Origin of the sequence: Cystobacter fuscus (assembly GCF_002305875.1) — a bacterium.
Classification (GTDB): Bacteria; Myxococcota; Myxococcia; order Myxococcales; family Myxococcaceae; genus Cystobacter; species Cystobacter fuscus_A.
Genome location: NZ_CP022098.1, coordinates 11,904,358 through 11,959,888, shown reverse-complemented (window position 1 = coordinate 11,959,888; position 55,531 = coordinate 11,904,358). Strand labels below are relative to the sequence as shown.

Below are 55,531 nucleotides of genomic sequence, written 5' to 3'. Positions count from 1 at the left end.
ATCGATGGGATGCCCACGGCCGGTTGTCGGAGGTGTGGCTCAATGGCTATCCATTGGCCACCTTTGCTTATGATGCCAATGGACAGGCCAGCACCGCGACCTTTACCACGGGTGACCAGGTCCTGCTGGGGTACGATCCTCTGACCCATGAACGCTTGTCGATATCGCAATGGGCGGCGGGGGGATGGCATTCCTCCAACGCCCTGCGCTTCAACGCGAGAGGCTTTCCGGACCACGATACTTTCGTCATCGGCGGCAAGAACCTGCAGCGCCAGTACGCTTACTCGCCGCAGGGTTTTCTGACGGACGCACGTGACGCGGAGAATGCCTACTCCTACGGATTCGACGGCTCGGGTCTGCCGACGAGCATCGAGGAACAGGGATCGCGCCGCGACTTGAGTTGGGCCAGTGGTTCCCTCACCGCGGGGAACACGCTGTATACGTTCGACGCCCTCGGCCGCTCCCTCAGCAAGGGCGACCTGTCCTTCAGCTATGGCCCCAATGGCCATCTGGCGCTCGCCACTCGCGGTGGCAACACGTGGCGGTTCTTGTACGACGAGAACGGCCAGCGATTGCTGAAGTTCAGCGGAGCGACTCCCGTGGCGGCGTATCTGGAGCAGGGCGCCTATCTGGACGCGGGCGGTCTGGCGGAGCCTTTCAAGTTCTCCGGGCAGTTGGTGGGCCTCGTCCGGGGCAATTCCTTCCACCTGCTCGCTGCGGATGCTCGCGGCACGCTCATGGCGGAGCTGGACGGAACCCCCCGGTTGGCCTCTCCGTTTGGTCATCGGACCATCCATCCGGACATCGCGGCGATCGTGGATTATGTCCAGAAGGGCTACGATGCGGATCTGGAACTCGTCCGCATGGGGGTTCGCGACTACGATCCGACGATCAACCGGTTCCTGACCCCGGACCCGCTGTTCTTGGAGGAGCCGGAGCGCTGCGTGGACAGTCCGGCGGAGTGCAACCTGTATGGGTACGCGGGTGGCAATCCAGTGGCCTACGTGGATCCGACTGGAAAGGCTCTCGAGTCGGTATGGGATGCGGCGAGTCTCGGCATGGGCCTTGCCAGCATCGCCATGTGGGACAAGAACACGAGCACAGCCGCGAAGGTAGTCGATGTTGTATCGGTCATCGTCGATGGCGCGGCCTTGGCGCTGCCATTTGTTCCGGGAGGCGCGGGAGCCGTCATCAAGGGCTACCGGACCGCCAATAAGGCGGTGGATGCCGTCAAGAACGCCGACGAGGTAATGGCTGCCCTGCAGGCTTCTAACCGGGTGGATCTCTCCGCGATCAACCGTTCACGCAATGTCCCGACTTCCCACTACAACCCTTCGACCCTGAACGCACAGGGTAATGCAGCAAGGGCCGGTTCTCACACCAAGCCGGTCAACCTTCCTGCATGGAAGAAGGTTGAAATCGACATGGACCACATTGCCTCTGGCCACATGCGTGGAGGATCCCGTGTGAGTCCCCAGAAAGATTTGTTCCCTGACCACATGACCAGGAATCAAGTCGAATCATCAGTCAGACAAGCCTACAGACATGCCGAACCGGTGGCCAGCCAAGGTCCGCGTGTTTTGGTGCGGGGACCCGGGCCGGGCTTTCGCATCGAGATGTGGGTGAACAAGGAAACCAAGGCCATCGAAACTGCGTACCCTCTCTTTTAGGATGCAGATTCTTATGTTCAAGGTACAGGCAGAAGTCGGCACTTTGGAGATCGCGCGATCCGGAAGAATCACGGGCGTGATTATGCTCCGAGATGAGGATCGTTCATTCCCTGATGATGAATGGAATGACACCCCTGTTGTCGTACTCGGCTGGTGGTTGGAGGAACTGACACGGCTTTTCTCTGGGAAAGCATCAACTGCCCAGTGCCGCTTCATGGACGGACCATTCGCTTTTGATGCGACGCGGCACGGCAACGAAATCGTTCTTCAATGCCGACGGAGAAGGCAGAGTTCAGAACAGGTCGTTCTTGAGGGACGTGTTCCCCTCGATGCGTTTATGTGGGCGTTGGTGGCGAGCGCATCGCAGGTTGTTGCTGCCTGCGAAGAGCGCGGATGGAAATCGGATGAACTGAATCGCCTCAAGGACTTGGTGAGGGTTGCCAAGTCCGAGGTGTGCGGCGCCTGATCAATTCGCCCTCTTCTTTCCGAGGGGCGGTTGGTGACCTGAACACCGAGGGCCTGACTCCAGTGCCCAGAACTGGGTGGGTGCCCGCCTGGGTCCTGGAGTACCCGATTGATTGCCCGTCAGCTCCGACCTTAGGCCCGGAGGTGGGGTCACTGGAGCAGACCCATAATCCCATTGGGTCTGCTCACGGGGCTCTTGAGTGGATGTGGCCTGTGGCCTTCAGCGAGGCGGTGTCCCTGAACCGCTCGGGACACCGCCTCCGTGCGGCTAGTTGCGGAAGCGCAGCAGCAGCTCCGCCTGCAGTCCACCGTTACGGTTGCGGGACAGGCCGTAGTTGGAGTTGGTGGTCGCGTACTGGTCGTAGATGCTGGTGGTGGCGGTGTTGTTGAGCACGTTCACCACCATCGCGGTGATCTCGAACTTGTTCTTGATGTTGAACAGGCGGCCCACGTCGTAGCGGGCCTGGGCGTCGATGACGAACAGGTCGGGATTGCGCAGCTCGGAGATGGTCGAGGGGTCGTTGAAGTTCGCCAGGCCCCGGTTGACCGTGTAGCCCGTGCCGCGCGGAGAGCGGTACAGGGTGGTGTTGGGGTTGCTGAGCGACTGGTTCTGCCACAGCGGCGTGCCGGTCAGGTAGCGCATGCGCACGCCGAAATCGAGACCGAAGGAGGTCGCGTAGTTGACGGCGCCCTTGAGCGTGTGGCGGATGTCGTCCGGCGTCGGGCCCTCGAAGAGGTACTGGGTGCGCGGGTTGCTGCCGTAGCCGTCGAAGTAGCTGGCCACGGTGCCGTTGTTGAAGCCCAGGGTGTAGCTGGCCAGCAGATCCCACCCGCCCAGCTTGCCCTGCGCCCACAGGTCGACGCCCTTGTAGTCGCGCCACGCGCTGTCCGGGTTGTGGATGAGGAACACCTCCCCGGCCGTGCCGTTCACGTTGCCGATGACGCGCGTGCCAGTGGCGTCCCAGATCTGGTTGATCTCCTCGTCCACCCACATGTTGTTATAGCGGCGGTAGGTGAGGTCCGTGCCGAGCACGACGCCCTGACTCACCTCGCGGTGCAGACCCAGGCTCACCTCGTCCACGCTCGTCGGCGTGTGCGTGCTGGCGAAGGAGCGGCCGTTGGCACCACCGCTCCGGGTACAGACGTTGTTGGCCAGGGGCGTGCCGGGACCACAGTCCGGGAAGGCGCCAGCCGCCGGGTTGAAGGTGGCGGTGTAGCGCTGGATGTCCGGGTTGGCGCGCTGCGCGATGAAGACGTCGCCGACCTCGTTGGAGCGGCCGTAGTGCGCCTTGAGCAGGGTCTTGCGGTCATTGGTGAGGTCATACGTCGCCGACACGCGCGGGCCGATGCCCACCAGGTTGGTGACGAAGGCGCCATCGTCGCCGTAGAGTCGGCCCACGTCGGCGCGCAGACCGGCGATCAGCGTGAGCTGGCGGTTGACGGTCCAGCGGTCCTGCACGAAGGCGCCCAACTGGGCCACGGCGCCGCTGGCGGTGTTGCTGCCCAGCACGTCATTGCTGCCGTAGAAGGCCGCGCGCGTGTTGCAATAAGCGAAGGTGCTCGGGTCCTCCGGGTTGCAGATGCCGCCCTTGTCCGTGTAGCGGTAGTTGCCGGTGGTGCCCACGTTCAGCGTGCCCATCAGGTAGCCGAGCTGCACGCCGCCCTTCATCTGGTGCGCGCCCGCCTTGACGAGCACGGTGGGGTCGAACTGGAAGCGCCACTTGTCCTCGGTGGAGTAGTTGCCCGCGATGCTGCTGGACAGCGAGCCCGAGGAGCCCGTGGTGAAGAAGTTGTCGTTCTCGTCCGCGTGCGAGATGGCGTTCATGTCATCGTTCTGCGGACCGAAGTATGCGTGCTTGTAGGTGGCGCCCGTCTGCAACTGGAAGAGGACGTTGTCGTTGAAGCTGTGGTCGTAGTTGCCGATGAGGAAGTAGCCGCCGCGGTCGATGCGCGACTCGGCCTCGGGCGACGTCGTCGCGCTGCCGATGTTGTTGGTGATGGTGTTGTTGTCGACGTTGACGGCGAAGGACACGCGGTCACGGCTCGTGGGCTGCCAGGTGAGCTTGAGCCGGGCGAGCTTCGTCTGGGTGTCGCGGGGCCGGTTCTCCTGCTGGCCCTTGATGGTCAGGGGGATCTCTCGCATCGAGAAGTTCCACTGGCCGCTCGCGTAGAACCACAGCCGGTCCTTGACGATGGGACCGCCGAAGGCGAGCAGGGGCGCGTAGAACGTGGTCTCCGCCTGCCGGGTGGTGCTGTTGAGCAGGTTGCCGGTGCTCAGCGGCTGGTTGGAGGCGTACTGCGTCTTGGCGGCGCTCCAGGCGGGCTGCAGCACGAGCGTCGCGTCGTAGGTCCAGTTGTTGGAGCCCGTCTTGGTGACGATGTTCTGCACCACGCCCAGCGAGTTGTACTGCGCGTCCAGGCCACCGGTGATGACCTCGAAGTTCTCCACCGCGTAGTAGTTCATCGTGGCGGTGATGGAGCCGTCGGACACGTCCGTGGTGTCCATGCCGTCCACGTAGAACTTGCCCCAGCGCGACAGGCCGCCGCGCAGGCTCGGGGCGTTGCCCGGGCCCACGCCCGCCACGAGCTGGGCGATGGTCTGCACCTGGTTGTACACGGGCGTGGACGCGGCCTTCTCCGCCGTCACCACCGCACCCGTCTCGGCCGAGTCCGGGTTGATGATGGGATTGACGCGCTCGGTGATTTCATAGGTGGCCACCGCCTGCGTCTCGGTGAACACCTCGAGCTTCACGTCCACCGGCGTCGTCTGGCCCAGCCGGACGGAGATGTTGGTGAGCTTGATGGGGGTGAAGCCCTCGACCTTGACCTCGAGGGTGTAGCCTTCGCCGGGGGGCACCAGGGGGAACTCGTAGCGGCCGTCCTCGCCGCTGCTGCGCTCCTGGGGCTGCTGGAGCGCGGGGCCGCTGAGGGTCAGGGGCACCTCGGACAGCGGGGTGCCGGTGGGGTCGTACACATAGCCGGAGAGCCGACCGTAGTTCTCGCCCGCGGCGAGCGCGGGCAGCGGCAGGACAGCGAGCGCCAGGAGCGCCAGCAATAGCGCCCGGCCGCGAAGCGGAAGGGAAATCGTCATGGGGGCGAGCTCGGAAGAGGGGGTGAACGTCACGGGGCGGGAACAGCGGGAAGGACAGGTCCGAGGAAGAGCACACCCGTGTAGGTGACGGGCGTGGTCGCCATGTTGAAGGCGTCCTCGGGACAGGGCTCGGTGTAGCAGAGCGACTTGAAGGTGGTGTTGGCCGACACCGACACCTCGCGCAGCCGCACCACGGGAGACCAGTTGGCCTCGCCAGGGCGGGCCTGGAACACGAGCCGGGCGTTGAGGTCGGTGGGCTTGGCGCTGCTCGAGCTGGGCTTGAGCCACAGGCCATCCATCGTCTTCACGTTGCCGTTGCCGTCCACGGGCACCGGGCCGCCGTCCAGGTAGGCGAGCAGCAGGGCGCGGTGCCAGCCATAGGTGAACTGGGTGAGGGGCGCGGTGTCATTGGGACGCGCGTAGGCGAACGTCGGGTCGATGATCGCGCGCACCGCGTAGCTCTCGCCTTCCGCCTCGCCGCCGCCAAACACGCCGTCCTTGAGGGACTGATCGTTCTTGATGGCATTGCAGGTGAAGCTGGACACCCCGGTCCATCCCTTCACGCGCACCAGGGGGATCGCGCTGGTCGACAGGGGCAGGGTGTCGAACACGGAGTACTGGATGTCCTCGGGGTACGTGTCCTTGCGCTGATCGAACGGCTTGCCGGTCGCGCAGCCCTCGGGGAAGTCGTACGAGATGCCCGTCGCCGTGCTGGTCTTCACCAGCTGATCCTTGGGCGTGGTGAGCGCCAGGTTGTGGAAGCTGCGCTCCTCTCCGTTGAACCAGCCCTTGGAGTACTGGTAGCACTTCAGGGTGCTCGGCTTGCCTTCCTTGTCCAGGGGGCCACAACCCGCGGTGGGCTGGAACTTCGCATCGAGCCTCGTACCGTCGATGAAGCTCTGGTACGGATCGACCGGCTGCGAATCACCACACGACATGGCACCCAACGCCGTCAACAGCGTGAGCGCCCACTTCTGCTTCGTTCGCACGAGAGCCTCGGGGGAAATGGAGGAGGGGGCTCACGGCACGAACGCCCGACTGCGAACGCCACCGCGGCCGGGACGGTCATCTATCAACACTTCGTACCAATTTCCAATAAGGGGGTGGCTTTTCACATGGAGTTCACCCCTTGACCCGGGGAGTAGGGAAGACAGCGCCCGGGACTGTGGTATTGAGAGGAAGAACCTCTCCGCTCCAGGCCCCATGTTCGAGCAGCAGACTGCTTCCACATCTTCCCACTTGGCCGGTCCTGCCCTGTTTTCCGTGGTTATCCACGTAGGGGTGATCGCCGCGCTGGTGTTGATGGCCACGCCGAAGGCAAAACCAGAGGAGAAGAAGGAGGTGGAGCTGACGTTGTTGCGCCAGTTGCCGCCGCCTCCCCCGCCGCCTCCGGCGGGCGGTCCGCGCCCCGTGGTCCAGCAGCAGCGCAAGCCCACGCCCCGCAAGGAGGTGGTGCTGCGCAAGCCGGAGAAGATCGAGCCCATCAAGGAAGAGCCGAAGAAGCCCGAGCCGGAGCCGGAACCGGAGCCGGAGCCGGAGCCCGAGCCCACCCCCGCGGCGGAGAATCCGGCGGGGGTCGCGGGCGGGGTGGAGGGGGGAGTGGCCGGCGGTGTCGTGGGGGGCGTGGTCGGTGGGACGGTGGGCGGGCAGCTCGGCGGCACCCTGGGCGGCACGGGCGAGGTGGTGAAGCCCAAGAACGTGCCCCCGTTCGTGATCCAGCGTGACGTGGTGCGGCAGACGCCGCCGCGGCTGTCCGAGGTCTTCAAGCAGTCGCACCGCGGCCAGGGCACGCTCACGGGCCTCTACCGCATCTGCGTGTCCACCGAGGGCAACGTCTACGAGGTCACCGCGGTGAAGTCCGTGCCCGGCGCGGACTCGGACATCATCTCCGGCATCCGCGACGGCTGGCAGTACAAGCCCCAGAAGGTGCCGGTGTGCTTCCTCTACAACATCCCCATCACCATCCAGTGACGCGGGGCGTCTGGCGTCCCCTCTAGCGTCCCTTGAGGTAGCGGCCGGACTGCTTGTCGACGAGCTCGAGGCTCACCTGGGCCTCGCGGCACTCGGGGTGCAGTTGCAGGGCCTGCTCGAAGCTCTCGCGGGCGCGATCGAAGAAGCGGGTGCTCAGGTACTGGTGGCCACGGCACACCAGCTCCATGGCCTGGTAGCGCGGCGTGGGCAGCAGCCGGGCGGCCCGGGAGAACATGCCGAGCGCCTTGCCGTAGTCCTGCGCCTCCAGCGCCAGCATCCCCAGCTTGTAGAGCTGCTGCGCCGCGGTGTCCGGCGGGGGACGCGGCGAGGGCACGTAGACGGGGACGCCGAAGGCCGGAGTGGGGGCGGAGCCGGGGCGCACGGGAATCGAGGGCCGGAGCTTGCTCGGGGCCATCTTCTCGCTCCACTCGCGCCGCTTGTCCGGCTGGCTCAGCGTCTCGAAGGCCTTCTTGGCCGCGAGGAACACCTCCAGGGCCTGGGCCTTCTCCTCCGGGGAGCGGGCGCGCAGCCGGTCCGGGTGCGAGTTCGCGGCGATGCGCAGGAAGGCCTTGCGGATGGCGGGCAGGTCCTCGGTGCCCTGGAGCCCGAGCACCACGAAGGGGTTGGGCGGGGGAGTTTGATCCGGCGGAGCGTCCTGGGACATGGCGGGGGCCCTCTCAGGGGGAGGCGGCGGTGGGGGGACGCAGCGTGGCCTGGGCCTTGCGGCCGGTGGCGGGCTCGCGCGCCGTCACCTGGAGGATACCGTCCGCGTCGATGGTGAAGTCCACCGCCACGCGCACCGCCCCGGCCGCCGCGGGCGTCAGCTCCGTGAGCCGCAGCTCGCCCAGGTAGCGGTTGCCATCCACCGTGGGGGACTCGCCCTGGTACACCTCCAGGTCCACGTGCGTCTGTTGATCGAAGGTGGTGGTGAACACCTTCGTCTCGCGCGTGGGGATGGTGGTGTTGCGGGGGATGAGGACGCTGAAGCGGCCGCCCTCGGTGCGGATGCCCAGGCTGCGCGAGAGCACGTCCAGCAGCAGCACCTGGGGCGCCGCGGGCGAGTCCCCGGCGACGATGTCCGCCTCGAGCGCGGCGCCGAGCGCCACGGCCTCGTCGGGGTTGACGGAGCGCTCGCCCGGGCGGCCCAGGTAGCGCTCGGCGCGCGCGCGTACCGCGGGCATGCGCGTCATGCCGCCCACGAGCACCACGCGGTGGATGTCCGCGAGCGCCAGGCCCGCGTCGCGCATGGCCTGCTCGCACGGGCCGCGCAGCCGCTCCAGCTCGCGCTGGGACAGGTTCTCCAGGAGCGTGCGCGAGAAGGAGGGCAGGGACAGGTGCAGGGGCTCGCCGCCGCTGGTGGTGGTGAGGTAGGGCAAGTCGAGCGCCGTCTGCTCGCGCTCGGACAGGACGCGCTTGGTGGACTCGGAGGCCTCCTTGAGGCGCCAGAGCGCCTCGGGGTGGGTGCCCAGGTCCTGGCCCGTCTGCTTGAGGAAGATGCGGCGCAGCGCGTCCACGAGCAGCTCGTCGATGTTGTCGCCGCCGAGCTGGTTGTCGCCGCAGGTGGCGAGCACCTGCACCACCTCGCCCTCCACGTGCAGCAGCGAGATGTCGAAGGTGCCCCCGCCCAGGTCGAACACGGCGATGTTCTCCGCGCGCGACTCGTCCACGCGGCAGGCGAGCATGGCGGCGGTGGGCTCGTTGAGCAGCCGGTGCACGGTGAGCCCGGCGCGCTCGCCCGCGAGCTTCGTCTCCTGGCGTTGCACCTCGTCGAAGTAGGCGGGCACGGTGATGACGGCGCCGTCCACGGGCTGGCCCAGGTTGTTCTCGGCGCTCTCCTTGAGGTAGCGCAGCACGTGGGAGAGCACCTCGGAGGGGCTCTTGAGCTGGCCGTGCACGCGCACCGCGGCGTTGCCGTCGGCGTCGGCGGCCACCTCGTAGGGCAGCAGCTTGCGCATGGCCTGCACGGCGGGGTCCGCGAAGCGCCGGCCCACGAGGCGCTTGGCGCCGAAGATGGTGTCACGCGGGTGGAGCGCGGCCTGGCGGCGCGCGGCGCTGCCCACCGTCACCCGACCCGAGACGTCGAAGGCGACGACGGAGGGGGTGGTGCGCTCGCCCTCGCGGTTGAGCAGGACGCGGGCCTGCCCCGTGGCGGGGTCCACCCGGGCCATGCAGCTGTTGGTCGTGCCCAGATCGATTCCGAGAACGATTCCCATCGGCGCCCCTCGTCCGCCGGGCCGCTCTTTTCAGGCCGATGCCAGCAGCCCGACCTCGGTGAAGAGCAACGCCACCCGGCGCAGGGCCACTTCATCCTCCGGACGCTTGAGTTCCGCAAGCGCGCCGGACAGGGTATGCCCCGGCTTGTTCAGCAGTGAGGCGGCGCGCAGCTCGGAGGCCGACAGGCTCAGGTCGTTGGCCGTCACGGGGGCGTCCAGGTTGCGGTAGAGCGGCTTGTGGCGCAGCGGCTCCTGCTCGCGCACCAGGCGCTCCAGGGGGTAGTGCATGCGCAGGCCCTCGTTGAGCAGCGCCAGGCCCCCCAGCCGCTCCTCGGAGCCGTCGTTGATGGGCGTCTCGTTCTCGAAGAAGGCGTAGCGGCCGCGTGCCCAGGTGAGCAGGCCGAGCGCGACGGAGCGGCGGTGCTCGCGTGTCCACTCGGCGAGCTCCGCGGGGGACAGGACGCGGGAGGCCAGCAGCGCCTCCAGCAGCCGGCCGGAGAAGGGGCGCGTGCCCTCCACCGCGCGCTGCCACTGCTCGGTGGTCAGCTTGCCCTGGCTCAGGAGGAAGGGGCCGAAGCGGTCCGCGGCGAGGCTCGAGCGCACGGCGATGATCTGCCCCGCCTTGAGGAACAGCTCCTTGTGGACGCGGTTGTCCTCGAAGTGCAGCCGGCCGGTGACGCGCGCGAGCATCAGCCGCGCCATGACGCGCAGGGGCGAGGCGAGGGTGAGGTTGCCGGCGTAGCGGGGGCGGGGGGCGGTGGCGCGCCGGGCGGCGAGGCGCTCGTGGGCGGCGTTCGCCGCAGCGCTCAGGCGCGGGAAGGCGGAGGGGGACAGGAAGGGGCCGCCGGACTGGGACACCTGCACGTCGGGCGAGAGCTTGCCGGAGGCGAAGAGCAGCTGCACGTCCTCCTCGCCCAGCTTCATGAGGTAGAGGCCGCCGCCCGGCTCGCGCACGGTGTACGTGGGGCCGGCGGCCGCCGGGGGGCCTCCTGGGCGAGCAGGCCCGGGGGGATGGGCGGCTGCACGGGAGGGGCGCGCACCTCGGGCTCGTAGCAGGTGGCCATGAGCGCGGCGAGGTCGCGCTGGGACACGCGCAGGCCCGCGGACAGGAGGAACTCATCCAGCGCGTCGAGCACGTCGGCGGCCGTCTGGTAGCGCTCGTCCGGGTTGGCCAGCACGCTGCGGTTGACCACGTTGCACAGCGCCTCGGGCAGGAAGGGGGCCGCGTCCTGCAGGCGCAGGGGCCGGGCGCGCAGCGCCACCGTCTGCTTGAGCACGTCCATCACCGTGCCCTGCTTGAAGGCATGGCGCCGCGAGAGCATCTCGTAGAGGGTGATGCCGAGCGCGAAGATGTCACCGCGCCCGTCGGCCTTCTTGCGCGCGAGCTGCTCGGGCGGGATGTAGCCCGGCTTGCCGCGCACGTTGTTGGTGCTGCCCGAGTTGCCCACCAGGGCGACGCCGAAGTCGAGCAGCTTCACCTCTCCCTCGAAGGAGATGATGATGTTGGTGGGGTTGACGTCGCGGTGCACCAGCTGCAGGGGCTCGCCCGCGGCCGAGCGCGCGCGGTGCGCGTAGTCCAGGCCCTTGAGCACCTCCATGGCGATGTAGCAGGCGATGTGCACGGGGATGCCCTGGCCGCGCGCCGCCACGCGCCGCATCATGTCGTGCAGGTCGCGGCCATGGATGAACTCCATGGCGATGAAGTACTCGCCGCGCTGCTCTCCGAAGTCGAAGATCTGCGCGATGTTCATGTGCTGCAGGAGCGCGGACAGCCGCGCCTCCTCGATGAACATCTTCACCGCGGACTCCTGGAGGATGGCCTCGGGGAGCACGCGCTTGACGACCACGGGCTTGGCGAAGCCCCCGGCCCCGAGCGCCACGCCGCGGTAGATGTCCGCCATGCCCCCGCGCCCCAGGTGGCTGAGCAGGACATAGCGGCCGAAGCGCGCCGGCAGGGTGGGGTGGCCAGACGGGTTGCTCATTTCCTACCGGTGGGACCGGGCTCGTTCTGCTCGGCGAGCACGTCGTTGAACATGTCCTCGCTGATGACGAGCGTGCCCGGACGCTCCATCAGGGGGACGGTGGGCGTGATGGTGGAGGGCGTGCGGGACGCGGTGGGCACGCGCGCGCTGGCCTTGGGCATGACGGGTGGCGGAGGAGGCGGCATCCCCGGAACCAGCGGCGACATGGACGGCACCGGTGGAGGCAGGGACGGCGGGCCCACCGTGAACTCGTCGAGCGGCCCGAAGCGGATCTCCCGGCTGGTGGGTCTGCGCTCGGGCTTGGGCGGAGGTGGGGGCGGCGCGGGCATGGCCTCCTCCACCTCCCCGGTGCCGAGCGACTCCAGCAGGTGCTGGGCCAACTGCATCGTGTTGTTGCCGAACAGCTGCTCCGTGGGCGTCGGGGCGGAGCGCGGCCGCGCGGTGGACTCCGCTACGGCTGGCAGGCGCTCGGCGGGAGTCGGAGTGGCGGGAGGCGTGGGCGGAGCCGGGGTGAGCAGGGACACCATCTTGCGCAGGTCCGCGAGCGTCTGCTCCTTGGCCAGCAGCGTCTCGTCCCGGGCGGAGAGGCCCCGCTCGAGCTCGGCCACGCGCTGGGTGAGCCGCTCCTTCTCGGCGCGCAGCCGGGCCAGGTCGTCGTTGCCGGCGCGGGGCCGCTCGGCGGCCGATTCCGCGCCCTCCAGCCGCTGGCGCAGGGAGAGCAGCTCGCGCAGCCACATCCGCTTCTCCTCGCGCAGGATGGCCTCGTGCTCGTGCCGCTCCGTGGCCTGCTGCTCGAGGCCGCGCTCCAGGTGCTCCCCCATGGAGCCGAGCGCCGCGCGCAGCTCCTCGAGCCCCTGGTGGGCGCGCTCCAGTCGCTGCACGCACTGGCCCTGCTCCTCGATGCGCTCGAGCAGCCTGGGCATCACGGGAGGCGGCGTGTCGCGAGCGCTCCGGCGCAGCTCGTCGCGCTGGGACTCCAGCCGGTGGAGCTCCTGCGACGCCTGCCGCAGCGCGGCGGCGAGCTGCTCGGCGATGCGCTCGACCTGGGGGCCCAGATCGGCGCAGCCCCGCCGGGCTGTCTGGAGATCCGCCGGGAGGCCCTTGAGCGGCTCCCTGCTGGTTGCGTTCCTCATCACGCTGCGTTCACTCCCTCCACGAGAAGCGGTGCGCCATGAGAGCCCGCGCCCGGGGGATGATACCGCACCCTTCCGCGCGGGATTCCAGCGGACATGGCTCGTCCGCTCTCCGACCAGCCGGGCGGTGTTCACTTGCCGCGGGAGGACGGGGGCTGGGAGGTGGACGGTGGGCCGCGCGAGGCGGAGGGCACATCCGGCCGCGGGCGCAGGGGAGGCAGGGACTCGAAGTTCTCCAGGGCGAGTTGTCCGAGACTCGCGTTCGCCTCGGGCAGCCGCTCGATGTCCTCGGCGAACCAGGGCGTGTCGAGGATGGCGGGCGGTGGAGGCGGTGGGGGAAGGGGCGCGGCGGCGGGGGCCTGGGCGGGCGGCTTGCCCTCGGGCTCGATGCCCTCGGTGTCGATGTCGGACTGGGACAACTCCACCGTGAAGGTGGGGACGGGCTGGGCGTTGGCGCGCTGGGGGCCGGGCACCTCCACCATGGGGCGGCGACGGGGGCGGGCGGCCCCTTCCGCCACGGCCGTGGAGGGCTCGGGCGTGCGTGCCACGTCCATGGGGCGCACGCTCACCTGGAGCGCGGCCCCGCATCCCGCGCAGCGGATGACCTGCGTGCCCGACGGCGTGTTCGGTACCAGTGTCCCACAACGGGGACATTGGGGCGGCCGGGGAGTGGGAAGGGTGGATGATGCCTCTGCGGTCATGCTCGTCGGTTTTCGAGGACCACCTTCGTGGCATCCACGCTTGCTGCTCTCCATAAGGCGTTACACCCACCCCCCCTCTCTTGGCAAGCGGACCCTGGGGGTGGGGCCGGGTCATGGCTCCTCGCTCGGACTCCCGGCCCGCCGTCGTCGGCATGCCCACGAGCGAGCATTCCGCGCCGGGAGCATCACCAAATTCCTTTTGGTCCCGGGGACCAGCAAGTAGAGACTTTCCCGCTTGCCAGTTCCCCCCGCCTGGACGCCGAGGTTGATTCATGCCGCCCTATTCGCAACTGCTGGCGCAAATCCCCATGTTCGAGCAGCTCTCGGAAGAGGACCTGGGGCATCTCTCGGGACTGATGCAGCAGCGGCGCTACGTCAAGGGCGAGGTCATCTTCCACAAGGGGGACGTGGGGACGGCCTTGTTCATCGTCCGCCGGGGCGAGGTGGCCATCCGGTTGAGTTCCTCGGAGGGCCGCGAGGTCATCCTGGCGATGCTGCACCGGGGCGACTCCTTCGGGGAACTGGCGCTGCTGGATGGAGAGCCGCGCTCGACGGACGCGGTGGCGCGCGAGGAGACCCACCTGTTGAGCCTGCACCAGGAGGACTTCCGGCGCTTCCTCGCGGAGCGGCCCCTGGTGGCCATGGGCCTGCTGGCGGTGCTCAGCCGCATGGTGCGGCGCGTCACCCAGTTGGTGCATGACGCCGCCTTCCTGGAGGGGCGCGCGCGGCTGGTGCGGGTGTTGCTGGAGCTGGCGCGCACCCAGGGGCAGCCGGGCCCCGGGGGCGTCGTGCTGCCCAAGCGCACCCAGGTGGAGCTGGCCAACCAGTGTGGGGTGACGCGCGAGAGCGTCAACAAGTGGCTGCGCAACTACGTGCAGGACGGCCTGCTCGCCCTCGACGGTGGGCAGATCACCCTGTTGGATGTCGAGCGCCTGCGTCGGGACGTGGAGTAGGACCCCATGGGACCGCGCCCTCCGGCGCGGCCCCCTCCCTGCCCCCTGGGCTCGTCGACGTCGGCCGTTTTCCCCCCCTGCACGGCCTCGGCGTTCCAGTCTCCCGCGCGATGCCACCCGGGTGGCGTGGCCTTCGCGCGCCGCGCCCGGGTCGTGCCCCGGGTGTGGCGTTCGGGATCGACGGAACGCGAGTTCCCGAGCCCATCCTCCGTTCTACCTCCGATGGAGGCGGACGGCTGTGAACGGCTTCACGGCTCGGGTGTGAAGCCGTTCACAGACAGGCGCGGCCGTTCGTGCATTGCCCCGGCCCCGGGAGCCTCGAGGGCGTGACTCAGAAGGTCGCGCCGAGGTTGAGGGTGCCCGTGTAGGTGCCGCCGTTGCTGAAGGCCTCGTCCACCGGGGTACCCGGGGTGGTGGTGGGCACGCCGGTGGCGAACTGCTGGTCGATGAGGACGTTGTAGTTCACGCGCGCATCCGCGGTGAAGTCGCCGATGTGCAGGCGCAGTCCGCCGCCGAGTGGCACGTTGCCCACGGTGTCGTCCTGGAAGCCCTGCGCCTCGGCGCGGACGTTGTAGCGGCTGAGGCCGACGCCCGCGAGCACGTAGGGCTGCAGGGGCGCGGCGGTGAGGCCGAGGGTGGCCACCGCCTGGGCGCCGTTGCGCATCACGTCCGGGCCCCGCGTCGTGCCGGTCGTGGACACCGTGCCGCGGTTGAAGTTGTTGGACGCGCCCGAGTAGCCAAGCTCCAGGCCCAGCACCTTGGACGGACGGAGCATGAGCGTGGCCCCGTAGGCGGCGCCCGGGCGGATGTTCGAGCCGAGCGAGCTGGTGTAGCCCTCCACGCCGCCGCCGACGAGCACGGACACGCCGCGCATGTCGGCGCTGGACTCCCGGTTGTCCTCACGAGCCAGGGCCGTGCCCGCGCCCAGGGTCAGCACCGCCACACCCGCCACCACTCCCACTGTTGCCTTCTTCATGTGTTCCTCCCCCTTCGAGCTGGCAGGAAGCTGGAGGGGGCTCTCGCCGGATGCCACCGGGCAGGCAGGGAGGCGGGCCCTGGGGCGTTCCTGTCTTGTCCCCTCCCTCACCTGTTCGCTTCCCTGCTCTGGAAGGGGCTGGCATCTTCCCGCCGCACTTCTTCGCATTCCGAGGTTCACGCGTGCCGGAGAGAGACTGGGAGCGTTTGGGAGAGCTGGCCGGAGGCATGAAGGCCAGCGCGGTCGGAGTGGGCCCCGAGGGCCTGGGGTGGGTCGGTGGGGTGGAGGAGCCCGCGGAGGGGGGCCTGTTGGAGCGGATGAAGGCCCGGCGCGCCCGGCTGCTGCGCGTGGCGGCGGGCAACCCGACGACTGTCTGGGAGGGGGCGGGCTGGGTGCAGGCCCTGGATTGCTCCGGCCCGGTGGGCGCCGCCATCGTCGGCACGCTGCGCGCCTCGGGCACGGGCTCGGACTACCACCTGCTGGTGTCGGTGGATGGGGGCCGCGAGTGGCAGGCGCGAGGGCCCGTGAGCGCGCCCTCCCTCACGCAGGTGCTGGCCGTCAGCGAGCGGGAGCTGTGGGTGCTGGGTGCCGGGTTCCTCGGACACACCGTGGATGGGGGGGCCACGTGGACGGAGGTCCGCCTGGCCGGAGAGCGGGAGCCGCGCACCGAGCGGTTGCGGCGCGTGGACGGGGGCGTGGCGCTCCTGGGGCAGGGCCTGTCGCTCTCGCTGGACGGAGGCCAGACGTGGAGTCCCCGCGAGGTGGGGGCCGCTCGAGTGGTGGACGTGGACGGGGCCTTCGTCGTCGCGGTCGTGGACGGCCAGACGCGGGTGGGCGAGCGTCAGGACACCGGGGTGCGCTGGGGCGAGCCGTTGCCCGCGGGCCGCGAGCCGGTGCGGCTGGTGGCCACCGAGGGCGTGCTGCGGGTCCTCACCCGCGGCGTGGACCCGGCCCGGGGCGTCGAGCCCGCGCTTCACGTGAGCGAGGATGGGGGAAACACCTGGTCCCATCACCCGCTGCCGCTCGGGCCCCGGGTGGACATCTCCGGCCGGCAGTGGGGTCTGGGCGTGGACGCGGGCGGCGTCCTCCTGGGCCGCCTCGCGTGAGCGCCTGGGTGGGAGAGGTGGCGCGTTAGAGTGGCACCTGCTCCCGCCCCGGGTGGGTGATGTAGCCGGTGCCCGCCGCCACCAGCTTCGCCATCAGCCGATCGATGCCGTTGGAGCGGCTGAAGGCCATCTCGTTCTTCGTCACGCCCACCAGCGTGAGCAGCTGCACGCGGCCCGATTCGAGCTGGAAGTGCGCGGGGCGCGAGGGGTCCGTCACGAAGACGAAGCCGTTGAGCTTGGACTCGCCGCCCGTGAGCGTGCCCTCCACCGGGTAGCGGTGCCCCACGGCGAACAGCCGCGCGCACACCAGGTTGTAGGCCATCATGTCCACCAGCCGCAGCACCGGCCAGCGCTCCTCCTCGGGCGTGTGGATGACCATCTCGTAGCCCAGTCCACTCGGCGCCCCTTCCTGCACCTCTTCTCCGGGGGCCAGGGTGAAGGGGTTGGACAGGCCGCTCGTCACATACGTCCAGTAGGGGTACTCGGGCGTGGGCGGCGCGACCCGCACGCCCATGGGGAGCCAGTTGGGATCGAGCTCCTTCGCCGCGGAGGGCTCGTCACTGTCCATCCACGCTTCCAGCGCACCCGTCTGTTCCAGCGTGTAGACCTCCTCGCTGATGTTGCCGAAGAGCTTGGGGTATTCCACCTCGTCCCGATCAGCCCAGCAGTCCTCATACCACTGCACGAAGGCTTCATCCGTCTCAGGCGCTTTCATAGCGGAGTGACTCTAGAGCGGGTTGCCTCCGGTCCCTTCACTTTTCCGTCACAATCCATCGTCCGCCTTACAAGAGGGCGGGCGGGCGGCCCTCACTCCCCCGAGGCCCGGCCGGGCAGGGGCCAGGGCTTGAGCCCCGCGAGCTGCTCGGCCTGCTCGACGGCGGGCCGCAGGTGGGCGTGCTCGCGGTGGAGGAAGTCGCGCACCGCCTTGTCCAGTGTCTGGTCGAACAGCAGGTGCGCGCTGTGCACCGCCGTGGGCTCGAAACCCCGGGCGATCTTGTGCTCGCCCCCCGCGCCGGGCTCGAACACGCGGCGCCCCGCGCGGATGTTGTCCTCCACCGAGTGGTACAGGCACACGTGGAAGTGCAGGAAGGGATGCTCCTCGTGACACCCCCAATAGCGGCCATAGAGGCGCTCGGGCGTGGCGAGGTTGAAGGCCCCGGCGATGACGTTGCCCGCGCGCTCGGCCTGCACGAGCTCCACCGTGTCCGGCATCGCGCGGAAGATGCGCACGAAGAAGTCCTCGGTGAGCTGCACCTGCCCCCAGGGCCCCCGGCTCGTGCACGTGGCCTCGTAGAAGCCGAAGGCGCGCCGGGCATGCTCCGGGCCCACCTCCTCCCCCCGCACCGTGCGCACGGTGATGCCCTGGGTGGCGGCCGCCGCCCGCTCGCGTTTGATCTGCGAGCGGCGCTTGGAGTCGAAGCGCGAGAGGTAGTCGTCGTAGGTGCGGTAGCCCGGGTTCTTCCAGTGGAATTGCAGGGTGATGCGGCGCGCGAGCCCCTGCTCTTCCATCAGCTCCGCCTCGTCCTCGCGCGGGTAGAGGAAGTGCACCGAGGAGCAGCCCCCCTCCTTCGCGCTCTCCACCGCCGCGCGCAGCAGCAGGAGCCGCAGCGCGGGCACGTCCTCGCCCGGGGCGATGAGGAAGCGCGCGCTGGTGGCCGGCGACAGCGGCGCGCCCACCACGAGCTTGGGGTAGTACTCCACGCCGAGCCGCTCGGCGGCGCCCGCCCACGAGAAGTCGTAGATGTACTCGCCCATGCTGTGGTGCTTGCGGTAGGCGGGCGAGGCCGCCACCAGCTTCTCGTCGCGCCAGAGCGTCAGGTGCTGCGGCTCCCACCCCGTCTCGAGCGTCGCGCTGCCGCTCTCCTCCATGGCGGCGAGCCACTCATGGCGGATGAACGGAGGCGCCTCGGGTCCGGCGAGGGCGTTCCACTCGGTGGCGGAGACATCGGTGATGGATTCGAGGATGCGGAGGCGGAGGTTGGCGGCCACGCGCTCCATCTAACGCGTCCTTCCCGCCTCCGCCGCTCCTCCGCGCCTCCGATGCCTTCCGGCGGACGAGCGGGCCACCCCTCGCCCGGCGGCACGGGTCACCCTCTACCCTGGCCCACTCCAGACGCGCCCCCGGCCGGGCCCCGTGGTAGGCACGCGCGCCCCGGTGGCAGTGTGGGAGGACGTGGAAATGCAGCGCTCGGAAGTCGTCGCCCTGGACAAGCGGCATGTGTGGCACCCCTACACCCCGATGGACGAGTACATCGCCCGGACGGATCCCCTGGTCGTCGTGGGGGCCGAGGGGCCCTACCTGTTCGACGCGGACGGCTCGCGCTACCTGGACGCCAACGGCTCGTGGTGGGTATCCACCCTGGGGCATCGCCACCCACGGCTGGTGCGCGCCCTCACCGAGCAGGCCGGGGCCTTTCCCCACACCTCGCTCGCGGGGGTGACGCACGCGCCCGCCGCGCGGCTGGCCGGGGAGCTCGTCGCCCTGGCGCCGGGCGCGGGACAGGCCGGGGTGCCCGAGGGGGAGCGGCTCTCGCGCGTCTTCTACTCGGACAACGGGAGCACGGCGGTGGAGGTGGCCATCAAGATGGCGGCCCAGTACTGGGCGCAGAACGGGCGGCCCGCGCGCACGCGCTTCATCACGCTCTCGGGCGCCTTCCATGGCGAGACGATCGGCGCCACGAGCGTGGGCGGAGTCGAGGTGTTCCGCGACGTCTTCGGGCCGCTGCTCTTCGACGTGGTGCACGTGCCGTCCCCGGCCGAGCCCGAGGGCTGGGAGCGCGCCTTCGCCCGGGTGGAGGCCACGCTGCGCGCGCACCCGGACGAGATCGCCGCCGTCATCCTCGAGCCGCTCATCCAGGGCGCGGCGGGCATGCACGTGTACGCGCCCGCCTTCCTCCGGGCGGTGCGCGAGGCCACGCGCGCGGTGGACACCTTCCTCATCGCCGACGAGGTCTTCACGGGCCTGGGGCGCACGGGGGCGCGCTTCGCGTGCGACCTGGCGGGCGTGGTGCCCGACCTGCTGTGTCTGGCCAAGGCGCTGTCGGGGGGCCTCATGCCCTTCGCGGCGACGCTGGCCACCGAGCGGGTGTTCTCCGGCTTCGGGGGCGGGAGCGAGCGGGCGCTGTATTACGGGCACTCGTACTGCGGCAACCCGCTGGGCGCGGCGGTGGCGCGCGAGGTGCTCGCGGTGTACCGGGACGAGGACGTGCTCGGGCAGGTGGCGCGCAAGGCGCCCCGGGTGAAGGCCGCCTTCGAGCGCATGGCCGCGGACATCCCCGGCGTGACGCGGCCCCGGGCGCTGGGCATGGTGGGCGCGGTGGACCTGGGCGGCGGGGGCTACCTGGCCCGGGCGGGCTGGCGGGTGTACGAGGCGGCGCGGCGGCGCGGCCTGTACCTGCGCCCCCTGGGCGACACGGTGTACGTGGCCCCCGCGCTCAACATCCCGGACGCCGTGCTGGACGAGCTGCTCGCGGGCGTGGAGGAGAGCCTGCGCGAGGTGGCACGGGCCGGCGGCTGATCCGCCCGGCACGCAATAGAAACTCGCCCCCGGGCGTACTTCATGCACACTGCGTCATCACCCCATTCGAGGTCGAGGAGGAGCGGAGATGGGCTCGGGCCTGTGTTCGTGGATCATCTTGGGTTTCTTCGCGGGGCTCATCGCCCGCGCCATCATGCCGGGCCGTCAGGCCATGGGCATCATCGCCACCACCCTGCTGGGCATCGGCGGCTCGTTCATGGGTGGCTTCCTCGCCTCGGTGATCCGCGGCGGGAGCTGGCGCTTCTTCCAGGCCAGCAGCTTCATCGGCGCCATCATCGGCGCCGTCGTGCTGCTCTTCATCGGCTCGATGATGTCCAGCAGACGTTAGCGCGCCGGACCCGTGGGTCCGGATTACCGCTTGGAACGAAAAAAACCGCGAAGACGGTGAAAAGCGGAATACCTTCATGTATATTGGAGGTGCAGTCGGCGCAAAACCCCTCCAAGGTGCTTCTGGCTGCGGCTGGCCGCGCACGGACTCGTTGAGTGGGAAACCACCGGGTCCGTGCGCGGCCGCACTTTTCTTCCCGGCCTGTCACGTCGCGCGGCCGAGGTGATGGAAACGCAACCCTTGCCCCGCGGTCCCTCTGGCGGGGACTTCCGGTCCCTCCGCGCGGAGGTAGCTTCTGTCACTCGTTCGACCTTCGCTCCTGGCGGTGGACGGACAGTCCGAGGAGCTCCATGGGCGCGGTCACGATGGTGCTGGTGGCGTGGTTGACGGCGGGCACGCCGGGGCAGGACGCGTCTCCTCCGAGCACTCCGGGCTCGTTCGTGGCCAAGACGCTCACCCTGCGTGGGGTGTCGTATTCCTACTCCGTCTATCTGCCACCCAACTACCGCCCCGGACAGGGGTGGCCGGTGCTCCTGGGGTTGCATGGGGCGAACTCGCGCGGCACGGAGGGCACGCTGCCCCGTTCCCAGCGTCTGGCGGCGGCGGTGCGCCTGCACCCCGAGCGCTACCCGGCCCTGCTGGTGCTTCCCCAGTGTCCGCCCGGCGCGGACTGGAGCGGGGACGTGGCGGACTTCGCCCTGCGCGCCGTGGACAGGACGCTCGCCGAGTACGGAGGAGATCGTCGGCGGGTGTACCTGGCGGGGGAGTCCATCGGGGCTCAGGGGGCGCTGCGCTTCGCGGCGCGCTTCCCGGATCGCTTCGCCGCCGTGCTGTCGGTGTCCGAGCGCTCGGCGGATCGCTCCGTGGCGGAGCGGCTCAAGGGCGTGCCCCTGTGGATGTGGCACGGCGACGCGGACAAGGAGGTGCCCGTCTCCGAGAGCCGCGCCTTCCTGGAGCTGTTCAAGGCCGTGGGCAACACCTCCGTGCACTACACGGAGCTGCCCGGCCTGGGCCATGACATCTTCGACACCGTCTACCTCGACGAGGCGGTGAGCACCTGGCTCTTCGCCCAGCGCCGCTCCCAGTAAGGCTCAGTCCTCGGGCGGCTCGGGCGCCACGCGCGCCGTGAGGACGTGATCCCTCCAGCGGCCCTCGATGAGGACGGACTGGCGCGCGAGCCCCTCGATCTGGAAGCCCACGCGGCGCAGCACCGCGGCGCTGCGGTGGTTGTCCGGCAGGTGGTTGGCCATCAGGCGGTGCAGACCCAGGGGCCCGAAGGCATGGTCGCACACGGCGCTCACCGCCTCGCTCATCAACCCCTTGCCCTGGTGGTGCGCGTCGAGCCCGAAGCCCAGCTCGGCGCATTGCAGGGGCCCGCGGCGGATGTCGTTGAGCGACACGCTGCCCAGCACCGGGCTCGTGTTGGGCGGGGCCTCGCGCGGCAGCAGGAAGAGGCGCAGGGCCTGGCCGCGCCGCCAGTCCTCGGCGTCCTGGGCCAGGCGCGAGCGCCACCAGGTGACGGTGAAGAAGTTGTCCGGGCGCGCGGGCGACACGGGCCCCAGGTGCTCGCGGTTGGCGAGGTGATAGGCGAGCACGCGCGCGGCGGCATCCGGCGGCAGCAGGGTCAGCAGCAGCCGCGGCGTGGTGAGCGGGGCCAGGAAGGTGTCCGGAGGCATGCGGCTTGGGTGCGCGGGTGCGGCGGCGGCGGCGGATAGGCTACACCTGTGTCCCATGCGCCTGCACCTCGTCGATGGGACCTACGAACTGTTCCGTGCCCACTTTTCTCCTCGTCCTGGAGTCCAAGCTCCGGACGGCCGGGACGTGAAGGCCACGGTGGGGCTCGCCGCCTCGCTGCTCGCGCTCCTGCACGACGCGCACGAGGCGGTGAGCCACGTGGCGGTGGCCTTCGACAACCCCATCCACTCGTTCCGCAACGAGCTGTTCGCCGGGTACAAGTCCGACGAGGGCGTCCCCCCGGAGCTGCACGCGCAATTCGACGCGGCCGAGGAGGCGGCGCGCGCGCTCGGGCTCACCGTGTGGTCCATGAAGGAGCTGGAAGCGGATGACGCGCTGGGCACCGCCGCCGCGCGCTGGGCCGGACAGGTGGAGCAGGTGCGTCTGCTCACCCCGGACAAGGACCTCGGGCAGTGCGTGCGTGGCCAGCGCGTGGTGCAGGTGGACCGCAAGCAGCACAAGGAGATGGACGAGGCGGCGGTGCGGGCGCGGCTGGGCGTGGCGCCGGCGAGCGTGCCGGACCTGCTGGCGCTCGTGGGCGACGCCGCGGATGGCATCCCCGGCCTGCCCGGCTTCGGCGAGAAGGGCGCGAGCCTGCTGCTCGGAGAGTACGGCCACCTGGAGCGCATCCCCGAGGACGCGGCCACGTGGACGGTGCGGCCCCGGGGCGCGGAGAAGCTCGCGGCCACCCTGCGCGCCCATCGCCAGGAGGCGCTGCTCTACCGCCGGCTCGCCACCGTGGTGACGGACGCTCCCCTGCGCGAGTCCCTCGAGGACCTGGCCTGGGCGGGCGTCCCTCGCGAGCGCTACCTCGCGTGGTGTGACGCGATGGGCCTCACCACGCTGCGCTCGCGCCCCCAGCGCTGGGCGCCGTGACTCACCCCCAGGTGAAGGGCAGCATCCGCTCCACCTGCTCGTAGCGCTCGAGCAGCTCCTCGCGCGTGGGGGCGCCCAGGTTGACGATGCAGTAGCGGTAGCTGCCCACGTCCTGGTCATGCTCCGACAAGCGCTCCCCCGGCGCGCACAGCACCTGGATGACGGTGCCCGGAAAGCGCTCCTTCACCCGGGCGAGCTCCTCCGCCGAGGGCACGCGCGCCACCCGCGCGTCGCTGAAGCGGCGCATGACGAAGCTCGCCACCGCGCCGTCCCGCCCCGCCCGCCTCCTCCAGGGCACCGGCCGCCCCACCGCCAGCGCGAGCTGTGCCTCGTAGGTGTTCATCCCGTCCACCCGCTCGTAGAGGTCCGCGAACTGGTAGGACATGCGCGGGTTCACTTCAATCACCATCACCCGGTCGCTCGCCGCGTCGTGGAACATCTCGACGTTGAAGCACGCGTGGTCGAAGCCGCTGCCCTCCATCAGCCGCACCGCCACCTCGCGCATCCGCGCCTGCACCGGCTCGGGCAGCACCGAGGGGTACTCGAAGCGCTGGAAGCTGATCGTCCCCGGGTACATCACCGAGTCGACGATGCCCATCACCACGGCCTTTCCCCCCTCGACGAAGCCATCCACCGTCACCTGCGTGCCGGTGAGCGGTGTCTCGCCGATGAAATACCAGGCGGGCACCCGGGCGTCCGTGTAGCGCTCGAGCAGGTGCTGGTAGGGCCGCAGCAGCAGGTACTTCTCCAGGCGCTCGCGCCACGAGAAGCGCACCGCCTCGCGCCACTCCCGCGCGTCGTTCACCCGCCGCGCGCGGATGGACATGGTGCCCTTCACCGGCTTGATGAACAGCGGGTAGTCGAGCCGCTCCATCCGGGGCGGCCCGGCGAAGGGATGGAGGGGCTCGAAGGTGGGCGTGGCCTCGGGCACCCACTCCTGTTGGATCCGACGGCTGTAGTACTTGTGGCTCAGCCGCACCACGACCGCGGGCGCGGGCACGGGCAGGCCCAGCCGCTCGCCGACGAGCGAGGCCAGCATGCAGCCCGGATAGTCCCCCGTGCCCACCACACCCACGAGTCCCTGGCCCCGCCACGCCGCCGCCGTGCGCTCCACCCAGCGGAACACGTCGAAGCGCAGGCCCTCCCAGAGCGAGGGGCTCTCCACCAGGTTCTCCCCGTCGTAGAGCAGCTCGTAGCGCCCCTCGAAGCGCGTCTCCAGCGCCACCTTGTCCCAGGCTCCCGGGCAGAGGACGAGCACCCGGGGGCGCTCGGGCCGCGACAGCGGTGCGCTCCTCACGTGACACCCCGCAGGCTCATCAACCGGGACACCAGCGCCTCGAGGTACTCCTTCTCCGCCCCCTCGACCGTCTCCACGTGCTCCTCCCCCCAGTCCATGCGCAGGCACCGGCCCAGCGTCAGGTCCACCATCAGCTTCTCCCCCCGCAGCAACAAGCCATAATGAGACGTGGTCCGGCGCGAGGGATGGCCCGCCCACACGAGCAGCTCGGGCCGCCGGTCCTCGTGCAGCAGGGACTCGCCCCACACGGGCGTGTCATGGCCGAGCCCCAGCAGGTCCACCACCGTGGGCATCACGTCGAAGTGCGAGGAGAAGGCCACCTCCCGCGCGGGCAGCCGCGGGTGGTGCATCACCAGGGGCACGTCCAGCTCCTCGCGCGTCACCGCGCTGCCGTGGGACTGGTAGCCCAGCGCGCCGAACGCCTGGCCGTGGTCGCTGCTGAGCACCACCAGCGGCTCCTCGACGAGGCCCCGCTCGCGCAGGCCGTCCCGCAGCGCCCCGAAGAGCCAGTCCCCCTCCTCGATGCCATTGAAGAAGCGGCCCCGGTCCTCGGCCATGTCGAAGCGGTGGAAGCGCTCCGGCTCGGCGACCCGGTAGGGCACGTGCGTGTGCGTGGCGTGCACGTGCAGCAGCAAGGGCCGGTGTCCCGCCAGCACCGCCGCGAGCCGCTCGAGGCCCCGGGTCAGCAGCACCTGGTCCGACGGCGCCCCTTCTCCCGGCGTCTCCAGGTCCTCCCGGTCGATGACATGAGAGAAGCCCGCCGCGTCGAGGATCTCCCGCAGGCCATAGTCGGCCGTGCGCGCGGTGGTGAGGTACACGGTGCGGTAGCCCGCCTCCCGCAGCGCGCCCAGGCTCGCCGAGGGGCCCTCGCCATAGCCGCTCGTGTAGAGCGCCCGGTGCGCGTTGTTCGTCGTCGGTGACACGCACGCGTGGTGGCGCGAGCGCAGCGCCCGGGGCCACAGCCCCTCCAGGAAGGGCGCGCGGGCTCCCCCCGGCGACACGGCGTCCAGGTGGCACTGGCCCACGGACTCGAAGGTGAACAGCAGCACGTCCTCTCCCCGGAGCAGGCCATGCGCGGCGCTCGGACGGGGAGGGCGCGGGGCCTGGGTGAGCAGGGGCGCGTGCTCCGGCCGGGGCTGGAAGCCGGGCGGCTCGGGCCGGGGCCGCTCGATGAAGAAGTGGCGCACCCCGTCGGGCCCTCCCGCGCGGAGCGAGGGCACGAGCCCCACTCCGGCCCACCCGCCCAGGCTTCCCGCGGCCAGTGCCAGGGCGAGGGGCGGCGCCAGCCCTCCGGCCAGGGCGGCCAGGACGAGCAGCGCACTGGCGGCGAACACCTGTCGGCGCGCGCGTGGGGGCGCGCTAGTGGCGGCGGTGAGCGTCAGCCCGGTGCCGAGCACGAGGGCGAGCCCCACCGAGGGGGCTCCTGGTGGCGCGAGCGGCACACCCGCGTGGACGAGCAGCGCGGTGAGGGGCAGCAGGGCGAAGAGGCGATGGGCGGCGAAGAAGCGGCGGGCGAAGGCCAGCTCGGCCAGCTCCCGGTACAGCACGGAGAGGATGACGCTGCCCACGCCCCCCGGGCCCAGCTCGATGGTGAAGATGCGGAAGAGCACCGCGTCCAGCCACAGCGCGGCGAAGAGCAGCGTGCCCGCGAGCGTCCCCACCACGCGCCCCACCGGGCCGCAGAGGGCGAGCAGCGCCACGACCAGCTCCCCGAGCGCCACCCAGCCCACGTCCTCCCAGAGCAGCGCGGGCGTCTCGGTGAAGTCGCGGTATTTCACCGCCTTCACGAGCACCAGCAGGGCGGCCGCCGCCACGGTCAGCTCCATCCAGAGCGCGGCGCACGAGGCCAGCGGCGTCATCTCAGGAAGCTCTTCCAGTAGTTGAGGGCGTACCATACCGTCACGGCGGCGAGCCCCGCGCGCGCGGCCCCCGGGACGCGCGGCCACAGCCACGCCGACACGCCGAGCACGAGCAGCGCCTCGCCGAGCGCCACCGCGCGGCCGTGGTAGCGCACGTCCCAGTAGGAGATGGGGCTGATGAAGCGGTAATGACTGAAGGGCAGGAAGTGACGGTGGGCGTCATGGACGTGGAGGGGGAAGTCCGCCAGGGCGTGCAGGAAGACGCTGGCGAAGAAGGCGGCCAGGGGCGCCACTCCCAGCGCCAGCGCCACGACTCCTCCCAGGAGCGACAGGGGCAGGGAGTGCGCGCCATGGATGAGGTTGAGCCAGAAGGGGCGCTGGTAGCTCTCGCTCCAGATGCGCTCGTCGCTCAGGCCGCGCACGTAGCGCTCGCGCAGGTAGAGCACGGCGATGGGCACGTCCGGCAGCACCGCTCCCACGAGGATGGGGACGGCGAGCGCGGGGGACGCATAGCCGCCCAGGAGGGCGAGGTTGACAACCGCATGTCCCGGAGTCTGCACGCCGCACAGCCTAGGCGGACCCGGGGCCCGGCGGTGAAATGGCCATCCGACAGGTGGGTAAATCATGAATAGTCGGCGACACAACATTGGAGGGCGGTTTCGGGGTGGAGGTAACAGGTCCTCAACCAAGTCCAGGATGTGAAGGGTTCTCCCCTCACCTGTTGGCTCTGGTCCCAAATCCCACCTGCCACATCGGGTTCGCCTCTGAGCGGTGTGACCGGTGGACCCGTGGGGCGGTGCGTGGGTTCTCCTCGGGAATTCGAGCACTCTTAGAGTCCCCCGTTCTTCCAACTACCCCTCTCATCCTGTCACGGGCCACCTGTCCGACCCTAAGCAGACGGCCTGATGGGTCGCCTTACGGAGGGCCAGGAAACCGCGATGGGACAACCTTCGACCAGCAAGCTCGCAGCGAATGTGGGCGAGCTCGCGCGAGAGGCGCGGGTTCGTGCGGGATTGACCCAGGCGGACGTGGCGGAGCGGGTGGGGCTGGCGACCGAGGTGTACGGGCGGCTGGAGCGGGGCCGGATGTTGCCGAGCGTGCCGTCGCTGCGGCGGTTGTGCATCGCGTTGCGCATGCCGTCCGACTCGCTGTTGGGGCTCAACACCGGCGAGGTGGCGACGTGGGCGGCCGAGTCCACGCCGGAGGAGTACGACGAGGTGCCCGAGCTGCGCCGCCTCATGCGCACCCTGCGCAAGCTGGATGGGACCCAGCTCAAGCTGATCGGCCTGGTGGCCTCGGCGCTGCAGAAGCGCTAGCGGACGCACACCCCGCGCGCTTGGGGCTTGTCTTCGGCGGGTCAGCCCTGGCCTCATGGCTCCCCTTTCCCGAATGGGGGTTTGCGCATGGTGGTCGACGAGCGGCGATGCGGCGTGGGTGGTGCTCTGCCTCTGTTGGGCGTGTTGCTCGCCGTGCTGCTTCCGCTCGCGCCGGCCCGCGCCCAGGTGCCCAATACGCCGCAAGGTGGCCTCGGCGAGCTGACGGACGTGCCCCGCTCCACGGAGGACGCGGGCGTCGTGTCCACCGAGCGAGACGTGCTGCGCGAGGACGGCGGCTTCAGCCTGGGTGGCGCGGAGGGCTCGGACGGTGGCACCCCGCGCTTCGAGCCCCCGGCGCTCCTGGCCGACTCGCCCGCGCGCTACCCCGAGGCGCTCGCCGCCCAGCCGGTGGCGGGCACGGTGCGCCTGGAGCTGCTGGTGGCCGAGGATGGCGAGGTGGACGAGGCGCGGCTGCTCCAGGGCGTCCACCCGTTGCTCGACCAGGCCGCGCTGCACGCCGCGACGCGCCTGCTCTTCTCTCCCGCGAAGGTGGAGGGCGTGCCGGTGCCGGTACGGCTCACCTTCGAGTACCACTTCCAGGCGCCCGCGGCCCCCGCCGAGGTCTCCTCCGCCGGCGAGCCCCTGCCGCCCATCTCCTTGCGCGGACTGGTGCGCACCAAGGGCAACCGCCAGCCCATCATCGGCGCCGTGCTCGAGTTCGACGGGGTGCGCGATGCGCCCGTGGAGACGGGGGTGGACGGCCGCTTCGAGGCCCGGCTCGCTCCGGGCTCGCACACCGTGCGCATTACCGCGGCCGGCCACAAACCCGGCTTCTTCCGCGAGGCGCTCCAGGCTGGCGAGGCGCTCGAGGTGGTGTACGGCCTGGAGCCGCTCGTGGTGAATCCCTACGAGACGGTGGTGCGCGGTGATCGCGAGCGCACCGAGGTGTCTCGCGTCACCCTGCATGACGCCGAGCTGCGGGAGGTTCCCGGCACCCTGGGAGACCCCTTCCGCGTCGTCATGCTCATGCCCGGCGTGGGCAGCATGCTCTCGGGCGTGTCCTACCCGGTGGTGCGCGGCAGCCAGCCGGCCGCCACCGGCTACTTCCTCGACGGCATCCGCGTCCCCATCCTCTTCCACCTCTTCCTCGGGCCCGCGGTCATCCACCCGGACTTCATCGACACCATCGACTTCTACCCCGGCAACCCGCCCACCCCATATGGCCGCATCACCGGTGGCGCGGTGGAGGGCCGGCTCACGCGCCCGCGTGATGATCGGCTGCACGGCAGCGCCTACGCGGACTTCCTCAACGCTGGCCTCTTCCTCGAGTACCCCTTCCAGTCCACGGGCACCAACGTCTCGGTGGCCGGACGCCTGTCGTACACGCCCTGGCTGATCGCGCTCGCGGCCAACGCGCTGCAGCCACCCGGCTTCAACGACTCGAAGCTGGTGCTGGACTTCTACGACTACCAGGCGCGCGTCGAGCAGAAGGTGGGGCCGGGACGGCTGCGCCTGTTCGCCTTCGGCTCCTCGGACACCTTCGGCACCCGGGCGATGACGGACGAGGGCTCCACCAACCTGTTGTCCGTGCTCTTCCACCGCCTGGACCTGCGCTACACCCATCCCGTCGCCGGTGGCGAGCTGGAGGGCGGGGTCACCGTGGGCCTGGATCGCTTCGCCGTCCAGGGCGGGGTCTCCGATGGCGATGGCCTCACCGTGAACGTGGACCAGCGCAACGTGACCGCCCGCCTGCGCTACACGCGCGAGCTGGGCCAGGGACTGTCATTGCGCGGCGGCCTGGAGGTGGAGAACACGCGCGCGCTCGTGTACCTGCTCTCCCGCAGCCAGTTGCCGGAGGGCGGCATCGATGAGGTGCGCATCGATCAACCCCTGGCGATCGCCACCTTCAGCGGCTTGTGGTCCGAGCTCACCTGGAAGCCCGAGGGCTCGCGCTGGACGGTGGTGCCCGGCCTGCGCCTGGACAACTACTACCTGTCGGGCGGCGTCAACGCGTTCGTGGCCGAGCCTCGGGTGACGGCGCGCCACAAGCTGACGGACACGCTCACGCTCAAGGGCGGCGTGGGCCTCTACCACCAGACGCCCACCACGCTCATCAGCCTGCCCGTCGTCGACATCGGGGCCCTCAAGCAGGGCCTGCAGCAGGCGGTGCAGATCTCCGCGGGCGTGGAGTACCAGGGCCTCGCGGGCTTCGACGTGAGCCTGGATGGCTACGTCAACCCGATGCCGCGCACCATGGAGCTCACGCCCTTCGGCGCCGAGTCTCCGCCGTCCAACCCGCAGCCACCCCCGGATCCCGACGGAGGTGAGCCCGGACGTCCCCGGCCGCCCCCCACCACCGTGGGTCAGGGCTCCGTGCGCGGCCTGGCGAGGCAGGAGCAGCCCATTCCGGACATCAGCGGGCTGGGCAGCCCCAGCCGGGGCCTGTCCTATGGCCTGGAGCTGCTCATCCGCCGTCCCCTGGGCGGCAACTGGTTCGGCTGGCTGTCCTACTCCCTGCAGCGCAGCACCCGCCTCACCCGCTTCTACCGCTACGACGCGAGCGGGCAGGTCATCGGCCAGGCCGAGGGGAACCTGCCCTACGTCTTCGACCAGACGCACGTGGCCAACCTGGTGCTCAGCTACAAGTTCGCCAACAACTTCACCCTGGGCGGCGTGCTGCACTTCAACAGCGGCCGGCCCGAGACCGGCAACCTCACCAGCCGCACCCAGGTGGAGGGCACGGACTTCCTCGGCCGGCCCTCGTGGGTTCCCGTGGACCTGGACCGGGCGGACCGGCTGCCGCCCTTCTTCCGCTTCGACCTGCGCCTGTCCAAGGCGTGGGCCTACGAGACCTTCTCGCTCGAGGCCTACCTGGACATGCTCAACGTCACCCTCAGCCAGGAGGTGCTGGCTTTCAACTACGAGGGTGGTTTTGGCGTGCCCTTGAACAAGACGGCCACGTCACTCCCCATCGCCCTACCCATTCTCGGGCTCAAAGGCCGTTTTTAAGGGAAAAGCGGGAATCCCGCGCGGGGAGACGGGATTTCGATCCGGCTCCCGTGCCATACTGTCACGCGTTCGTACCCGCGCCTCCCGGGGCTCCTCGTCCGGCTGGGAGCGGGGTCGACGGGGGGAAGCGCGTGAACTCATCGGGAATGGCCAGGCTCACTCACACCGGAGCCGTACACGGGGAGTATCCCGACCCGTACATCCTGTTCCAGTCGGTGCGTGGCGAGACGGGCGTGCTGCTCGACTTCGAGTGGACGGCGTTCAATCCGGCGGCCGAGCCGTGGGTGCCGGGCCCGTCGCGCGCGCTATCGGCGTGGCAGGGGGTGGCGGGCCTGCCGGAGCCGGAGGTGCTCGGCGCGGTGGTGGAGGGCGGCGCGCCGCTCTGCTTCGAGTTGCACGTGCGGCGGGGAGGCGAGGAGCGCTGGTTCCAGGCCCGGGCGGTGAAGCAGGGGGACGGGTTCGCGCTGTGGCTGTCCGACCGGACCGAGGCGCACGAGCGGGAGCGCGTGTTGCGCGAGGCGCTGGAGCGGGCGCGCGAGGCGCTGGAGCAGGAGCGCAAGGCGCGCGAGCGCGAGGCGTACCTGTCGCTGGCGCTGGAGACGGCGCACATGGTGACGTGGGAGTGGTCGGAGGCGCGGGGGAGCTTCTCGTTGTCCGCCAACGCCGAGGACTTCTTCGGGGCGCCGCCGGAGGGGTTGGGCAACACGGTGGAGTGGCTGTTGGGGCGCGCCCGTCCCGAGGAGCGCGTGCGCATCGCCGAGGCCTTCGCGCGGATGCGCTCCACCGAGGGGGCCCATGCCTTCCAGTTCCAGGGCCAGTGGCCGGACGGCACGGTGCACACCTACGAGGTGGTGGGCCAGTCCTTCCACGAGGAGGGCCTGCCCTTGCGCGTGCTGGGCGTGGCCATGGACATCACCGAGCGCCTGCGCTCGCAGGAGGCGGTGCGCGCGGCCGAGGAGCGCTACCGCCTGGCGGCGCTCGCCACCAACGACGTGCTCTGGGAGTGGCTGCCCTCCACGGGCCACATCTACTGGAGCGAGGCCTGCCACCGGATGCTGGGCTACGACCCCCAGGAGATGGGCGACGAGACGTGGTGGGCGGAGCAGATCCACCCGATGGACCGGGAGCGCGTGGTGGGCAGCCTGCATCGGCTGGTGGCGGAAGGGGGCGAGTCGTGGACGGCCGAGTACCGCTTCCGGAGCAAGGATGGCACGTACGTGGACGTGCTGGACCGGGGCCGGGCGGCGCGAGACGGGCGCGGCGGGGTGGCGCGGATGATCGGCTCGATGATGGACATCACCGAGCGCAAGCGGGCGCTGGAGCGCATGGCGGAGGAGGCGCGCTTCCGTGAGCGCTTCATCGGCATCCTCGGGCATGACCTGCGCTCGCCGCTGCATGCCATTGCGTTGTCGGCGCGCGAGCTGGGGCGGCGGGGGCTGCCGGTGCTGCACCAGCGGCTGTTGCAGCGCATCGAGACGAGCGCGGCGCGCATGGGGAACATGATCTCCGACATCCTGGATCTGACGCGGGCGCGGCTGGCGGGGCGCATTCCGCTGCACCTGTCGGCCACGAGCCTGCCGCAGGTGTGCCAGCAGGTGCTGGAGGAGATGACGGCGGTGCACCCCGAGCGCTCGCTGTTGTTGGACATTGAAGGGGCGTGCGAGGGGGTGTGGGACTTCGAGCGGCTCGCGCAGGTGGTGAGCAACCTGGTGGGCAACGCGCTGGAGCACACGCCGCTCGACACGCCGGTGCGGGTGCGGTGCCGGGAGGAGGGGGCGGGGTGGAGGGTGTTGGAGATCTCCAACCGGGGGACGCCCATTCCGAGCCACCTGTTGGACACGCTGTTCGATCCCTTCCGTCAGGCGGGACCGGCGAGGACGGGACGGGGGAGTGGATTGGGATTGGGGCTGTACATCGTGCGGCAGCTCGTGCTGGCGCATCAGGGCACGGTGTCGGTGCAATCCACGGCGGAGGACGGCACGACGTTCACCGTGCGCCTGCCCCGGGACTCGCAAGACACGCCCGCCGCCGCGCCCGAGGCGCTGCAGGGGATGGGGGCCACTTCGTTCCAACGGCGGTCCCAGGAGTACCCCACGGAGTAGGTGTTTACCCATCCTATGGGTGCAAGTTCGCTCTCCGCGCACCACGGGAATGGTTCAGGACGTCGCTGAGTGCACGACTCATCCGCGGCGCGGGCGCTGCTGCTCGCGCAGGGCGACGAACTCGGCGACGAAGTCGAGGAACTTGTGGATGGCGCGCTCGTGGTCTCCGGCGCAGTCGAGCAGGTACTTCTGGTCCCAGCCCTCCGGGGGAAACTCTCCCTTCACGTCGCGCAGCCAATCACGAAACAGCATGTACTCCTCGTCTTGGAGGCCATTCGTGGATTGGCAGGCGCGGTAGCCAGCGATGAAGGATGAGAGCCGGATGATGTTGATTTCGCCGATGCTCAGCAGCAATTGCCTGGGCATGCCGTTTCGGACTCGCATCAGATAGTCGAGCATGTAGACATGGGAGGCGGATGGCTGACCTGTCACGGTTTTGTCTTCTCTCATGGCGTCGTCACCACCTCCCATTGGATTCCCTGTTGTGCGTGCAGTCTGGACAGGTACTCCTTCCATGTCATCCCAAGAGGCCCTGTATAGGCGTCGTAGATCCGTTCTCCCAACCGGACGACGACGTGGTACCCATTTTTGGTGATGGATGGACTCTTCCCACTCGCGAGTTCGAAGACAATGAATTCTTCGTCTGCCTTGGCTTTGAACGCGATGAACTGCGGTTTCTGTCCGAGTTCGGTGAACGCGGTGTGGATGGTGCGCGCGACCTGCTGACACTTGCCCACGGCTTGACTGGCTGTGCTGTAGGCTCCCTGCAGATTCAGCAACCATGCCGGAGGCGGATGTCCCGTTTCCGCCTCGTACAGTACGATGGCACCCGCGATGTCACCGCGTGCCAGGTAGGTCAGGAGCCTGAGTTGAATGGAACTTGCCCCCGCCAGCACTTCCTGTTGCGTCAGGGGCATCACCGCCGAGGGAGCGATTGCCCACGTGGGTGCTGATATGACTCCCACCAAGAAGGACACGTAAAGCGCCCAACCACGAAGGCTTCCCATCCACCGACGATAAATGGGCTGTTGCTCAAAGCTCAATACGCCGGGGTGTACTTGCCCGATTTCATCAACGGGAACGTCATTTTGGCAACATCCATGATGGGGTGTGCCCACAAGGCAAGCTGTGGGGAACTTCGGGACCCCTGATACCAAAAAAACTGGCGCCCGCGAAGCCCTTCACTGGAAAGCCGCTGCTTCCGGTTCCTCTGTCGGATGCCCTCCCGGGGCTCCGTGCGCTTCCCTGGGCTCTCCTGTTTTTCTCTCTCTTGATGTCTTCGCGCACAACGTTCCTGGAGACACCTCGCGTGCGTTTCGAACTACTTGGTCACATGCCGAGGGCGGCCTCGATCTTCCAAGAGGAGAATCCCCTTGGAGGATGCGCGAAGTGACCGAGTAGTACTATAGGCGTGGGCAGGTCGTCGGCCGGATGTTTGTTGGCAGCGATGTATGATGACTGGGTTGCAGCGGATTTACTGCGGACGAGTAGCCCATAGGACAACGATGAACATCCCGCTTCAAGACTTCGATTTCTCTGTGCTGAACGATCCCGAATTCAAGGAGGATTCAGTTCGAGAAGAGATAATCGCACCTCTTTTGAGGGCGCTCGGTTATCGCTCGACTGGAAACGCCCGGATCGTTCGCAGTCGCAGGCTTGACCACCCATACGTTCAGTTCGGTGTCACCAAGAAACCGGTCACCATCATTCCGGACTATTTGATGGTGGTGAACGAGCGGCCCCGCTGGATTCTGGACGCGAAGGCTCCAACCGAGACGGTAGACGACCCAGCGCACATTGCCCAAGCGTACAGCTACGCGATCCACCATGATGTGAGAACAAGCTGGTTCGCGATCTGCAACGGTCATGATCTCGTGGTCTACAGTGTGGGCGAACTTAAGCCGGTGCTACGGGTCCGACTTCGTGAACTCAAGGAACATTGGCAGGAAGTACTTCGTCTACTGTTCCCGCCAGCGATGACTCACGATCCAACACACCCTTTCGCCAAGGACTTTGGAATCCACCTAATGCGTCTCGGTGTCCCAGAAACGATGAACCTGGTCTTCCCATTGGTACCCGTCCGCTGTGTAGCTCGGATAGGGCAGGACCAGTACAGCGGGTTCGGAATGAACCTCAAGTATGAAGAAGGTGAGTATCTACCCACCTTTGATTTTAGCATGTCGCAGTTTGAGAAGCTCGTTTCGATCCTGCCTTCCGCGATGGCGCAGGGAATCACTGCACGCCTTCTGAATGAATCACCAGCGGTCGTTTGGCTTTCTGAGCCTTTCCCAAGCGTGACCATTACCGCGCATCGAACAACGAAGATTATAGAGAATGAACGTGAGATGTACTTGCCATTGGAGGTCACCTCGTTTGACCTGATCAAGCGAGAGCATCAGTGACGAAAGCATTTGGTTGCGGCTCGCGCCTTTGGTGTTCTCTGGGAGATTGTGAGCCTGCCCCAGTTTAGTGGCTCTCCGGGAATTCGTACGCAACCGCAACCATGAGCAAGACTTCCCTGGCCAGTCAGAAGATGAGGCCAGATACTTCGCGGGCGGGGAGCTTGAGTTCAGGGCTTGAGCCACTGCTGCTTCCCTTTGAATCCGGGTGTCGCAGTCCACCCATCAAGACATGCCGGGTCAATTCTCCGCCAGGTCATTCTTCTCCGACTTCGCGGCCATGGAGATGGGATACATCGCGCGGAGATTTACCCGGTGGTGGTACACGGCGAGGTAGTAGTCGCCTGCGATGGTGATGAAGACCTGACGTGGCGGCTCGGGTTGATGGTCAATCCACGCCTGGGCTTCCTCGTGCGTCTTGAAGGTCGCGACCGGTGCGGGAAGCCCCTCTCGAATCATGTCCGCGAGATAGAACTCGAGAACGGGATGGGAGATCAGCCTGCGGTGATTCATCTCCGGGATATACATGACGATGTGATACTCGCCCGCGATCAATACATAGGCATGATACGGTGGCCTGGGGCTGGCCTTCAGCCAGTCATCAGCCGCCTCGCGCGTGTCGAAGGTCGCGACCACAAGAGGAGGCGCCTGGGCTTCAAGGCTCTTGCGATAGTCCTCGAGGTCGTAGGTCTGGCCGGTCGCCGACACGAACCTGAGTGCATCCATGGCGAGGAGAAGCCGTTCTTTCTCTTCTGGGGAAGATGCTTCTTCCCAGCGTCGCCCAAGGAGTTCCAAGGCTTCAAGGGAGAGTTCACCAGGTCTCATGGGGAGACTCCCGCCATGTAGGGCGCGGGGTCGTACGTAGGTGTGGCCAATAGCGCTGCTGGCGCGAGAATGATCAATCCCGCGCTCGCGGAGACCACGACGAAGGCCACACCCGCTGCAACGACAACACTTCCCACCAGAAGCGAATGGCGGTTGCGCTTCATCCAGTCCAGTGCACTGTCGACCGACGTGAACTCTTGGGGTTGTTGTTCTTCGAGCTTCGTGCAGTCGCGGTAGGGCTGCATGCATTGCTCATTGCAATAGCGTTCCTTTCCGCCGCGACCTCTATTGCCTGATGTGATGTGACCAAATCCCCGCTCCAGGGGGCGGTTCATGCACTTACGAATGCACTCACGATTTTCCTGATCGCAGTCTCGCTTCTGGCCCATCGCGAGGACGATGGGTCGAGGTGCGCTTTGCGCACGTGCGAGTGGTTTGTAGGGGGAAAGGTCGACCTCCCCCGCACGCTGCCAGGAGTGGGTGACGGTGCCATCAGGCGATTCCCTGATGAAGAGCACGAACTGAGTGAGGTCTTCTGGGTGGGGCGGCGCGATGTGACGGGAGGCCCCGCATGAGACGAGTAGGATACCGAGGAGTGACGCCGTGAGCCCAGTCGAAATCGGGCGGAACTGTGCGAGCGGGACCGTGTACATGGGCGCGATACTCCTTTTCCTGGACGGCCCTCACCAGGAAAATCAGCACACGCCGACCCTCGGCCGACGTCCAGACCGGGCTCGAAGTGCCGCCAACTGGGCATCGCTTCCTCGCCTTCTCCCCACACCTCGCCCTCGGACAGCGCGTTCCACTGTCCAAGGTGCGTGGTCTGCTTTTCGGATCAGACGAGGGACGGCAACTTCAGTGCGCGCTCGCCGTCTCGGCGTGGCGCAGGGTGAAGAACGCCACCTCGGGATAGGTGCCGCGGCGCAGGTATGGACCGCCAAAGCCAAAACCCAGACCCATGTTCACGTACAATTGATTGCCACGCACGTGGTAGTGGCCCTGGATGTACGGCTGGCCCGCACGCCGGAAGATGGCCTCCGTGAGCCCTCGCACCACGAACTGCCCGCCGTGCGTGTGCCCGGAGAACTGCACCAGATTGCCATTCTCCGGCAGCTTCTCGACGGTGGGCGGCGCGTGCGTGAGCACCAGCCGCGTGCCGGACTCGGGCGCCCCCCGGAACGTCGCCTCCACGTCGTCCCGGTGCGTGCGCCCATCATCGATGCCCAGCACCGTCAGCGGTGCGCCCCGCACCTGCACCACCCGGTGCTCGTTCTGCAACACCGTGTAGCCCAGGCGCTCGAAGCCCGTGCGCAGGTAGCGCGCGTCCACCCAATGGTCATGATTGCCCAGCACCGCGAACACCGGCCGGTTGAAGCCCGCCAGCAGCTCGATGACGCGCGGCAGCGGCTTGGGGCTGTGCGTCACGTAGTCGCCCGTGAGGAAGATGACGTCCGGCTCGCGCGCGTTCACCTCGGCCACCGCGCGCCGGATGCGCACCGCCGACGTGGCCTGACCCACGTGGATGTCCGACAGGTGCGCGATGCGCAGTCCGTCATGCTCCCGGTGCATCCCCGGCACGTGCAGCACGTTCTCCGACAGCGTGAAGTGATCCCTCCAGCGCAGTCGGGCCTCGGGCCGCAGCGGATCCGGCCCCGGCGCTTTCAGCTCGTTGCGCCGCATGGTGTTGCGCTGCAGGGACAGCGCGGCGGAGCCAGAAGCGGTCGGGGCGGTCTCAAGGGCGGAGCGGCGGCGGGCGAGTCTCAGGGCCATGCATTTCCTTCCGTCACGGAACGGCTGGAAGTGTAGAGGACACCGGCCACACCCGACGACAGGGGAGCTTGTGCCCGCTCGCCCGGTCTCCAGCCGGTGACAGCGAGCCCCAGCAAAAGGCGGGAAGGTGAAAAGAAATTCCCACCCCCCGCCAGAGGGGAACCCCCCCTGGCCCGAGCGGGGGGGCATCGAGCAACCAGGGGGTCCTCAGTGGCCGCGCAGCACCGTGAGGCCCGCGTTGGTGAGCACGTAGAGCATCGCCGGCTTCACCGTGGGATCATAGACGAGTTGCGTCACGCTCACCCCGTCCACGCCGTCCACGTGGGTGAGCTGCTTCTGGGCATCCAGCTTCCACAGCCCGAAGCCCCGCGTACCGATGAAGAGCGAGCCGTCATCCGTGGCGGCGATCGAGCTGAGCGCGTCCGTGGGCAGTCCCGTCACCTTGGTGCCGCGGGCCTCCGAGCGGCGGGCGATGGTGAACTTCCACAGGCCGAAGTCCTTGCTGGCCGCGTAGTAGCTCCCGTCCGTCGTCTGCTGCAGGGAGCGCCAGAAGTCCTTGTCCTCCAGTGAGTTGAGCTCGGGCAGATAGGAATTGAGCTTCTCGGGGTTGAGGGTGTCGTTCGTCTTATCCCAGTCCGCCAGCGCCACCGAGGGCGTCACCACGCCGAGGTTCCAGTCATTGCCGATGAGCACGTCCCCGTTCTGTGCGATGCCCAGGCCATAGGTATAGCCCGCCATCTGGGTCTGGCCGCCATCGGGCTTGGGTTTGAACCACACCGGGTGCCGATGGCTGTTGTACTCGAGCCCCCGCACGCGGGTGACGCCGTGGTTGGTGCCGATGTAGATGTCTCCCCGGTGCTGGCCGCGCATCACCTTCACGCAAGTGAAGACGGAGCGGTCCTCGTCGAAGTGGTGATCATTCGTGTTGCGGATGCCGATGTCGCTCGGCCCGTTGCTGCGCGCCGAGCGGCTCAGGTGTTCCTCGAGCACCACCTGCCCATCCGCCCCGAGCTTCACCACGTCCATGTCTCCCTTCAGGTACTCGTCGTACTTCACGGGATCGAAGCGCGTGGGATCCGGGTTGTTGTAGTTGGGGAAGTCGCTGCCATCCGGGCTGTAGATGAAGGCGGTGTCCAACTCGTAGGTGAGGTAGCCCACGTAGGCCCGGCCCGCGCTGCCGCCGCAGATGACGCTCGAGTCCAGGGCTCGCCGGTCCTGGCCAAACCCTCCGGCCGCCTGGCCCACGCCGCTCGTCCACCGGGGCGCGCTGTCGCCGGGCCGCAGCACGCCGATGCGCTCCCCATCGAGCAGCCAGATGTTGTAGGCGTCATCCACCGCCACGCCCTGGATGCTGGCGCCGAGCCCATAACGGCTGGAGTAGTTGACGAGCGCCTCGTCCGGCCACGGGCCCACGGTGGGCTCCGCCGTGGGAGGAGGCGGTGGCGCGGTGGGGGGCGGCTGCACTGGGGGATTCGGGTCCACCGTGGGCGGAGGAGGCTCGACGGGCCCGGGGGTGACTTCCGGCCCGCTCGACGGAGGAGGCTCCTCGACGACGATGGGTGTTCCTCCGCCTTGCGGTGGCGCCACGGGCTCCTCCGGCACCCCGCATCCCGTCGCCACCCACGCCCCCAATGCCCACGCCCCTACCCATCCGCGCATGTTCCGTCCTCTTCTTCCGGGGGCCCGTCACGGGCCCTGTCTGGCGTACAGCAAGCGCCATGCCCGGCTGGACCAGTTGCCGTGGTGGGAACGCCCGGGGCAGGGGCGTCCCCAGGCAGGGAAAGGACTTTCACTCCCCATGTCCTCGCACCACCCCGCGAGGGGTGGAAAAAGGGCCGGGCCCGCTCCCCCAGAGGGAAACGGGCCCGGTGGACGTCCCGCGCGGGACGTGAGCGGTGTTACGGCTTGGGAAGCGGCTGGGTAGACGGGGTGAGCGGCTGGGAATCGCTCGGGCTCACCGGGGCCTTGCTCTTCACACCCTTGGGGCTGGTGGCGTTGAGCTCCACGGCGACGATCTCCTCCCCCTCGAGCTGGAAGCGGGCGCGCACCTGCGAGCCCTCGGGGATGGTGCTCGAGTCGACCTTCTTCCCGTCGAGCATCACGATGGTCTCCTGACGCACGTCCAGGTTGGCGTCCGGCAGGCCCGGGCGCACGAGCGTCACGCCGCCACCACCGGTGTTCTTCAAGGTGCCGGTGGCGGTGAAGGCCTTCTCCTTCTTGAAGGTGCCCTGGCTGGCGGTGGCCAGCCCCGCCTTGTGGGCGAGCTTGTCCGCCGTCTTCTCGGTGTCCTGCTTGATGTCCTGGGCCGTCTGGCTGGCGTCCTGCTTGACGTCCTGGGCCGCCTGATTCACGTCCTCCTTCGCGGCCTGGCCGCTGCCGCCGATGGCCTGCCCCACGTCCTTGGCGGTGTTGCCGATGGCCGGTCCCACGTCGGTGGCATCCACGCCGGTGGAGACGCGGCGGCCCTCGTTGCGCTTCTGCTCCTGTTGGGCCTGGGTGTCCGCCTGTTGGGCCATGGCGGCGGTGCTCAGCGTGACGACCAGGGCGGTGAGAAGCTTCTTCATGGTGACCCCTCCAGGGTTGTTTCAATGGCCTGAATGGCCTGTCGCGAAACGTTGGGGACGGCGCACCGTGGTGCCAACCCGGCCCGTGCGACCTCGGGAGGGGATGCGCCGCCCGCGTGGAGGGAGGGCGGCCGAGCGAGCTGCGGCTAGCCGTCGTGGGCCACGGTGCACACGCCTCCGCCATTGAGGTGCGCCTGGTCCACGATGCTCTGGGTGACGAACTCCTGGAGCGTCCGCACGGTGTAGGCGCCCGGCTCGTAGACCACGGGCTTGCCCTGGGCGTCCTTCAGCTCGCGGCCCTGGGCGTCCCGCAGGTCGAGCAGCCGCTGCGAGGCGAGCCCCTCGGGGGTGATGACCTTGTCGGCGGTGGCGGTGGCGGCCAGGGCGTCGAAGCGCAGCAGCACCCCGCGGTGGGTGCCCAGCCGGTCATAGAACATGTGCTCGGCGTGGATGGTGACCTCCGTCTGGGCCACGGAGTTCTCTGGCACCACGATGCCCAGCGTGCCGTCCACCCCGTTGACGCAGTCCACCATGCGCGCGTTGACGGGAAAGCCCATGCGGAAGGTGTAGACGCCCACGTTCGCCTTGGTGGCGACTCCCTCCACCCAGTAGCTGTAGCCCTTCGAGCGCATGAGCTCCAGGTCCTCCGGCGACACGTTGCCGTCCGGCAGCGCCGTGTCCGCGCCGGGAGGGGCCATGCGGAAGCCCACGCTCCAGCGTCCCGCCGCGAGCCCCTCGAGGTGCGCGAGCGGCATGTCGCCCTTCTGTACGTCCACCAGCACCTGGCCTGCCGCCGTGCGCTTCTCCCCGGTGGCGGACGTCAGCGTGAAGTCACCCACCGACACCAGGTACTTCGTGAACTGCACGGACCAGCCATCCTGGAAGAGGTGGTCATTGTAGCCGCGCTGGGTGCCGTCTCCGCCGCTCAGCGTCACGCGCACCTCGCCCTCGGCCGCGGGCTCGCACCCCACGCCCCCGAGCGCCAGCACCCCGAACAGCGCGCCTCGTTTCATCCACGATCGTGTGCTCATGCAACTGGGAATTATTTGCAACTGTGTTGCAAGTCAAGTCGACGGTGGTATATCCGGCGGTCGACCCATGTGGACCTCCTGTCTGTTGTTCTGCCTCCTGGGGGCCGTGGCCGCGCCGCCCGTGACCCCGCCCGTCGCGGTGGAGATCGCGCCTCCCGTGCTGCCCGCCGGGGAGTCCGCGCCGACGGCGCCCGTCGTGGTGCTCCTGCGCCTGACCATCGACGAGGAGGGCGAGGTGTCGCGCGTGGACGTGCGCGAGTCGGCGGGGCTCGCGTTCGATCGCTCCGCCATGGCCGCCGCCTTGCGCTGGCGCTTCCAGCCCGCGAGGCAGGGAGACGTGGCCGTGGAGGTGCAGGCCGATGTGCCCGTCACCTTCGAGCCCCCTCCCGCGCCGCCGCCGGAGCCGCCCGTGGAGTCTCCCGCCGTGAGCGAACCCGAGCAGACGCCGCCCCCGGCCGAGCCGATGCCCGCCGAGCCGCCACCCACTGAATCCGCCGAGTCGGAGAAGCCCGCGTTCGCCACCACGGTGCGGGGCAAGGCCGCCGCGCCGCCGCCGGCCGCGGTGGGAGACTTTCAAATCTCCGTGGGCCAGCTCGCCGACGTGCCTCGCCACTCCGCGTCGGATCTGATGTTGCTGGCCCCGGGCGTCATGCTCGCCAACCACGGGGGCGAGGGCCACGCGGAGACCATCTTCATCCGGGGCTTCGACGCGGGCGAGGGCAAGGACGTGGAGCTGCGCCTGGAGGGCGTGCCCCTCAACGAGGTGTCGCACGCGCACGGCCATGGCTACGCGGACACCTACTTCATCATCCCCGAGCTGGTGGACTCGCTGCGCGTCACCGAGGGGCCCTATGACCCGTCCCAGGGCGACTTCGGCGTGGCGGGCACGGTGGAGTACCAGCTCGGCTTGAAGCGCCGGGGCCTCACCGCCTCGGCGAGCACGGGCAGCTATGCCTCGCGCCGGCTGGCGTTGGTGTACGGCCCTCCGGAGTCGAGCGAGGCCAACTTCGTGGGGCTGCTCGTGCGCCAGGGGCCCGGCTTCGGTCCCAACCGCGCCTATGCCAACGCGGGGGTGATGGCCCAGATGGAGCTGCGTCTGGGCGACGAGACGCGGCTGCGGCTGTTGGGGTCGAGCTACGCGGCGCGCTTCTCCTCGGCGGGCGTGGTGCGGGAGACGGACGTGGTGGACGGGCGCATGCCGTGCGCGGCCGACGCGGACTCGCAGTTCTTCTGTCTCTATGATCCGAACCAGGGTGGGGCGGCGCAGCGGCACCTGGTGTCCGCGGAGCTGCGCTCGCGGCTGAGCGGGGGCGGGCGCTTCGTGCAGCAGGGCTTCGTGGTGATGCGGCAGATGCGCATCCGGGAGAACTTCACCGGCTTCCTCAACGACGTGCCGCCCATCGGCGAGTCCCAGCGGGGCGATGCCACCGAGCAGACCTATCGCGGCGTCACCGTGGGCCTGCGCGGCCGCTACACGCCGGGCGTGCGCCTGGGCGATCAGCCCCTGCCGCTGGAGCTGGGCTACATCGCGCGCTTCGACGACGTCCTCACGCGCTCGCGGCGGCTGCGCGCGCAGGGAGGCGCTCCCTACGGCACCCTCTTCGACAACCAGGTACGCACCACGAACGTGGGGGCCTACGCCTCGCTGCGGCACGCGCCGTTGTCCTGGCTCACCCTGCGCGGCGGGGTGCGGCTGGACACCTTCCTCTTCGCCGTGGAGGACCAGAACCGGCCCGCCTCGGACCGGCAGGGACCGCGCATCCCCGAGGAGTCCATCGAGGCGTATGGCTTCTTCGCGAGTCCCCGTGCCACCGCCGAGGTGCGGCTGTCCCCCCAGCTCACCTGGCTCACCAGCGCGGGCCTGGGGGCGCGCTCCAGTGACGCGGCGGCCCTGTCCGACGCGGAGCTCGCTCCCTATGCGCGCGTGACGGCCGTGGAGACGGGCCTGGGTTGGCGGCTCGGGGGCGAGGGCCAGCCCTATGAGTTCGAGGCGCGCGGCGCCGTGTTCACCACGCGCGTGTCGCAAGACCTGGTCTTCGACGAGACGGCGGGCCGCAACCAGCCCGTGGGTCCCTCCCAGCGCCTGGGGGCCTTCGCCACCTCGCGCTTCACCCTGCTCGATCGCCTGGACGTGCAGGGCAGTCTGGCCTGGGCCCACGCGACGCTGCCGGCCCCCGGCGCCCCGTCCTGGAAGGTCTGGGAGGGCACGGTGATGCCCTACATCCCCCAGCTCATCGGGCGGGTGGATGCGTCGCTGCGAGGCCAGCTCGACGTGGGCACCTTCCCGGTGAGCTGGATGCTCGCGCTGGGCCATAGCGCCATCGGCCCCAAGCCGCTGCCGCTCGAGCGCTTCAGCGAGCCCATCTTCCTCTTCGACGTGGCGGCGAGCGCCCGGTGGAAGGCGCTGGAGCTGGGTGTGTCGGTGGAGAACCTGCTCGACGCGCGTTGGCGCGAGGCCGAGTTCAACTACGTCTCCAACTTCCGCGGCCCGGATGCTCCGGCCTCGTTGATGGCCACGCGCCACTTCTCCGCGGGAGCACCCCGCACCGTGCTCGCCACCCTCACCGTTCATCTGGACCTGCAGGAGGCCGTGCCATGACCGCGACACCACGCACCACCCGCCGTGCCTTCACCACGTTGCTCGGGGCCGCGCTGCTCGGCGCGGGAGCCGCGTGTGGAGGCTCGGGCACCGGCGGCCGAGGCATTGTCTTCCGCATGGGCCTGCGCACCGCGATCGCTCCGGGGGAGACTCACCCGGGGCACTTCACCACCGACACCGGTTGGCGCGTGGAGCTCACGGCGGCGCGCATGGTGCTCGGCCCCATCTACCTCTTCGAGAACGCCTCGCCCTTGCAGCCGGCTCCCACGGGACGGTGGTGGCGCCGCTTGGGGGAGGTGCTCGTGCCCAGCGCGCACGCGCACGAGTCCTTCTTCTCCGGAGGCCGGGTGCTCGGGGAGTGGGATCGCGAGGTGGTGTTCGATCTGCTCGCGGAGCCAGGGCAGGCGAGGGTGCTCGGGCGCTCGCCGGGAATCGCTGGCCGGGCGCGTTCCCTGTCACTGTTGCTCCAGCCTCCCTCGCGGGCCCTGGGCGCGGAGGCGGTGGCGCTGGAGGGGCACTCGGTGTGGCTGGAGGGCACGGCCGAGCGCGAGGGGCAGCGTGTGCCCTTCCTCGTCACGGTGGACTTCCCCGCGCCGGTGGAGATGCAGCGGGTGGACTTCGTGCCCATCGAGGTGGAACTGGAGGAGGAAGGGCTGTTCGTGCTGGAGCTTCAGCCCCGGCGCTGGTTCGAGGGCGCCCTCTTCGAGCGCCTGGAGATGCTCGAGGAGGGGGCACGGGTGAAGGTGACCGCGGAGAGCCAGGTGTACCGCGCGCTATTCGTCAACCTGCGGAGGCACACCGCGTTCTCCGCGGCGTGGGAGTAGGGTGCGTCAGCCCTCCAGTGATGAGTATGGGGGCGAGAGGCGCGGCCTCATGGCCTCGGGAGTTCCAGCCCCCAGCGTCGCCGCTCGTCCTCGGGGAAGTAATGGTCGAACACATCGTGAGCGAGTGCTGTGTAGAACATGGTCCGTTGAAGGGCCCGCCTGACATTGCGTTTCCAGGTGTCACGCACGGCATGCTCGTTGCCATTCTTCATCAATTCGCGAAGGTGGTTGACGTCAGGCATCAAGTAGTCCCTGACGTAGTTCTGGAAGAGTTCCAGGAGTGCCTGTCGGTCGAGTTCCAGCACACGAATGGTTTCCGCCCCCTTCACGCTCGCTCCGCGAGGTCGGGGCAGCCATCGGTCTGATGCTTCGTCCCATACGAATTGAATCGAGTCGAGGGGGTCCTCTGTTGCTGGGTCGACAAGTTGTGGTTGCTCCCCCTGCGGTGGACTCTCCTCGGCCTTGAGCCGGGTCTTCTCGTCTGCCAGGGGGAAGTCGTCGTTCTTCGCCCACCGATTGCAGTTCTGGCAGGCAAACAACAAGTTCTCCCATGTCCATGCGAGCCACCAATACCTTGACGTCGGTCGGTAGTGTTCGAGGTCATTGCCAACGTTCTCGCAGACCTTCTCGCAGTAGCAGCACTTGAGTTCCTGGCGGCGCCAGAGTGCTTCTTTCACCGCGGTGTAGCGAGTCCCGAGTTGGTTGCGGTCATAACCACTCGTGAGGACGATGGCCCGGAAGCGCTCGAGCTCGTCGCGCCGGACATCGGGTAGCTCAAGGGGCTCTGGCCCCCTGTCTATCCGGATCATGCTTGCCTCCGGGGGACCGGGTCGTAGGCGACGGGGACACGCTCGTTCTGGAGCCACTTCAGAAGTCCGGCCATCTCACCTTCTTCCTCGTCACTCCGGTAGGCGTCGGCGGCGAGCCGAAGGTAGCGGTGCAATTTCTGCGCGTGTTCCTCTGGGTAGACCGACCGGATGTCGAAGAAGCGTTCGTAGATTTCCCCTCCAGAGAGCAGGCGGGGCTGTTGCGTCGATTGAGCCCACCGCACGCTTCCATCCTGCTCCGCCTCCAGGATGAAGATCTCATGTGGCTCCAGTCCGGGGAGCACCATGGGGGAGTGGGTTGTCGCGACGAATTGAACGCGCGGGAGCGCGTGCCGGAGCGAGCGGACGAGCCCTCGCTGCCAGGTGGGGTGGATGTGGAGATCGATCTCGTCAATGAGGACGAGCCCCTCGATGTCCTTCAATGGAATGGGTTCGCCGGCCTCGCTCCAGACCTGTGCGACGAGGTCCACGACCCACGCGATCGTGGATTGGTATCCCTGGGACATCCAGAGCGCGGGAATCCTGATTTCCTCACCCGAAGGAAGCCGCATCGCGAAGCGGTTCGCTTCGACGAAGGTCTTCGAGTCACTGATGCCTCCTCTGCCCATCAACAGGAAGTCGTCGACAGCGGGCAGCAGTTCATGCTCGACGAAGGCCTTCTTGAGTTCGGCACCGAATGCACGGGCCGTCTCGGCATCGAATCGGCTCACGAAGTCCGTGGCGATGAGCGGCAGGCCATCGAACAGCGACTGCAACCGATCCAGTACCGGAACATAGACACGTGACGCGGTGCTCAGTGGCTGAGGAATGTTGCGGCTCACGCCATACCCCGCGACAAACCACAGTTTCAATCCGGCCGCTCTGGCCTCCTGAAGTGGATCGATACCCTTCTGCGTTCCCTGTGACAGCGGGAGCCTCGTCGATGCATCCACGAATTGGGAACTGCCACGCAGGACTCCGAGCCGTGTGGAAGTCGTGAGCTTGCTTTCGAGAAGTGGCGGGTGCGGCGGTTTCTCGTCCAGGCCGGGATACTCGCGAGCCTCGTGGTGGCGTTCACTGAAGCCGAAGGTGGCTTCGATGGTGACCTGCGCCTCCTCGCGCCGTTTGTCCGGCATGGTGGTGATGTACGAGGTCCCAAGCTGGTTGCCACGTTCGGGGCCGGTGGCCGCGAGGGCGATTGCCCTCAAGAGCGACGTCTTGCAGAGACCATTCTTGCCAACGAACACCGTCCAGGCGCGTGGCTGCCCCTCGTGCAGGAATGGGATCTTCATGTCGCGGAGCAACTTGAGGTTCGCGACTGTCAGCTCGTGCAGATACATGCTGCCTCCGGGCGGCGGAAGCTAGCATCTCGCGATTGTTCCCCTAGTGGGCGTGGCGCTCGAGGATGAACTCGAACACCGCGCCCGGCGTGGGCCCGAAGCGCAGGAAGTAGTCGCGGTTGCCCTGGGTGGCGGCGAACGAGGCCACGTGGGTGATGCCCGTGCAGACGGGTCGGGCGGCCTCGACCTTCACGGCGACGTCCTTGAACTCCATGCCGTCATAGGCGCCCACGGCGAGCTCCCGGTCGAGGTAGAGCACGATGTGTTCGTCCTGATCCGGCTTCGAGACGAGCGAGGTGTAGCCGTGTTGCTGCTCGCCGGGCAGCGTGACGCGGTAGCGCGAGTGGCCCGTGTCGGTGAGGGGAGCGAAGCCGAACGGGGGCGCCTCGCCCGTCGTGGCCTGGATCGCCTCCGCCTCGTTCGCGAGCGCGTGGGTGCAGGCGTGCTCCAGCTCTCCATCCCGCTCGGAGGTCGTGAAGTCCAACCGGCCATCCCCGAGGAACGCCGCGGCGTCGAGCCGGTTGCCCACCTCGGCGCCGCGCAGGGCGGACAGGTCCAGGGTGTAGCGGGACTTCTCCTCCAGGGTGGCACCACCGGGGCCGCCGTCCTCGGGCGCGGGCAGGGTGAGCAACAACTCACGGCCCTCGTCGCGCCACTGGCCGGTGATGACGCGCGGCGCGATGCTCGAGTCCGTGTGGTTCTCCAGCTTCACCTGGGCGTCGGTGGTGCGCATGGGGACGCTGAAGCGCAGCGACAGTTGCTTGCGTGGGTAGATGCCCGGACGGCGCGCCTCGTGGTCGAAGTACAGCTCCAGGGGATACACGTCCTGGGCGCCCTCCGGGATGCTGGAGGCGGTGACGACCGGTCGCGGGCGATCCGTCCCGGTGCGGAAGCGCAGCGTGTGCTCCACGGGCCGGCCCTCGGCATCCTGGAAACCCTCGAGCGTGAGGGTGTGCTCCTCGTCATGGCCGATGCGGGTGACGGGCGCGGTGAGCGTATTGCCGGACCAGGTGGGCGCGCCGAGCACCAGCTCCGAGGAGGGCCGCAGCGTCCCCTTGGACGTGTCCATGGGCCCGCTGAAGGTGAGGGACACCTGGGTAAGGGCACCAGGGAGCTGCGCCTCGTCGCCACCGGCGGGCGAGGTGGCCGTCACCGAGGGCGTCCCCGGCCCTGGCTCCGGATTCACGGGAGCGGGGGGAGCATCGCCACAGGCGGACAGGGCCAGCAGGCAGGAGGACAGCACGGTGGACAGAAGGGGCGCGCGACGCATCGTTGGGAAATCCTCGGAAGGGTGAAGGACAGGGAAGGGACATGAACGCGACCAGGGCGGCCCCTCATGCGAGAGAGGCCGCCCCGGCGCGCTTCACTCGGGGACGATCAGTTGCTCAGCGAGCCGTTGCAGTTCTCGTCCACGCTGTTGCCCGGGATTTCCGCGGCCCCGGGGTTGATGCTGGCGTTGCTGTCGTTGCAGTCGTACCGGGCGGTGACGTAGCCGGACGGCGGCACGCAGGCGGTGAGGATGGAGACGCTGTTGTTGCCGTAGGCGTCGCCGTCCGCGTCCTGGTAGTAGCGGGTGTTGTAGTCCTCGACGCGCTCGGGGATGACGCCCACGAGGTTGCCCGAGGCGGTGCCCAGCTCCAGCGTGTACGTGGTGCCGGCGGTGAGGTCGTAGACGGTGTAGTTCGTCAGCCCGCAGCTGGTGCTCACCGTCTGGGCGAGCGCGGAGGAGAGCGTCGTGGCGCCGTTCTTGGCGGTGAAGGTGATGCTCTTGTTCAGGTAGAAGGCCCAGGAGCCCGTGGTGCCCGGGGTGAACTTCACCGTGCCCGTGGCGCCGGCGGGCAGCGTCACGTCGAACTGCTTGTGCGTGCCGCTCAGGGAAGGCGTCGAGCCGGTGAGGCCGCTCGTCGCCGTCACGGCCACGTGATCGGCGCTGGTGTTCGAGTGCAGGCAGGAGTGGGAGGCGATGGAGGGGCTGAGGGCGGTGCAGCCCGCCTCGAGTCCCTGGTCCTGGGAGCTGAAGTCCATCTCCTCGCCCTCGGGAGCGGGACCGCAGGCGGAGAGGGCCAGGCCCAGGAGCGCGCCCCAGGCGATGTGTCGCGTCGGCTTCATGGTTGTCTTTCTCTTTCGTGGTGATGCGGCGGAGGCCGCGGGAACTACAGGTGCTCGATGACGAGGGAGAGCTCGGAGTGCTCCGTGGGGCCGACGGTGACGGTGTACTGGACCTTGTCCGTCAGCTCGTAGCCGAGCATCCGCACGAGCTCCCCCTGGCATGCGCCGTCGCGCAGCTCGGCGGGGATGGGCTCGGTGGCGGCCGGCTCCACGAGCTTCGTGCCCTCGTGGAAGGAGAAGGGCACGCCCTCGTGGCTCAGGTAGGCGATGAAGTCGCCCGTGGCGTAGGACTTGAACTGGAAGGTGCCCACGTACTGGCCTCCCTCCGGGCGCAGCTTCACGGTGTAGAACGTGTGGAAGGCGTCCACGCGTGGCTGGGCCGTGGTGCTCGCCATCACCGTGGCGTAGGGGCCATGGGTGACGTGCCAGCAGGCGTGCTCGCCCTTGTCGCCGAAGTCGAACTCCGTGCGTGGCACGTAGTCCGGGTCCGCCACGCAGGCCAGGTGGTCCGTGGCCGCGAGGTAGCCGCGATCACAGTGGCACCAGTCCCCCGTGGCTTCCCGGTGGATGTGGCCGTACGGGGCGCAGGGATCTCCCTGCGAGATGGGCGGTTCGTCGATGGGCTCGGGCTCGACCGGGTCGCAGGCGGTCAGGGCCGCGCAGGCCGTCAGCAGGAGGAAGGAGTGGAGTCGCATGGGGGCTTACTCGTGCTCGTGCTCGTGAGCGGCTTCCTCGACCAGGAGCGTGAACTGGGCGTCGCTCGCGAGGGTGGCGCGGAACTCGAGCCGGTAGTCCTTGCCCGCCTCGAGCGGGGCGATGGCGATGTTCTTGAGCGCGCCGCACGCGCTGGCCGAGATGTACGAGCGGCACTCCAGACCGACCTCGGTGGTGCCGTCGAAGATGCGCAGGCCCTGGTAGCGCGACTGGAGGAAGGCGTACTCGGTGGTCTCCTCGGCGGTGAAGATGACCGAGCCACCGTACTGGCCGCAGCTGCCAGGCAGCGTGACGGTGTAGGCGGTGTGGGGGAGGTTCACGTCCACGAGCGGCACGGTGCCTGGCGCCGCGGCGGTCACGGCCTGGAACGGACCGCTCTCCGCGTGGATGCAGGAGTGCTCGATCACTTCCTCCGTCTCGGCGGGATCGCACTGGCCGATGAGCTCCTGCTGCTCGGTGGCCAGCTCCATCGAGGCCGCGTCCTGGGCCTCCGTCGTGCCACAACCGGTCATCAGCATCGCCAGGGCGCAGGTGGACAGGCCCGTCTTGAACAGGTTCTTCATGGTGCGACTCCTTCTGTGGTGGGGGGACTGCTGGGTGAGGCGTGAGAAAGGGATGGCCGCTCAGCGCTCGGGGGGCAGCACGGCCCAGGACACGGAGACCTCGCCCGAGGGCAGGTACTCGGGGGGCAGTTGCATGTGCGGACCCACGCCGGTCAGCTCCAGCAGGGGGACGCGCTGGCGGGCCTCCTCGTAGGAGGCCGGATCCGGGAAGGTGACGCGCGTCACGCACCCGGCGGCGTAGCAGCGGGGCGGCTCGGCGCGGATGGGCAGCACCTGCTCCTCGATGCGGGCGCGCCAGGTGGCCAGTGCCTCGCGGCCCTGCCTCGTCCACTCCGCCTGGCTCTCGCCCGAGGACTCGAAGGCGGCGAGCACGGCGTCGCGGCGCTCGAGCGGGGTGGCGTAGCGGCCGCGCAGCGCGCTCACGATGCGCTGGCGCTGCTCGGGCAGTTTGTGCAGGGAGCGGGACGTCAGCGGCCAGCGCCTCGCGGAGCGGCTGGTCTCCGGCGGGAGCAGGGGCGAGGACGAGCGCACGGCGGAGGACGCGACGGCGTCGGGATGCGGGGGCGGGAGCTCCTCGGCCTGGGATGGTGGGGGCGGCGCGGCGGTGGGCGGGGCCACGGCATGCTCGGGAAGGGGCTCGGCTGTCACTGGCGCGGCCACGATGTCGTCTTCCGGCCGGCTGATCCACGGCGCGGCGAGGAGCGCCAGCACCAGTCCTCCCACTCCCACGCTCCACACGATTCGTGACACCGCGCGCCTCCCGGGCTCCGGTCCCTCAGCGGAAACACCGTGCTTATGCCATCAGGATGCAAACGCAATCAAGTTGCATTTGAATGGGGCGTTCATTTCAGCTGCTGTTCGCGTTCTGATGCAACTCGGTTGCATTGAGCCCGGGTCCGCACGGAGCGGACGTGCCTTGGCGCCGGCCGTCACGCGCGCGGGACGGGGCCTCGGCCGCGACGCCAGGGGGAGGGACTCAGGAGGAGGGAGAGGCGGGCGCACGAGGGGGCGCCCGGGTGCCCGCGTCTTCACGCGGACAGGTGGAGGCAGCGGAGGGGCGAGGGACGCGCGGGCCTAGCCGCAGCGGTCACACAGGCCGCGCAACTGGATGTCCACCGCGCTGTCCGTCACGGACTTGGGCAGCCCCTTGGTGGGCGAGAGGCGGACGGACTTCGCCGGCAGGCACGACACGGCGCCGCAGTCCGTGCAGGTGAAGTGCGGGTGCGGGTCATGGTGGCCGCCCGACGCGTCGCGCTTGAGCTCGAAGCGCCACACCCGGTCTCCCAGGTCCGTGCGCACCACGAGGCCGACCTCGGTCAGGTCCGTGAGGTTGCGGTAGAGCGTGACGCGGTCGTAGCCCTCGTCCTTGAGCGCGTCCACCAGGTCCGCGTGACTCAGCGGCGTGGTGGCGGCTTCCAGTTCCCGGAGGACGGCGATCCGCGCCGCCGTGCTGCGCAGCCCCGAGGAGCGCAACAGCTCCTGGTATTCGCCCAGGGTCGGTGGAGATGTGGTTTTCCTGGCGGCCATCGTCTTATCGAATAACCCAACTCCCGCGCGCTTGCACCTGGGTTGCTCCGGAACGCGCCGGGGAGCACGCTGTTCCTCACGCGGGCCCATTCGTCCAGGGGACCCAAAGGTACCCAGGACGGCACCCAGGCCGCCAAGGGTACGCGGGTGACCCCAGGCCAGCCGTGCCGCCTCGAGCCCCACCGCGAGGGCGGGACGGAGGGCGGCCTACGCCCGGGCCTCCCCGGGGGGTCCTCCTCCGTGGGCGTCCCGGTGGCGCGCCCGCAGGCTGAAGCCCACCGCGGTGCCGATGCACACCACGATGACGGCCACCGAGGGCAGCGGCGGGACCTCGAGCCACTCCGACAGGAGCATCTTCAGCGCCGCGAACGCGAGCACCGCCGCGAGCCCGAAGCGCAGGTAGCGCAGCTCGTGCGCCGAGCTGGCCAGCGCGATGTAGAGCGCGCGCAGCCCGAGGATGGCGAACACGTTGGACGTGTAGACCACGAACAGGTTGCGGCTCACCGACAGGGCCGCGGGGACGGAGTCCACGGCGAACGCCACGTCCGACAACTCGATGGCGGCGAGCGCGACGAACAGGGTCGTGGCCCGCCACCCCTCCTTCGTGCGCGTGAAGAAGGCCCGATCCGGGGCGTGCCGCGTCACGGGCAGGCGCCGCGTCAGCCACGTCACCAGCTTGTTGTCCCCCGTCTCCTGGCCGTGCGGCGCGCGCGCCACGCGCCAGGCGGCGACGAGCAGCAGCGCACCGAAGACGTAGACCACCCAGTGCCAGTGCTCCAGCGCCTCCAGCCCCACGAGGATGAACAGGCCGCGGAACACGAGCGCCCCGAGGATGCCCCAGAAGAGCACCCGGCGCTGGTGATCCTCGGGCACCCCGAGGCTCGAGAAGATGACGAGGAAGACGAACAGGTTGTCCAGGCTGAGGCTCTTCTCGATGAGGTAGGCGCCCAGGTACTCCTGTGCCGCCACGCCTCCGTGCCTCCAGGCCACGAAGCCCCCGAACCCGAGCCCCATGGCGATCCACGCCACGCTCCAGAGATAGGCCGCCTTGCGCGACTCGGCATGCGTGCCGCGGTGGGACCTGAGGTCGATGATGATCATCCCGAGGACGAGCACCGCGAACAGGCCCCACTCCCACGGCGTGACCGGATTGGATGGCATTCCCGGGAAGCTGGAGATGACCCGGGGCGACCACAACTTCCGCCCGCCCGCCCGTTCGTGGGCGGACGGCGCGAAGGAGGGCTAGGAGGCAGGCGAGGGCTCGATGACCACCGGCTCCAGGGGCTCGGCCAGGGTGAGCCCCATGACGCGCGCGTAGAAGGACAGCTCGATCTCCAGGGCCTTGCGCGCCTCGGGGGTGCCGCGGGGCGCCTGGGCCTCGCCCTCGATGAGCAGCAGCGCCGTGGGCACTCCGTGCGCGCGCAGCTTGCGCACCAGCTCCTCCGTCTCCCGCGAGGGCACCCGCGTGTCCTGCCGGCCCTGGATGAACAACAGCGGGCTGCGCTTGAGGTTGTCCAGGTGGAACGCCGGAGACCGGTCATGCAGGAGCTGCCGGGACTCGAGCACGGGGCCGAGGAGCTGATCCAGGTAGTGCGCCTCGAACTTCTCCGAGTTCTCCGCCTGGGACTCCAGGTTGGACACGCCCGCCGCGCTGGTGCCACAGCGCAGGATGTCCCGGAAGGCGAGCAGCGACAGGGTGGTGTAGCCGCCCATGCCGGTGCCCCGCGCCACCAGGCGCCTGGCATCCACGCGGCCCTCCTGCACCAGCCTCAGCGCGGCGTTGGCACAGTCATCCACGTCCATGACGCCGAAGTTGCCGTACAGCGACAGCCGGTAGTCACGGCCATGGCCCGTGCTGCCCCGGTGGTTGACGTCCACCACGCCGAAGCCCCGGCTGGTGAAGTACTGGATGGTCCAGTCCAGCTTCGTCGAGGCCGCGCCCGTGGGCCCGCCGTGGCTGAGGATGAGCAGGGGCGGCTTCTCGCCCGCGGGCGCGCGGAAGTCCGGGTGGGTGGGAGGGTAGTACCAGGCGTGCGACTCACCCAGCTCGGTGGTGGGGTAGTGCAGGGGCTCGGGGCGCGACAGGTAGGGCAGGAGCGACTCGGGCACCGTGCTCGAGGCCTTGATGACCTGGGGCTTGCCCGACTCCATGTCCAGCCGCACCACGCTCGTGGGCTGCTCGGGCCCTCCGCCCACGAAGTACGCCGTGGCGAAGCCCCCGCGCACATGGCAGATGTCCGTGTAGGGCGTGCTCAGCTCGGAGAACTGGCCGAGCACCACGTCCAGCCGCCCCAACCGCCACTGGCCCTGCTCGTTGAAGGCACACACCACGTGCCGGGGCGAGATGAAGGTGTAGGTGGACATGCCCAGGCTCCACTGGGCCGCGCCGAACTCCGCCCGGCGCTCGAGCACCGGCACCACGTTGCGCCCCTGCAGCCGGTAGAGGTTCCACCAGTTGTTGCGGTCGCTCACGAAGTACAGCTCGCCCTGGGGCGACCACTCGGGCTGGAAGATGGACTCGGTGGAGCCACCGGCCACGAGCCGCGCGTGACGCAACTCCCCGTCCTCGTCCACGTCCGCCACCCACAGCTCGCACCCGTCCCACGGCATGCTCGGGTAGTCCCACGCGAGCCAGGCGATGCGCCGGCCGTTGGGGCTGAGCACCGGCGAGGAGTAGAAGTCGCGCCCCTGCGTGAGCACCGTCTGCTTCTGCCCGTCGATGTCCACCGCGACGAGCGCGATGCGCGGCTGGCCCTCCTGGAGGTTGCGCCAGTCCTCGCGCACGCACAGCACGCGGTTGCGTGCCCGGTCGATGCTCAGGTCCGCGTAGCGGTGCTTGCCGCCCGTGTCCGGGGTGATGGGCACCGGCGTGCGGCCCGGGTTCACCCGGTACAGGCGCTGATCCGGGTGGGGGCCGCCGCTCGCGTGGTTGACGAACACCACCCGCCCCTCGGACACCGTGAACGAGCCGCCGCCCCGGCCGTACACGAGACTGCGCGCGCTGTAGGCCGCGCGGCCCTCGGCGGGCGCGGGCAGCAGGTCCGATTGCGTGCCCTCCGCGGTGCGCCGCACGATGACGTGCCGGCCTCCCTCGTTGGCGCGCACCTCCAGCCAGTACACGTCCTCCCCATCGACGGCCACCTCACCCAGCGACAGCGACTGGGAGGCGATGAGCTCGGCGGTGAGGGGGGACTTCCAGGCGCCATAGGGCGCTTCCCGGCTTGCGAGCGTCATGTGCTGGCCCTTCCGTGGAATGCATGAATGCAGCGTTCCTCCGCTTCTAACATCCTCGGGCGACGTCGTGCTCCAGGCAGGGGGGACCCCCCAGGGAGGGAAATGTCGGATTCTGCTCGACCTGGCACTTTTTCCCCTCGCGCTCTCCGTGGGGCCGAGCGCACCCCGGGTTGAATCCGCCGGGGGTCGGAGGGGTCCGTGGACGGCCGGACCCGGAGCCCGCTCCTCGGAGCCGCCCTCCTGCCGAGCCTCCGTCTTCGTGTCCGGTGCTCCGGGTTGAAGGGCGTCTCCCAGGGGCCAACCTTCACGGGAACGTGTCTTCCACCTTCGCCGAGTGATGCCCGAGACCGCGCCACGCCGTTTCCGACACCTGCTGCTGCGAGCCGTCCTGCTGCCGTTGGGGCTGTTGCTGCTGCTCGCGGGCATCCTCTTGTGGTCGGTGAGCAACCTCATCCGTGCCCAGGAGGATGCACGGCACTCCCAGCAGTCCCTGACCCGGCTGGAGCGGGCGCGCCAGCTTCTCGTCGACCGGGAGACGGGCTTGCGCGGCTACCTCCTCACCGGCAAGCCGGCCTTCCTGGAGCCCTACCAGACGGCCGGGCAGGAGCTTCCCGCGGTGGTCGATGCATTGGAGCGAAGCATGGAGGGCGAGCCTGGACAGCGCGCCTGGATGAAGGAGCTGCGCGAGCGCTGGCGGGATTGGGAGCGGTTCGCCGATGAGGAGTTGTCCCTCTTCCACCAGGGGGGCGACTGGCTGTCGGTGGTGCGCTCGGGCGCGGGCAAGGACCGGATGGATGCGATCCGCGCGACCCTGGATGCCATCGTCGCCGAGACACGCCAGCACGCCTCCCTCCGGGGACTCGAGGCCGAGCGCGCGGGCCGCACCGTGCTCCTCGCCGGAGGGCT

At 69.1% G+C, this 55,531-nt stretch carries 50 protein-coding genes (2 of these 50 running past the window's edge); 17 read left to right on the top strand and 33 right to left on the bottom strand.

The annotated features are described in order from the left end of the window. On the top strand, positions 1-1,670 hold the end of the coding sequence (locus CYFUS_RS48555) for an RHS repeat-associated core domain-containing protein (RefSeq protein ID WP_095991438.1). 3,844 nt of this gene lie to the left of the window's left edge; 1,670 of the gene's 5,514 nt are visible here — the last part of the coding sequence; its start codon lies off the left edge, out of view; it ends in the stop codon at positions 1,668-1,670. A 13-nt stretch (positions 1,671-1,683) separates the two neighbouring features. Beyond that, positions 1,684-2,136 (top strand): hypothetical protein, encoded by a 453-nt coding sequence (locus CYFUS_RS51505; protein ID WP_157759091.1) that lies wholly within the window; start codon positions 1,684-1,686, stop codon positions 2,134-2,136. A gap of 267 nt (positions 2,137-2,403) precedes the next feature. Here the strand turns inward: CYFUS_RS51505 and CYFUS_RS48550 are convergent, their stop codons facing one another. Together CYFUS_RS48550 and CYFUS_RS48545 are read right to left on the bottom strand one after the other, a co-directional pair. Next, positions 2,404-5,226, bottom strand: coding sequence for a TonB-dependent receptor (locus tag CYFUS_RS48550; RefSeq protein ID WP_095991437.1), 2,823 nt, complete (start codon positions 5,224-5,226; stop codon positions 2,404-2,406). A gap of 29 nt (positions 5,227-5,255) precedes the next feature. Further along, the gene (locus CYFUS_RS48545) at positions 5,256-6,215 is read right to left on the bottom strand and encodes a hypothetical protein (RefSeq protein ID WP_095991436.1); all 960 of its coding nucleotides are present in this window, start codon (positions 6,213-6,215) and stop codon (positions 5,256-5,258) included. Between the two features lie 292 nt (positions 6,216-6,507). Between CYFUS_RS48545 and CYFUS_RS51500 the strand changes: the two genes are divergently transcribed. After that, positions 6,508-7,197: a PaxA gene (locus CYFUS_RS51500; protein WP_157759090.1), complete on the top strand. Its 690-nt coding sequence runs from the start codon at positions 6,508-6,510 to the stop codon at positions 7,195-7,197. Between the two features lie 22 nt (positions 7,198-7,219). Here the strand turns inward: CYFUS_RS51500 and CYFUS_RS48530 are convergent, their stop codons facing one another. The 6 genes from CYFUS_RS48530 to CYFUS_RS48505 form a co-directional block, all read right to left on the bottom strand. Next, positions 7,220-7,861 (bottom strand): J domain-containing protein, encoded by a 642-nt coding sequence (locus CYFUS_RS48530; protein ID WP_095991433.1) that lies wholly within the window; start codon positions 7,859-7,861, stop codon positions 7,220-7,222. 13 nt (positions 7,862-7,874) lie between these two features. Beyond that, the gene (locus tag CYFUS_RS48525) at positions 7,875-9,410 is read right to left on the bottom strand and encodes an Hsp70 family protein (protein ID WP_095991432.1); all 1,536 of its coding nucleotides are present in this window, start codon (positions 9,408-9,410) and stop codon (positions 7,875-7,877) included. Positions 9,411-9,440: 30 nt separating this feature from the next. Continuing rightward, positions 9,441-10,334 (bottom strand): DUF4388 domain-containing protein, encoded by an 894-nt coding sequence (locus CYFUS_RS48520; RefSeq protein ID WP_157759089.1) that lies wholly within the window; start codon positions 10,332-10,334, stop codon positions 9,441-9,443. Further along, positions 10,331-11,392, bottom strand: coding sequence for a serine/threonine protein kinase (locus CYFUS_RS48515; protein WP_095991430.1), 1,062 nt, complete (start codon positions 11,390-11,392; stop codon positions 10,331-10,333). The genes CYFUS_RS48520 and CYFUS_RS48515 overlap by 4 nt, the downstream gene beginning before the upstream one ends. Then, on the bottom strand, positions 11,389-12,528 hold the full coding sequence (locus CYFUS_RS48510; RefSeq protein ID WP_157759088.1) for a hypothetical protein: 1,140 nt from the start codon (positions 12,526-12,528) through the stop codon (positions 11,389-11,391). The genes CYFUS_RS48515 and CYFUS_RS48510 overlap by 4 nt, the downstream gene beginning before the upstream one ends. Before the next feature lie 128 nt (positions 12,529-12,656). Next, positions 12,657-13,079: a hypothetical protein gene (locus CYFUS_RS48505; protein WP_095991428.1), complete on the bottom strand. Its 423-nt coding sequence runs from the start codon at positions 13,077-13,079 to the stop codon at positions 12,657-12,659. A 419-nt stretch (positions 13,080-13,498) separates the two neighbouring features. Between CYFUS_RS48505 and CYFUS_RS48500 the strand changes: the two genes are divergently transcribed. Next, positions 13,499-14,179 carry a Crp/Fnr family transcriptional regulator gene (locus CYFUS_RS48500; RefSeq protein WP_095991427.1) on the top strand — a complete coding sequence of 227 codons (681 nt, stop codon included), beginning with the start codon at positions 13,499-13,501 and terminating at the stop codon, positions 14,177-14,179. 331 nt (positions 14,180-14,510) lie between these two features. Here the strand turns inward: CYFUS_RS48500 and CYFUS_RS48495 are convergent, their stop codons facing one another. Then, positions 14,511-15,155 (bottom strand): outer membrane beta-barrel protein, encoded by a 645-nt coding sequence (locus tag CYFUS_RS48495; protein ID WP_198316390.1) that lies wholly within the window; start codon positions 15,153-15,155, stop codon positions 14,511-14,513. Between the two features lie 227 nt (positions 15,156-15,382). Between CYFUS_RS48495 and CYFUS_RS48490 the strand changes: the two genes are divergently transcribed. Next, on the top strand, positions 15,383-16,261 hold the full coding sequence (locus CYFUS_RS48490) for a WD40/YVTN/BNR-like repeat-containing protein (protein ID WP_232537249.1): 879 nt from the start codon (positions 15,383-15,385) through the stop codon (positions 16,259-16,261). Positions 16,262-16,286: 25 nt separating this feature from the next. Here CYFUS_RS48490 and CYFUS_RS48485 read toward each other — a convergent pair whose 3' ends face one another. Then, complete coding sequence (locus CYFUS_RS48485; protein WP_095991424.1) at positions 16,287-16,976, bottom strand: suppressor of fused domain protein; 690 nt, start codon at positions 16,974-16,976, stop codon at positions 16,287-16,289. 92 nt (positions 16,977-17,068) lie between these two features. Next, positions 17,069-18,259 carry a GNAT family N-acetyltransferase gene (locus CYFUS_RS48480; RefSeq protein WP_095991423.1) on the bottom strand — a complete coding sequence of 397 codons (1,191 nt, stop codon included), beginning with the start codon at positions 18,257-18,259 and terminating at the stop codon, positions 17,069-17,071. Positions 18,260-18,440: 181 nt separating this feature from the next. Between CYFUS_RS48480 and bioA the strand changes: the two genes are divergently transcribed. The 3 genes from bioA to CYFUS_RS48465 all read left to right on the top strand — a co-directional run bounded on the left by bioA (position 18,441) and on the right by CYFUS_RS48465 (position 21,215). Continuing rightward, complete coding sequence (bioA, locus tag CYFUS_RS48475) at positions 18,441-19,778, top strand: adenosylmethionine--8-amino-7-oxononanoate transaminase (protein WP_095991422.1); 1,338 nt, start codon at positions 18,441-18,443, stop codon at positions 19,776-19,778. 88 nt (positions 19,779-19,866) lie between these two features. Next, positions 19,867-20,127, top strand: coding sequence for a GlsB/YeaQ/YmgE family stress response membrane protein (locus tag CYFUS_RS48470; RefSeq protein ID WP_095991421.1), 261 nt, complete (start codon positions 19,867-19,869; stop codon positions 20,125-20,127). Between the two features lie 350 nt (positions 20,128-20,477). Continuing rightward, entirely contained in the window at positions 20,478-21,215 is a 738-nt protein-coding gene (locus CYFUS_RS48465) for an alpha/beta hydrolase-fold protein (protein WP_095991420.1), read from the top strand. Positions 21,216-21,218: 3 nt separating this feature from the next. Here the strand turns inward: CYFUS_RS48465 and CYFUS_RS48460 are convergent, their stop codons facing one another. Then, on the bottom strand, positions 21,219-21,803 hold the full coding sequence (locus CYFUS_RS48460) for a GNAT family N-acetyltransferase (RefSeq protein WP_095991419.1): 585 nt from the start codon (positions 21,801-21,803) through the stop codon (positions 21,219-21,221). A 55-nt stretch (positions 21,804-21,858) separates the two neighbouring features. On the opposite strand from CYFUS_RS48460, the gene CYFUS_RS48455 reads away from it, so the two are divergent. Then, positions 21,859-22,737, top strand: a complete 879-nt coding sequence (locus CYFUS_RS48455) for a 5'-3' exonuclease (protein WP_095991418.1) — start codon at positions 21,859-21,861, stop codon at positions 22,735-22,737. A 1-nt stretch (position 22,738) separates the two neighbouring features. On the opposite strand, the gene CYFUS_RS48450 is transcribed toward CYFUS_RS48455, so the two are convergent. Together CYFUS_RS48450 and CYFUS_RS48445 are read right to left on the bottom strand one after the other, a co-directional pair. After that, positions 22,739-24,034 carry an ATP-grasp domain-containing protein gene (locus CYFUS_RS48450; protein ID WP_157759087.1) on the bottom strand — a complete coding sequence of 432 codons (1,296 nt, stop codon included), beginning with the start codon at positions 24,032-24,034 and terminating at the stop codon, positions 22,739-22,741. Beyond that, entirely contained in the window at positions 24,031-25,368 is a 1,338-nt protein-coding gene (locus tag CYFUS_RS48445; RefSeq protein ID WP_157759086.1) for a sulfatase-like hydrolase/transferase, read from the bottom strand. Before CYFUS_RS48445 ends, CYFUS_RS48450 begins: the two co-directional genes overlap by 4 nt. Before the next feature lie 37 nt (positions 25,369-25,405). On the opposite strand from CYFUS_RS48445, the gene CYFUS_RS51495 reads away from it, so the two are divergent. Continuing rightward, on the top strand, positions 25,406-25,918 hold the full coding sequence (locus tag CYFUS_RS51495) for a hypothetical protein (RefSeq protein WP_157759085.1): 513 nt from the start codon (positions 25,406-25,408) through the stop codon (positions 25,916-25,918). On the opposite strand, the gene CYFUS_RS48440 is transcribed toward CYFUS_RS51495, so the two are convergent. Next, on the bottom strand, positions 25,890-26,453 hold the full coding sequence (locus tag CYFUS_RS48440) for a hypothetical protein (protein WP_095991415.1): 564 nt from the start codon (positions 26,451-26,453) through the stop codon (positions 25,890-25,892). The two genes, CYFUS_RS51495 and CYFUS_RS48440, sit on opposite strands and share 29 nt — an antisense overlap. A gap of 378 nt (positions 26,454-26,831) precedes the next feature. Here CYFUS_RS48440 and CYFUS_RS48435 point away from each other — a divergent pair, with 378 nt between their 5' ends. The 3 genes from CYFUS_RS48435 (at position 26,832) to CYFUS_RS52120 (ending at position 32,320) form a co-directional block, all read left to right on the top strand. Beyond that, a complete protein-coding gene (locus tag CYFUS_RS48435; RefSeq protein ID WP_095991414.1) occupies positions 26,832-27,209 on the top strand; it encodes a helix-turn-helix domain-containing protein in 378 nt (125 codons plus the stop codon). Between the two features lie 87 nt (positions 27,210-27,296). Beyond that, positions 27,297-30,218, top strand: a complete 2,922-nt coding sequence (locus CYFUS_RS48430) for a TonB family protein (protein ID WP_095991413.1) — start codon at positions 27,297-27,299, stop codon at positions 30,216-30,218. A gap of 146 nt (positions 30,219-30,364) precedes the next feature. Beyond that, the gene (locus CYFUS_RS52120; protein WP_198316389.1) at positions 30,365-32,320 is read left to right on the top strand and encodes a sensor histidine kinase; all 1,956 of its coding nucleotides are present in this window, start codon (positions 30,365-30,367) and stop codon (positions 32,318-32,320) included. A gap of 78 nt (positions 32,321-32,398) precedes the next feature. Here the strand turns inward: CYFUS_RS52120 and CYFUS_RS48420 are convergent, their stop codons facing one another. After that, positions 32,399-32,770: a hypothetical protein gene (locus CYFUS_RS48420; RefSeq protein ID WP_095992671.1), complete on the bottom strand. Its 372-nt coding sequence runs from the start codon at positions 32,768-32,770 to the stop codon at positions 32,399-32,401. After that, the gene (locus CYFUS_RS48415; protein WP_157759084.1) at positions 32,767-33,237 is read right to left on the bottom strand and encodes a papain fold toxin domain-containing protein; all 471 of its coding nucleotides are present in this window, start codon (positions 33,235-33,237) and stop codon (positions 32,767-32,769) included. Before CYFUS_RS48415 ends, CYFUS_RS48420 begins: the two co-directional genes overlap by 4 nt. Before the next feature lie 588 nt (positions 33,238-33,825). On the opposite strand from CYFUS_RS48415, the gene CYFUS_RS48410 reads away from it, so the two are divergent. Then, positions 33,826-34,722: a type I restriction enzyme HsdR N-terminal domain-containing protein gene (locus tag CYFUS_RS48410; protein WP_157759083.1), complete on the top strand. Its 897-nt coding sequence runs from the start codon at positions 33,826-33,828 to the stop codon at positions 34,720-34,722. 237 nt (positions 34,723-34,959) lie between these two features. Here CYFUS_RS48410 and CYFUS_RS48405 read toward each other — a convergent pair whose 3' ends face one another. The 6 genes from CYFUS_RS48405 to CYFUS_RS48380 form a co-directional block, all read right to left on the bottom strand. Further along, a complete protein-coding gene (locus CYFUS_RS48405; protein ID WP_095991410.1) occupies positions 34,960-35,544 on the bottom strand; it encodes a head protein in 585 nt (194 codons plus the stop codon). Beyond that, the gene (locus CYFUS_RS48400; protein WP_095991409.1) at positions 35,541-36,197 is read right to left on the bottom strand and encodes a hypothetical protein; all 657 of its coding nucleotides are present in this window, start codon (positions 36,195-36,197) and stop codon (positions 35,541-35,543) included. The genes CYFUS_RS48405 and CYFUS_RS48400 overlap by 4 nt, the downstream gene beginning before the upstream one ends. Before the next feature lie 202 nt (positions 36,198-36,399). Further along, the gene (locus CYFUS_RS48395) at positions 36,400-37,314 is read right to left on the bottom strand and encodes a metallophosphoesterase (RefSeq protein WP_095991408.1); all 915 of its coding nucleotides are present in this window, start codon (positions 37,312-37,314) and stop codon (positions 36,400-36,402) included. 207 nt (positions 37,315-37,521) lie between these two features. Then, entirely contained in the window at positions 37,522-38,973 is a 1,452-nt protein-coding gene (locus CYFUS_RS48390; RefSeq protein WP_232537248.1) for a hypothetical protein, read from the bottom strand. Between the two features lie 239 nt (positions 38,974-39,212). After that, the gene (locus tag CYFUS_RS48385) at positions 39,213-39,878 is read right to left on the bottom strand and encodes a hypothetical protein (protein WP_095991406.1); all 666 of its coding nucleotides are present in this window, start codon (positions 39,876-39,878) and stop codon (positions 39,213-39,215) included. A gap of 146 nt (positions 39,879-40,024) precedes the next feature. Continuing rightward, complete coding sequence (locus CYFUS_RS48380; RefSeq protein ID WP_095991405.1) at positions 40,025-40,891, bottom strand: hypothetical protein; 867 nt, start codon at positions 40,889-40,891, stop codon at positions 40,025-40,027. Positions 40,892-40,976: 85 nt separating this feature from the next. On the opposite strand from CYFUS_RS48380, the gene CYFUS_RS48375 reads away from it, so the two are divergent. Continuing rightward, entirely contained in the window at positions 40,977-43,508 is a 2,532-nt protein-coding gene (locus tag CYFUS_RS48375) for a TonB family protein (protein WP_095991404.1), read from the top strand. Then, positions 43,505-44,332, top strand: a complete 828-nt coding sequence (locus CYFUS_RS48370) for a hypothetical protein (RefSeq protein ID WP_095991403.1) — start codon at positions 43,505-43,507, stop codon at positions 44,330-44,332. The genes CYFUS_RS48375 and CYFUS_RS48370 overlap by 4 nt, the downstream gene beginning before the upstream one ends. A 47-nt stretch (positions 44,333-44,379) precedes the next feature. Here CYFUS_RS48370 and CYFUS_RS48365 read toward each other — a convergent pair whose 3' ends face one another. The 10 genes from CYFUS_RS48365 to CYFUS_RS48320 form a co-directional block, all read right to left on the bottom strand. Next, positions 44,380-45,141 (bottom strand): hypothetical protein, encoded by a 762-nt coding sequence (locus tag CYFUS_RS48365; protein WP_095991402.1) that lies wholly within the window; start codon positions 45,139-45,141, stop codon positions 44,380-44,382. Beyond that, positions 45,138-46,478, bottom strand: a complete 1,341-nt coding sequence (locus CYFUS_RS48360) for an AAA family ATPase (RefSeq protein ID WP_095991401.1) — start codon at positions 46,476-46,478, stop codon at positions 45,138-45,140. Before CYFUS_RS48360 ends, CYFUS_RS48365 begins: the two co-directional genes overlap by 4 nt. A gap of 43 nt (positions 46,479-46,521) precedes the next feature. After that, positions 46,522-47,748 (bottom strand): Ig-like domain-containing protein, encoded by a 1,227-nt coding sequence (locus CYFUS_RS48355; protein WP_095991400.1) that lies wholly within the window; start codon positions 47,746-47,748, stop codon positions 46,522-46,524. 107 nt (positions 47,749-47,855) lie between these two features. Beyond that, on the bottom strand, positions 47,856-48,587 hold the full coding sequence (locus CYFUS_RS48350; protein WP_095991399.1) for a putative metal-binding motif-containing protein: 732 nt from the start codon (positions 48,585-48,587) through the stop codon (positions 47,856-47,858). Positions 48,588-48,631: 44 nt separating this feature from the next. Then, positions 48,632-49,282 carry a hypothetical protein gene (locus tag CYFUS_RS48345; protein ID WP_095991398.1) on the bottom strand — a complete coding sequence of 217 codons (651 nt, stop codon included), beginning with the start codon at positions 49,280-49,282 and terminating at the stop codon, positions 48,632-48,634. A 6-nt stretch (positions 49,283-49,288) separates the two neighbouring features. Next, positions 49,289-49,864 (bottom strand): hypothetical protein, encoded by a 576-nt coding sequence (locus tag CYFUS_RS48340; protein WP_095991397.1) that lies wholly within the window; start codon positions 49,862-49,864, stop codon positions 49,289-49,291. A 60-nt stretch (positions 49,865-49,924) separates the two neighbouring features. Next, positions 49,925-50,614, bottom strand: a complete 690-nt coding sequence (locus CYFUS_RS48335) for a hypothetical protein (protein ID WP_232537247.1) — start codon at positions 50,612-50,614, stop codon at positions 49,925-49,927. A 324-nt stretch (positions 50,615-50,938) separates the two neighbouring features. Further along, positions 50,939-51,391, bottom strand: a complete 453-nt coding sequence (locus CYFUS_RS48330) for a Fur family transcriptional regulator (protein WP_095991395.1) — start codon at positions 51,389-51,391, stop codon at positions 50,939-50,941. A gap of 207 nt (positions 51,392-51,598) precedes the next feature. Continuing rightward, on the bottom strand, positions 51,599-52,552 hold the full coding sequence (locus CYFUS_RS48325) for a TerC/Alx family metal homeostasis membrane protein (protein ID WP_232537246.1): 954 nt from the start codon (positions 52,550-52,552) through the stop codon (positions 51,599-51,601). An 81-nt stretch (positions 52,553-52,633) separates the two neighbouring features. Beyond that, positions 52,634-54,625 carry a S9 family peptidase gene (locus tag CYFUS_RS48320; RefSeq protein ID WP_157759082.1) on the bottom strand — a complete coding sequence of 664 codons (1,992 nt, stop codon included), beginning with the start codon at positions 54,623-54,625 and terminating at the stop codon, positions 52,634-52,636. Positions 54,626-54,962: 337 nt separating this feature from the next. Between CYFUS_RS48320 and CYFUS_RS51490 the strand changes: the two genes are divergently transcribed. After that, positions 54,963-55,531, top strand: partial view of a sensor histidine kinase gene (locus CYFUS_RS51490; protein ID WP_157759081.1) — the 5' end (the start) only. 856 nt of this gene lie beyond the right edge of the window; 569 of the gene's 1,425 nt are visible here — the first part of the coding sequence; the start codon lies at positions 54,963-54,965; its stop codon lies off the right edge, out of view.

What these genes read in the sequence shown, in the direction of transcription:
- CYFUS_RS51505 (WP_157759091.1), top strand. Translation starts at nt 1,684, where the DNA reads ATGTTCAAGGTACAGGCAGAAGTCGGCACTTTGGAGATCGCGCGATCC.
- CYFUS_RS48550 (WP_095991437.1), bottom strand. Translation starts at nt 5,226, where the DNA reads ATGACGATTTCCCTTCCGCTTCGCGGCCGGGCGCTATTGCTGGCGCTC.
- CYFUS_RS48530 (WP_095991433.1), bottom strand. Translation starts at nt 7,861, where the DNA reads ATGTCCCAGGACGCTCCGCCGGATCAAACTCCCCCGCCCAACCCCTTC.
- CYFUS_RS48525 (WP_095991432.1), bottom strand. Translation starts at nt 9,410, where the DNA reads ATGGGAATCGTTCTCGGAATCGATCTGGGCACGACCAACAGCTGCATG.
- CYFUS_RS48520 (WP_157759089.1), bottom strand. Translation starts at nt 10,334, where the DNA reads ATGAAGCTGGGCGAGGAGGACGTGCAGCTGCTCTTCGCCTCCGGCAAG.
- CYFUS_RS48515 (WP_095991430.1), bottom strand. Translation starts at nt 11,392, where the DNA reads ATGAGCAACCCGTCTGGCCACCCCACCCTGCCGGCGCGCTTCGGCCGC.
- CYFUS_RS48505 (WP_095991428.1), bottom strand. Translation starts at nt 13,079, where the DNA reads ATGGACGTGGCACGCACGCCCGAGCCCTCCACGGCCGTGGCGGAAGGG.
- CYFUS_RS48500 (WP_095991427.1), top strand. Translation starts at nt 13,499, where the DNA reads ATGCCGCCCTATTCGCAACTGCTGGCGCAAATCCCCATGTTCGAGCAG.
- CYFUS_RS48495 (WP_198316390.1), bottom strand. Translation starts at nt 15,155, where the DNA reads ATGAAGAAGGCAACAGTGGGAGTGGTGGCGGGTGTGGCGGTGCTGACC.
- CYFUS_RS48490 (WP_232537249.1), top strand. Translation starts at nt 15,383, where the DNA reads ATGAAGGCCAGCGCGGTCGGAGTGGGCCCCGAGGGCCTGGGGTGGGTC.
- CYFUS_RS48485 (WP_095991424.1), bottom strand. Translation starts at nt 16,976, where the DNA reads ATGAAAGCGCCTGAGACGGATGAAGCCTTCGTGCAGTGGTATGAGGAC.
- CYFUS_RS48480 (WP_095991423.1), bottom strand. Translation starts at nt 18,259, where the DNA reads ATGGAGCGCGTGGCCGCCAACCTCCGCCTCCGCATCCTCGAATCCATC.
- bioA (WP_095991422.1), top strand. Translation starts at nt 18,441, where the DNA reads ATGCAGCGCTCGGAAGTCGTCGCCCTGGACAAGCGGCATGTGTGGCAC.
- CYFUS_RS48470 (WP_095991421.1), top strand. Translation starts at nt 19,867, where the DNA reads ATGGGCTCGGGCCTGTGTTCGTGGATCATCTTGGGTTTCTTCGCGGGG.
- CYFUS_RS48465 (WP_095991420.1), top strand. Translation starts at nt 20,478, where the DNA reads ATGGGCGCGGTCACGATGGTGCTGGTGGCGTGGTTGACGGCGGGCACG.
- CYFUS_RS48460 (WP_095991419.1), bottom strand. Translation starts at nt 21,803, where the DNA reads ATGCCTCCGGACACCTTCCTGGCCCCGCTCACCACGCCGCGGCTGCTG.
- CYFUS_RS48455 (WP_095991418.1), top strand. Translation starts at nt 21,859, where the DNA reads ATGCGCCTGCACCTCGTCGATGGGACCTACGAACTGTTCCGTGCCCAC.
- CYFUS_RS48435 (WP_095991414.1), top strand. Translation starts at nt 26,832, where the DNA reads ATGGGACAACCTTCGACCAGCAAGCTCGCAGCGAATGTGGGCGAGCTC.
- CYFUS_RS48430 (WP_095991413.1), top strand. Translation starts at nt 27,297, where the DNA reads ATGGTGGTCGACGAGCGGCGATGCGGCGTGGGTGGTGCTCTGCCTCTG.
- CYFUS_RS52120 (WP_198316389.1), top strand. Translation starts at nt 30,365, where the DNA reads ATGGCCAGGCTCACTCACACCGGAGCCGTACACGGGGAGTATCCCGAC.
- CYFUS_RS48420 (WP_095992671.1), bottom strand. Translation starts at nt 32,770, where the DNA reads ATGAGAGAAGACAAAACCGTGACAGGTCAGCCATCCGCCTCCCATGTC.
- CYFUS_RS48415 (WP_157759084.1), bottom strand. Translation starts at nt 33,237, where the DNA reads ATGCCCCTGACGCAACAGGAAGTGCTGGCGGGGGCAAGTTCCATTCAA.
- CYFUS_RS48410 (WP_157759083.1), top strand. Translation starts at nt 33,826, where the DNA reads ATGAACATCCCGCTTCAAGACTTCGATTTCTCTGTGCTGAACGATCCC.
- CYFUS_RS48405 (WP_095991410.1), bottom strand. Translation starts at nt 35,544, where the DNA reads ATGAGACCTGGTGAACTCTCCCTTGAAGCCTTGGAACTCCTTGGGCGA.
- CYFUS_RS48400 (WP_095991409.1), bottom strand. Translation starts at nt 36,197, where the DNA reads ATGTACACGGTCCCGCTCGCACAGTTCCGCCCGATTTCGACTGGGCTC.
- CYFUS_RS48395 (WP_095991408.1), bottom strand. Translation starts at nt 37,314, where the DNA reads ATGGCCCTGAGACTCGCCCGCCGCCGCTCCGCCCTTGAGACCGCCCCG.
- CYFUS_RS48390 (WP_232537248.1), bottom strand. Translation starts at nt 38,973, where the DNA reads ATGCGCGGATGGGTAGGGGCGTGGGCATTGGGGGCGTGGGTGGCGACG.
- CYFUS_RS48385 (WP_095991406.1), bottom strand. Translation starts at nt 39,878, where the DNA reads ATGAAGAAGCTTCTCACCGCCCTGGTCGTCACGCTGAGCACCGCCGCC.
- CYFUS_RS48380 (WP_095991405.1), bottom strand. Translation starts at nt 40,891, where the DNA reads ATGAAACGAGGCGCGCTGTTCGGGGTGCTGGCGCTCGGGGGCGTGGGG.
- CYFUS_RS48375 (WP_095991404.1), top strand. Translation starts at nt 40,977, where the DNA reads ATGTGGACCTCCTGTCTGTTGTTCTGCCTCCTGGGGGCCGTGGCCGCG.
- CYFUS_RS48370 (WP_095991403.1), top strand. Translation starts at nt 43,505, where the DNA reads ATGACCGCGACACCACGCACCACCCGCCGTGCCTTCACCACGTTGCTC.
- CYFUS_RS48365 (WP_095991402.1), bottom strand. Translation starts at nt 45,141, where the DNA reads ATGATCCGGATAGACAGGGGGCCAGAGCCCCTTGAGCTACCCGATGTC.
- CYFUS_RS48360 (WP_095991401.1), bottom strand. Translation starts at nt 46,478, where the DNA reads ATGTATCTGCACGAGCTGACAGTCGCGAACCTCAAGTTGCTCCGCGAC.
- CYFUS_RS48355 (WP_095991400.1), bottom strand. Translation starts at nt 47,748, where the DNA reads ATGCGTCGCGCGCCCCTTCTGTCCACCGTGCTGTCCTCCTGCCTGCTG.
- CYFUS_RS48350 (WP_095991399.1), bottom strand. Translation starts at nt 48,587, where the DNA reads ATGAAGCCGACGCGACACATCGCCTGGGGCGCGCTCCTGGGCCTGGCC.
- CYFUS_RS48345 (WP_095991398.1), bottom strand. Translation starts at nt 49,282, where the DNA reads ATGCGACTCCACTCCTTCCTCCTGCTGACGGCCTGCGCGGCCCTGACC.
- CYFUS_RS48340 (WP_095991397.1), bottom strand. Translation starts at nt 49,864, where the DNA reads ATGAAGAACCTGTTCAAGACGGGCCTGTCCACCTGCGCCCTGGCGATG.
- CYFUS_RS48330 (WP_095991395.1), bottom strand. Translation starts at nt 51,391, where the DNA reads ATGGCCGCCAGGAAAACCACATCTCCACCGACCCTGGGCGAATACCAG.
- CYFUS_RS48325 (WP_232537246.1), bottom strand. Translation starts at nt 52,552, where the DNA reads ATGCCATCCAATCCGGTCACGCCGTGGGAGTGGGGCCTGTTCGCGGTG.
- CYFUS_RS48320 (WP_157759082.1), bottom strand. Translation starts at nt 54,625, where the DNA reads ATGACGCTCGCAAGCCGGGAAGCGCCCTATGGCGCCTGGAAGTCCCCC.